The organism is Siminovitchia sediminis, assembly GCF_042680885.1.
In the GTDB taxonomy this organism is placed as follows: Bacteria; Bacillota; Bacilli; order Bacillales; family Bacillaceae_C; genus Siminovitchia; species Siminovitchia sediminis.
Genome location: NZ_JBHUEO010000019.1, coordinates 55982 through 103851, shown reverse-complemented (window position 1 = coordinate 103851; position 47870 = coordinate 55982). Strand labels below are relative to the sequence as shown.

49 protein-coding genes, 4 pseudogenes, 2 riboswitches and 1 other annotated feature (1 of these 56 cut by a window edge) are annotated in these 47870 nt (G+C 42.8%); of the genes and pseudogenes, 21 read left to right on the top strand and 32 right to left on the bottom strand.

From position 1 onward, the window contains the following. The first annotated feature begins 138 nt into the window (after window positions 1–138). The 5 genes and pseudogenes from ACFSCZ_RS08815 to ACFSCZ_RS08795 all read left to right on the top strand — a co-directional run bounded on the left by ACFSCZ_RS08815 (window position 139) and on the right by ACFSCZ_RS08795 (window position 1780). Window positions 139–315 carry a MerR family DNA-binding transcriptional regulator gene (locus ACFSCZ_RS08815; protein ID WP_380773539.1) on the top strand — a complete coding sequence of 59 codons (177 nt, stop codon included), beginning with the start codon at window positions 139–141 and terminating at the stop codon, window positions 313–315. Beyond that, a pseudogene (locus ACFSCZ_RS08810) lies at window positions 282–395 on the top strand (MerR family transcriptional regulator); the annotation flags it as partial. The gene ACFSCZ_RS08815 and the pseudogene ACFSCZ_RS08810, both read left to right, overlap by 34 nt. 72 nt (window positions 396–467) lie before the next feature. Further along, window positions 468–596, top strand: a complete 129-nt coding sequence (locus ACFSCZ_RS08805; RefSeq protein WP_018708802.1) for a hypothetical protein — start codon at window positions 468–470, stop codon at window positions 594–596. A 94-nt stretch (window positions 597–690) separates the two neighbouring features. After that, the gene (locus ACFSCZ_RS08800; protein WP_342664529.1) at window positions 691–900 is read left to right on the top strand and encodes a TipAS antibiotic-recognition domain-containing protein; all 210 of its coding nucleotides are present in this window, start codon (window positions 691–693) and stop codon (window positions 898–900) included. Further along, window positions 884–1780 carry a DUF2268 domain-containing putative Zn-dependent protease gene (locus ACFSCZ_RS08795; RefSeq protein WP_033826649.1) on the top strand — a complete coding sequence of 299 codons (897 nt, stop codon included), beginning with the start codon at window positions 884–886 and terminating at the stop codon, window positions 1778–1780. Before ACFSCZ_RS08800 ends, ACFSCZ_RS08795 begins: the two co-directional genes overlap by 17 nt. A 290-nt stretch (window positions 1781–2070) precedes the next feature. On the opposite strand, the gene ACFSCZ_RS08790 is transcribed toward ACFSCZ_RS08795, so the two are convergent. Next, a complete protein-coding gene (locus tag ACFSCZ_RS08790) occupies window positions 2071–2688 on the bottom strand; it encodes a LysR family transcriptional regulator (RefSeq protein WP_380773534.1) in 618 nt (205 codons plus the stop codon). Between the two features lie 266 nt (window positions 2689–2954). Beyond that, window positions 2955–3653 (bottom strand): SDR family oxidoreductase, encoded by a 699-nt coding sequence (locus ACFSCZ_RS08785; protein WP_380773533.1) that lies wholly within the window; start codon window positions 3651–3653, stop codon window positions 2955–2957. Window positions 3654–3798: 145 nt separating this feature from the next. Here ACFSCZ_RS08785 and ACFSCZ_RS08780 point away from each other — a divergent pair. Then, a pseudogene (locus ACFSCZ_RS08780) lies at window positions 3799–4380 on the top strand (TetR/AcrR family transcriptional regulator). 230 nt (window positions 4381–4610) lie between these two features. Further along, a complete protein-coding gene (locus ACFSCZ_RS08775) occupies window positions 4611–5528 on the top strand; it encodes a DMT family transporter (RefSeq protein ID WP_380773532.1) in 918 nt (305 codons plus the stop codon). 393 nt (window positions 5529–5921) lie between these two features. Here the strand turns inward: ACFSCZ_RS08775 and tyrS are convergent, their stop codons facing one another. Continuing rightward, window positions 5922–7229, bottom strand: a complete 1308-nt coding sequence (gene tyrS, locus ACFSCZ_RS08770; protein WP_380773531.1) for a tyrosine--tRNA ligase — start codon at window positions 7227–7229, stop codon at window positions 5922–5924. A gap of 4 nt (window positions 7230–7233) precedes the next feature. Next, window positions 7234–7452 (bottom strand) — a binding site (T-box leader). A 110-nt stretch (window positions 7453–7562) separates the two neighbouring features. Here tyrS and ACFSCZ_RS08765 point away from each other — a divergent pair. Further along, complete coding sequence (locus ACFSCZ_RS08765) at window positions 7563–10526, top strand: transglycosylase domain-containing protein (RefSeq protein ID WP_380773530.1); 2964 nt, start codon at window positions 7563–7565, stop codon at window positions 10524–10526. 419 nt (window positions 10527–10945) lie between these two features. Here the strand turns inward: ACFSCZ_RS08765 and ACFSCZ_RS08760 are convergent. Further along, a pseudogene (locus ACFSCZ_RS08760) lies at window positions 10946–11278 on the bottom strand (AMP-binding enzyme); the annotation flags it as partial. On the opposite strand from ACFSCZ_RS08760, the pseudogene ACFSCZ_RS08755 reads away from it, so the two are divergent. Then, window positions 11243–11891 (top strand): annotated as a pseudogene (locus ACFSCZ_RS08755) (arginase family protein); the annotation flags it as partial. The pseudogenes ACFSCZ_RS08760 and ACFSCZ_RS08755 sit on opposite strands and share 36 nt — an antisense overlap. Before the next feature lie 284 nt (window positions 11892–12175). Here the strand turns inward: ACFSCZ_RS08755 and ccpA are convergent. From ccpA to ACFSCZ_RS08740, 3 genes are all read right to left on the bottom strand, one after another. Then, entirely contained in the window at window positions 12176–13186 is a 1011-nt protein-coding gene (gene ccpA / locus ACFSCZ_RS08750; RefSeq protein WP_380773528.1) for a catabolite control protein A, read from the bottom strand. Window positions 13187–13360: 174 nt separating this feature from the next. Further along, entirely contained in the window at window positions 13361–13876 is a 516-nt protein-coding gene (locus tag ACFSCZ_RS08745; RefSeq protein WP_380773525.1) for a YtxH domain-containing protein, read from the bottom strand. 34 nt (window positions 13877–13910) lie between these two features. Next, window positions 13911–14444 (bottom strand): DUF948 domain-containing protein, encoded by a 534-nt coding sequence (locus ACFSCZ_RS08740; RefSeq protein ID WP_380773524.1) that lies wholly within the window; start codon window positions 14442–14444, stop codon window positions 13911–13913. Window positions 14445–14742: 298 nt separating this feature from the next. On the opposite strand from ACFSCZ_RS08740, the gene ACFSCZ_RS08735 reads away from it, so the two are divergent. Beyond that, the gene (locus ACFSCZ_RS08735; protein ID WP_380773522.1) at window positions 14743–15327 is read left to right on the top strand and encodes a hypothetical protein; all 585 of its coding nucleotides are present in this window, start codon (window positions 14743–14745) and stop codon (window positions 15325–15327) included. Window positions 15328–15504: 177 nt separating this feature from the next. On the opposite strand, the gene murC is transcribed toward ACFSCZ_RS08735, so the two are convergent. Together murC and ACFSCZ_RS08725 are read right to left on the bottom strand one after the other, a co-directional pair. After that, window positions 15505–16824, bottom strand: coding sequence for a UDP-N-acetylmuramate--L-alanine ligase (gene murC, locus ACFSCZ_RS08730; protein WP_380773520.1), 1320 nt, complete (start codon window positions 16822–16824; stop codon window positions 15505–15507). Between the two features lie 325 nt (window positions 16825–17149). Continuing rightward, on the bottom strand, window positions 17150–19939 hold the full coding sequence (locus tag ACFSCZ_RS08725) for a DNA translocase FtsK (protein WP_380773519.1): 2790 nt from the start codon (window positions 19937–19939) through the stop codon (window positions 17150–17152). A gap of 120 nt (window positions 19940–20059) precedes the next feature. Here ACFSCZ_RS08725 and ACFSCZ_RS08720 point away from each other — a divergent pair, with 120 nt between their 5' ends. Further along, window positions 20060–20626, top strand: a complete 567-nt coding sequence (locus ACFSCZ_RS08720; RefSeq protein WP_380773517.1) for a YhcN/YlaJ family sporulation lipoprotein — start codon at window positions 20060–20062, stop codon at window positions 20624–20626. 54 nt (window positions 20627–20680) lie between these two features. On the opposite strand, the gene ACFSCZ_RS08715 is transcribed toward ACFSCZ_RS08720, so the two are convergent. Both ACFSCZ_RS08715 and ACFSCZ_RS08710 read right to left on the bottom strand, forming a co-directional pair. Then, window positions 20681–20944 carry a YciI family protein gene (locus tag ACFSCZ_RS08715; protein ID WP_380773515.1) on the bottom strand — a complete coding sequence of 88 codons (264 nt, stop codon included), beginning with the start codon at window positions 20942–20944 and terminating at the stop codon, window positions 20681–20683. A gap of 33 nt (window positions 20945–20977) precedes the next feature. Further along, complete coding sequence (locus tag ACFSCZ_RS08710; RefSeq protein WP_380773513.1) at window positions 20978–21940, bottom strand: 2-hydroxyacid dehydrogenase; 963 nt, start codon at window positions 21938–21940, stop codon at window positions 20978–20980. Between the two features lie 127 nt (window positions 21941–22067). Between ACFSCZ_RS08710 and ACFSCZ_RS08705 the strand changes: the two genes are divergently transcribed. The 4 genes from ACFSCZ_RS08705 to ACFSCZ_RS08690 all read left to right on the top strand — a co-directional run bounded on the left by ACFSCZ_RS08705 (window position 22068) and on the right by ACFSCZ_RS08690 (window position 24522). Then, on the top strand, window positions 22068–22514 hold the full coding sequence (locus tag ACFSCZ_RS08705; RefSeq protein WP_380773511.1) for a LytTR family DNA-binding domain-containing protein: 447 nt from the start codon (window positions 22068–22070) through the stop codon (window positions 22512–22514). Window positions 22515–22520: 6 nt separating this feature from the next. Then, on the top strand, window positions 22521–22925 hold the full coding sequence (locus ACFSCZ_RS08700; protein WP_380773508.1) for a DUF3021 domain-containing protein: 405 nt from the start codon (window positions 22521–22523) through the stop codon (window positions 22923–22925). Between the two features lie 402 nt (window positions 22926–23327). Next, entirely contained in the window at window positions 23328–23741 is a 414-nt protein-coding gene (locus tag ACFSCZ_RS08695; protein WP_380773506.1) for a hypothetical protein, read from the top strand. Beyond that, entirely contained in the window at window positions 23692–24522 is an 831-nt protein-coding gene (locus ACFSCZ_RS08690) for a hypothetical protein (RefSeq protein ID WP_380773504.1), read from the top strand. The genes ACFSCZ_RS08695 and ACFSCZ_RS08690 overlap by 50 nt, the downstream gene beginning before the upstream one ends. Before the next feature lie 149 nt (window positions 24523–24671). Here the strand turns inward: ACFSCZ_RS08690 and ACFSCZ_RS08685 are convergent, their stop codons facing one another. The 9 genes from ACFSCZ_RS08685 to ACFSCZ_RS08645 form a co-directional block, all read right to left on the bottom strand. Beyond that, window positions 24672–25091: a universal stress protein gene (locus ACFSCZ_RS08685; RefSeq protein ID WP_380773502.1), complete on the bottom strand. Its 420-nt coding sequence runs from the start codon at window positions 25089–25091 to the stop codon at window positions 24672–24674. A 173-nt stretch (window positions 25092–25264) separates the two neighbouring features. Next, on the bottom strand, window positions 25265–25873 hold the full coding sequence (gene ytpR / locus ACFSCZ_RS08680) for a YtpR family tRNA-binding protein (protein ID WP_380773500.1): 609 nt from the start codon (window positions 25871–25873) through the stop codon (window positions 25265–25267). Further along, window positions 25873–26691 carry a DUF1444 domain-containing protein gene (locus tag ACFSCZ_RS08675; protein WP_380773498.1) on the bottom strand — a complete coding sequence of 273 codons (819 nt, stop codon included), beginning with the start codon at window positions 26689–26691 and terminating at the stop codon, window positions 25873–25875. The genes ytpR and ACFSCZ_RS08675 overlap by 1 nt, the downstream gene beginning before the upstream one ends. Before the next feature lie 93 nt (window positions 26692–26784). Then, window positions 26785–28062, bottom strand: coding sequence for an acetylornithine deacetylase (locus ACFSCZ_RS08670; protein ID WP_380773495.1), 1278 nt, complete (start codon window positions 28060–28062; stop codon window positions 26785–26787). Between the two features lie 183 nt (window positions 28063–28245). Further along, window positions 28246–28336, bottom strand: a riboswitch (TPP riboswitch). A gap of 157 nt (window positions 28337–28493) precedes the next feature. Beyond that, the gene (locus ACFSCZ_RS08665; RefSeq protein ID WP_380773493.1) at window positions 28494–28811 is read right to left on the bottom strand and encodes a thioredoxin family protein; all 318 of its coding nucleotides are present in this window, start codon (window positions 28809–28811) and stop codon (window positions 28494–28496) included. 1 nt (window position 28812) lies between these two features. After that, window positions 28813–29829, bottom strand: coding sequence for a PTS sugar transporter subunit IIC (locus tag ACFSCZ_RS08660; protein ID WP_380773491.1), 1017 nt, complete (start codon window positions 29827–29829; stop codon window positions 28813–28815). A gap of 240 nt (window positions 29830–30069) precedes the next feature. Further along, window positions 30070–31077 (bottom strand): ABC transporter substrate-binding protein, encoded by a 1008-nt coding sequence (locus ACFSCZ_RS08655; protein ID WP_380773489.1) that lies wholly within the window; start codon window positions 31075–31077, stop codon window positions 30070–30072. Next, window positions 31074–31826 carry an ABC transporter permease gene (locus ACFSCZ_RS08650; RefSeq protein ID WP_380773487.1) on the bottom strand — a complete coding sequence of 251 codons (753 nt, stop codon included), beginning with the start codon at window positions 31824–31826 and terminating at the stop codon, window positions 31074–31076. Before ACFSCZ_RS08650 ends, ACFSCZ_RS08655 begins: the two co-directional genes overlap by 4 nt. Next, window positions 31823–32593 carry an ABC transporter ATP-binding protein gene (locus ACFSCZ_RS08645; protein WP_380773485.1) on the bottom strand — a complete coding sequence of 257 codons (771 nt, stop codon included), beginning with the start codon at window positions 32591–32593 and terminating at the stop codon, window positions 31823–31825. Before ACFSCZ_RS08645 ends, ACFSCZ_RS08650 begins: the two co-directional genes overlap by 4 nt. Window positions 32594–32728: 135 nt before the next feature. Then, window positions 32729–32827, bottom strand: a riboswitch (TPP riboswitch). Window positions 32828–32992: 165 nt separating this feature from the next. Between ACFSCZ_RS08645 and ACFSCZ_RS08640 the strand changes: the two genes are divergently transcribed. Next, window positions 32993–33436, top strand: a complete 444-nt coding sequence (locus tag ACFSCZ_RS08640) for a YtoQ family protein (RefSeq protein ID WP_380773483.1) — start codon at window positions 32993–32995, stop codon at window positions 33434–33436. A gap of 192 nt (window positions 33437–33628) precedes the next feature. On the opposite strand, the gene ACFSCZ_RS08635 is transcribed toward ACFSCZ_RS08640, so the two are convergent. Together ACFSCZ_RS08635 and ACFSCZ_RS08630 are read right to left on the bottom strand one after the other, a co-directional pair. Then, on the bottom strand, window positions 33629–34156 hold the full coding sequence (locus ACFSCZ_RS08635) for a DUF84 family protein (RefSeq protein ID WP_380773481.1): 528 nt from the start codon (window positions 34154–34156) through the stop codon (window positions 33629–33631). Window positions 34157–34171: 15 nt separating this feature from the next. Then, window positions 34172–35236, bottom strand: a complete 1065-nt coding sequence (locus tag ACFSCZ_RS08630; RefSeq protein WP_380773480.1) for a M42 family metallopeptidase — start codon at window positions 35234–35236, stop codon at window positions 34172–34174. A gap of 155 nt (window positions 35237–35391) precedes the next feature. Here ACFSCZ_RS08630 and ACFSCZ_RS08625 point away from each other — a divergent pair, with 155 nt between their 5' ends. Further along, window positions 35392–35712 carry a PepSY domain-containing protein gene (locus tag ACFSCZ_RS08625; protein WP_380773479.1) on the top strand — a complete coding sequence of 107 codons (321 nt, stop codon included), beginning with the start codon at window positions 35392–35394 and terminating at the stop codon, window positions 35710–35712. Between the two features lie 72 nt (window positions 35713–35784). On the opposite strand, the gene ACFSCZ_RS08620 is transcribed toward ACFSCZ_RS08625, so the two are convergent. Next, entirely contained in the window at window positions 35785–36624 is an 840-nt protein-coding gene (locus ACFSCZ_RS08620) for a YtnP family quorum-quenching lactonase (RefSeq protein ID WP_380773538.1), read from the bottom strand. 102 nt (window positions 36625–36726) lie between these two features. On the opposite strand from ACFSCZ_RS08620, the gene ACFSCZ_RS08615 reads away from it, so the two are divergent. Beyond that, window positions 36727–37005 carry a YtzH-like family protein gene (locus tag ACFSCZ_RS08615; protein WP_380773478.1) on the top strand — a complete coding sequence of 93 codons (279 nt, stop codon included), beginning with the start codon at window positions 36727–36729 and terminating at the stop codon, window positions 37003–37005. Here the strand turns inward: ACFSCZ_RS08615 and ACFSCZ_RS08610 are convergent. The 7 genes from ACFSCZ_RS08610 to ACFSCZ_RS08580 form a co-directional block, all read right to left on the bottom strand. Further along, complete coding sequence (locus ACFSCZ_RS08610; protein ID WP_380773477.1) at window positions 37002–37775, bottom strand: phosphotransferase; 774 nt, start codon at window positions 37773–37775, stop codon at window positions 37002–37004. The genes ACFSCZ_RS08615 and ACFSCZ_RS08610 overlap by 4 nt on opposite strands. Window positions 37776–37962: 187 nt before the next feature. Then, on the bottom strand, window positions 37963–38712 hold the full coding sequence (locus tag ACFSCZ_RS08605; protein WP_380773475.1) for an NERD domain-containing protein: 750 nt from the start codon (window positions 38710–38712) through the stop codon (window positions 37963–37965). A gap of 25 nt (window positions 38713–38737) precedes the next feature. Further along, window positions 38738–39301, bottom strand: coding sequence for an RNA 2',3'-cyclic phosphodiesterase (gene thpR / locus ACFSCZ_RS08600; RefSeq protein ID WP_380773474.1), 564 nt, complete (start codon window positions 39299–39301; stop codon window positions 38738–38740). Window positions 39302–39315: 14 nt separating this feature from the next. Next, a complete protein-coding gene (gene dat / locus ACFSCZ_RS08595) occupies window positions 39316–40179 on the bottom strand; it encodes a D-amino-acid transaminase (protein ID WP_380773473.1) in 864 nt (287 codons plus the stop codon). Window positions 40180–40196: 17 nt separating this feature from the next. Continuing rightward, entirely contained in the window at window positions 40197–41618 is a 1422-nt protein-coding gene (gene pepV, locus ACFSCZ_RS08590) for a dipeptidase PepV (RefSeq protein ID WP_380773472.1), read from the bottom strand. A gap of 48 nt (window positions 41619–41666) precedes the next feature. Further along, entirely contained in the window at window positions 41667–42842 is a 1176-nt protein-coding gene (locus ACFSCZ_RS08585) for an ABC transporter permease (protein ID WP_380773470.1), read from the bottom strand. Then, the gene (locus tag ACFSCZ_RS08580) at window positions 42835–43539 is read right to left on the bottom strand and encodes an ABC transporter ATP-binding protein (protein ID WP_380773468.1); all 705 of its coding nucleotides are present in this window, start codon (window positions 43537–43539) and stop codon (window positions 42835–42837) included. Before ACFSCZ_RS08580 ends, ACFSCZ_RS08585 begins: the two co-directional genes overlap by 8 nt. Window positions 43540–43839: 300 nt before the next feature. Here ACFSCZ_RS08580 and ACFSCZ_RS08575 point away from each other — a divergent pair, with 300 nt between their 5' ends. After that, window positions 43840–44061: a DeoR family transcriptional regulator gene (locus ACFSCZ_RS08575; RefSeq protein ID WP_380773467.1), complete on the top strand. Its 222-nt coding sequence runs from the start codon at window positions 43840–43842 to the stop codon at window positions 44059–44061. Between the two features lie 354 nt (window positions 44062–44415). On the opposite strand, the gene ACFSCZ_RS08570 is transcribed toward ACFSCZ_RS08575, so the two are convergent. After that, on the bottom strand, window positions 44416–45150 hold the full coding sequence (locus ACFSCZ_RS08570) for a pseudouridine synthase (RefSeq protein ID WP_380773465.1): 735 nt from the start codon (window positions 45148–45150) through the stop codon (window positions 44416–44418). A 117-nt stretch (window positions 45151–45267) separates the two neighbouring features. On the opposite strand from ACFSCZ_RS08570, the gene ACFSCZ_RS08565 reads away from it, so the two are divergent. Further along, window positions 45268–45585 carry a hypothetical protein gene (locus tag ACFSCZ_RS08565; protein WP_380773464.1) on the top strand — a complete coding sequence of 106 codons (318 nt, stop codon included), beginning with the start codon at window positions 45268–45270 and terminating at the stop codon, window positions 45583–45585. 48 nt (window positions 45586–45633) lie between these two features. Here the strand turns inward: ACFSCZ_RS08565 and ACFSCZ_RS08560 are convergent, their stop codons facing one another. Beyond that, a complete protein-coding gene (locus ACFSCZ_RS08560; RefSeq protein WP_380773463.1) occupies window positions 45634–47250 on the bottom strand; it encodes a putative polysaccharide biosynthesis protein in 1617 nt (538 codons plus the stop codon). Window positions 47251–47424: 174 nt separating this feature from the next. On the opposite strand from ACFSCZ_RS08560, the gene ACFSCZ_RS08555 reads away from it, so the two are divergent. Further along, a protein-coding gene (locus ACFSCZ_RS08555; protein WP_380773462.1) for a BaiN/RdsA family NAD(P)/FAD-dependent oxidoreductase crosses the window boundary here: on the top strand, window positions 47425–47870 show its beginning. It continues 823 nt past the right edge of the window; only the first 446 of its 1269 coding nucleotides appear in the window; the start codon lies at window positions 47425–47427; its stop codon lies beyond the right edge, outside the window.

Here is a 47870-nt window from a genome sequence, read left to right as displayed (position 1 = left end):
CTTCCCGAACCTCCATTACATCAGTTCTACCTACTTCTCCAGTTTAACTGATGGGAGGGGATATAGACGGAAAGTGTTCATTTCTATCGAGCAAATACTGTTCAATTTAGTCTAGCAGTTACAAGGAGGCGCAAAGTGATGGATATGAAGGTAAAAGAAGTGGCAGAATTGGTTGGTGTTAGTATTCGTACACTTCATCATTATGATCAGATTGGATTGTTGTCCCCAAAAGAAATCACTGATTCTGGTTATCAGAAGAAAACCTTGAAACATTACAACAAATTTTATTTTTCAAGGAACTTGGATTCACCTTAAAGGAAATTAAAAAGATTATTAACAGCCCCTCATTTAACCGACAAGAAGCATTGATTTTACAACGAAAAATGTTGATTGAGAAACGAAATAAAGTCGATAAAATGATTGAAACCATTGATAAGACGATTAAACATATGGCGGGAGAAATACAAATGACGAATGAAGAGAGGTTTGAGGGAATTAATGTTGGATTCAACAAATTTGAAAAAGAGGCTCGTTGCCGTTGGGGAAATAAATCTATCGATGAGATATACACAAAACTAAAGGATTGTCCAAGATGAACAAAATGATTTACCTTATAGATGGGATATGATCTTCAATAAACTTGCATGGCTTCGTGATCAATGCCCCAAATCCTAAAAGGTACAACCAACAATTAAAGAATGGTATGACTTTTTAAATAAAAACTTTAGTAACTACTCCCTTGATACCTTTTATGGATTAGGTCAACTCTATATTAATGATGAACGTTTCACAAAAAATATAGATCAGTATGGTGAGGGTTTAGCAAAACTCATGATTGAGGCGATGAAGGTCTTTACGAATAATCAAATAAGAGGTGGTAGCAATGAAAATAATAATTGAGGATACCATTGAACAATACGAAAAATTGTTTTCAATGGAAGAAGATAAAGAAAATTTTTATCGGTACTCAATGATGAAGCCCTTTGAAAAGATGTGGAATATGATTAATGTTCCATTAAAGGCTAAGCAACCTAATGGGTATGATGTAATAATGGCTACAAATATGCTTGGTTATCTTAATGTATCAGATACTCAAATTGGAAGACAAGCATTAGAAAGTTTAAAAGAAATTCAGGCTCTTCAAACAGCACATAGCACTTTAAATCATTGTATTAATTTTATTGAAAAAAATAATATAAATATTAATGCTGATGAATTGAGATTTGGTATGTATATAGCTGACCCGAAGAAGCTCGAATTACAAAAAGGTTATTGTGGTTTTGGAGGAATTCCAGGGTTTATTCAAGTATCTATTTACCCAAACTCCTATAATATTCCAAGGATTCCTGCTGTAATTGCACATGAATTCCATCATAATATCCGTTTTTCATATTTTGATTGGGATCATGGAGACGTTACCGTTGGTGATTACTTAATTATAGAGGGTTTAGCTGAGTCATTTGCAAAAGAACTTTATGGAGAAGATCTTTTAGGACCTTGGGTTACATCTTTTGATAAAGAGGACTTGGAATATTCAAAAGAAGTTATAAAGGATGCTTTAGATATTAAAGGGTTTGCTGAGGTCAGCAGTTATATGTTTGGTGATACCATTGCAAAAGAACAAGGCTATCAACCTGTTGGCTTATCACCATTTGCTGGTTATGCAGTAGGCTACCAAGCAGTACAATCTTTCATGGAAACCAATAATGTGGGGATAGTAGAAGCTACCTTACTTGGCACAGATGAAATACTAAGCAATTGTGGACTGTTTTCTAAATAACCTGTTTGTACTAATGAAGGCATTACTGCGATCCTAGTTTTGGATGAACCAACCAACTTTCTGGACGTTTTTTGTATTGAAGCGTTAGAACAATATTGCTTTACCCCAAATTTAATTTCATTTTGTAATACATTTTCGCAATACGCAGCACGTGCTAAAGGTGTCGGTGATAACGTGTTATGTCATGATGACCAATATAATATACACCAGAGTCTGCTGCGCGGTGAATATCACTCGTCATCTCCGACCGATCCACATCTTCTGATCTATTAATAACCTCAGTCGAAGAATCAAATAGATAAACTGCTTCGAAATGGACAAGATGGATTGGTCATAACTAATTTTTCATCATGGAGGTCTGCTAAATAGACCTTTTCTTTATTGGCCAAAGGATGTTCTTCAGGAGCGAGCAGTACAAATTTTTCCGAAAAGACCGCTTCAAATTGAAAACCTGTCCTATTTGTTGGTGCTGCACAGATAGCTGCATCAATTTCATCCTTTATAACCATATCCGTCAGTACTTTACTGCCATGAATTTGCAAGCTCAATTGGACTTTTGGATATTGCTTATTGAATATCTTCAGTAAGGGCGGAAGCCTGTAGCTGGCCATCGGTTCCATTACACCGATTCTTATGTTTTCTGATTCACCATCAATCAGTTCATCCATTGAACTTTTAAGATTGTCAAACGATTGTAATAGGAGTTCGCTCTTCTCATTCAACATTTGCCCCGCTTCGGTTAAACGCAAATGATTTCCCCGTTCAAATAAGACGACGCCCAATCCGCTTTCCAGCTTCTTAATGTGAGAAGTAATCGTTGATTGGGCATAATTTAATTTTTCTGCCGCTCGCTGAAAACTTCCGTACTCAACAATTGCTTTAAATGATTTAATTGTCCGTAAATCCAACGATGTCTCCTCCCATACCGCTTGTAACCTTATTATTTTAATCTATTCCGATTTGTTTACTTGGTTATATTCGTATTATCATACGATGATTAACCGGTTGTCAATAAAGATATTGGGGGTATTTTCCAAATTTCCTTTAAAGAGAATTGGTTGCGTTTTAACGATCGGCAGGCACCAACAAAAAAGGGCATCCTTTTAAGTGTACGGCATCAAAAAAGAGCTGCCCAAAAATGGAGGCAGCTCCTTATAAAAATGGATCCTTTATTTTACACCGGTCTGACTGTAATTTCATTGACATTTACATAACCGGGCTGCGTGAGGGCATAGACCACAGCGTTGGCAATGTCGTCTGCCTCAAGCTTTTTCCGATCGCCAAAACCGCCGCTCAGGCGAGTGTCTACCATACCGGGAGAAATATTGGTTACGCGGACTCCAGTTCTGGCAAGCTCTTTTTCCAAACCTGTTGAGATCGCACGGACGGCAAACTTGGTTGCGCTGTAAACCGTACTCATTTTTGTAACTTCTAACCCGGAAACTGAAGCGATGTTAATGATATGGCCGCTTGAACGTTCTATCATCGAGGGCAGTACAGCATTTATGCCGTATAAAACACCTTTGATATTTACATCAATCATTTGCTCCCACTCATCAACTTTTCCTGACTGAACCGTCCCCGTCAACATTTGGCCGGCGTTATTCACAAGAATGTCAACGGACCCGAATGCCTCATCCGCTTGCTTTATAACGTTTTCTGCATCTGCCCTTTTGGATATGTCTGCTTGAACGGCCAGTGCCTTTCCGCTTCCGTTCCGGTTGATTTCCTGCTCCGCTTCTCTCAGCTTATCCACCCTGCGTGCAGCCAGAACAACATTGGCTCCTTCAGAGGCCAATACTTTGGAAATCGCAGCTCCGATTCCACTGCTTGCACCTGTAACCACCGCTGTTTTATTTGCTAATTTTCCCATGACGACTCCTCCTCTTCCATCAATTATTGACAGTGTACCACTCGGGTTCAACAAAATAAACATTTTATCCTAATTGAGAAGGGTCAAGCAATTTTCTATTAAGTAAACGTTCATTGAATAATAAAGTAATATAGGGAATTTAAAAATACCTTGTACAACTGAAGAAAATAATCGTATTCGCCAAGCAGCCAAAGTTAAAATCCGTACTGCTGCCATGGAGTTATTTACAAAACAGGGGTATTACGCTACTTCGATCAGCCATATAGCGAAATGAGCGAGCATTTCCAAAGGGCTGCTCTATTAAAGGCAAAGAAGAACTGCTGTCCGCATTGGTTGAAGCCGGAATCGGTGAAGTGGCTGAAGTGATGACAAAAGGCAGTCTCCCAGGAAACTCCAAGAGAGCAGCTTAAATATATTATCCATCATGCGATTGATCATATTTGCAAAAATCCTGAAACCCACCGGTTTTATCTTCACTTGCAAACTCAGCCTGAAGCAGATCTAGAGTTGATTAAATACAATCAACTTATTATAGAAGAAAACAAACGACAGTTCGAGCTGCAATGTAAAATATTTGAAAGTATGGGGGGGAAATCTCCAAGGAAGCGATCGTTATATTATTATCTGTACTGCAAGGTACGATGTTAATGATATCCACTTACCCACAGAAATTTCCGGGGGAAGAATAAAGAAGCAAATCATAAAAGAGTTTTGTCGTGAGCTTTAACAAGTGAACGTATTCCTTGCTGCTTTGGCATCTCATTGGGGGAATGCCCTATTTCAGCATAACCGATTATGAAATTCATGCTATTTTCATCTTTTCAAAGGCTTGATTACTCCTCATAAAGGGGTGATTGACTTACCAAGTTTTTTAATGGATGATGATGCTATGTTCATAGAACCCCTGACAACAGGCTTTCCATGAACAACTATTATTCTTGCAAAGGCGGGGAACACATGACAAGGCTTCATACTGCAGGAGACCGTTCATTTGCCACCGGCATAGCCCTAGTGCTGACAGGAGCCTCATTATGGGGGATATCCGGAACGGTTGGCCAGTTTCTATTTCAATATTATCATTTTACTGCGGAATGGCTTGTTGTCGCCCGTCTGCTGTTATCCGGTATTTTATTATTATTCATTGCCTACAAAAAAGAAGGTACCCGCATTTGGACTGTATGGAAAGAGAAAAAAGACGCTCTCAGCCTGATAGGGTTCAGTATCTTTGGGATGTTGGCAGTCCAATATACCTATTTTGCAGCGATTGTTCACAGCAATGCGGCTACCGCTACTGTTCTCCAGTATTTGGGACCGGTTATTATTACCCTCTATGTGGCTGCACGCGGAAAACGGCTGCCTACTTCGAGAGAAGCCATAGCCGTTTTACTGGCGGTCATCGGCACTTTTCTGCTTGTTACGCAAGGTAATTTTAGCCAGCTTAGTATATCGGGCTGGGCCTTGTTTTGGGGACTGGGCTCAGCAGCCGCTATGGCCTTTTATACTATCCAGCCGTACAATCTATTAAAAAAGTGGGGATCTTTAATGATTGTCGGATGGAGTATGGTTGCAGGAGGAATCGGTTTCAGCTTTATCCATCCCCCTTGGCGTCTGGCCGGCAATTGGTCTCCAGCTTCAGGTCTCGCTGTTTTCTTTATTATTATTTTAGGAACACTCGTTGCCTTTTACTGTTATTTGGAGAGCCTGAAATATTTAAGCCCCGCGGAAACCAGCCTGTTTGCTTCCGTCGAACCATTATCGGCTGCTTTTACATCCGTCCTCTGGCTCAAGGTCCCATTCAGCTTTGCAGCATGGGGAGGCACATTTTGTATCATAGCCACCATCGTTCTTTTATCCCGCGGCAAATCGAGGAAGTAAATGTTGTTTTCAGAGCCACTCGCCTTTTCATAACAGACTGCTTTCACATATGATGTCTTAAGGGGGGAGTTGGGTGGATGAAGATACAGCGAGCCGGATGTCTGTTCCCGGGCTACCGGTGGTGCGGACCGGGATGCAGCGGGCCTGGGGCTCCTTTAAATGATGTAGATGCCTGCTGCATGAGACACGATTTATGCCTTCGAAGAGGGGTGCATCCTTGCATTTGTGACGAACGATTCCTGCGATGCCTGATGCGCAAACGCAATCCAAACACTCAAAAAGGGCGTATCGCAATCCTCATGTATATGTTCATGAAGATCAAAACATCGGCATTATGCCCACATTACAGACCATAGCAAAGCCGGCTTCGAATGAACGAAACCGGCTTTTTTTCTATTCATACCGTATCATAAAATACTTCTTCTTCCCGCGGCGGATGATTGTGAATAACCCGCCTAATTTATCAGTATCACTCAATTCATATTGAATATCTCTGACCCGCTCTCCATTGATCAAAACAGCTCCATTTTGAATGTCCTCCCTTGCCTGGCGGCGGGACGGTGAGATTTTGGCTTCGACGAGGATATTGACAAGTCCTGTGTCCCCACCTTTGTGTATATATGAAGGAACGTCTTTAAAGCCCTGCTCAACTTCTTCAACTGAGAGTTCTTTTATATTGCCGCTGAAAAGAGCTTCAGTTATGCGAATCGCCTGCTCGAGAGCTTCTTCCCCGTGAATTAAGCGGGTCATTTCTTCAGCCAGTGCTTTTTGAGCTTTTCTCAAGTGAGGTTCTTCCTGCAATGATTTTTCAAGTTCTTCAATTTCCTCTCTAGAAAGGAAGGTGAAATATTTTAGATATTTGACGGTATCTGCATCTGCTGTATTAATCCAGAACTGGTAAAATTCATACGGTGTTGTCTTTTCCGGATCCAGCCAAACGGCTCCGCCTTCTGTTTTACCAAATTTAGTTCCATCTGCTTTTGTAACAAGCGGTATAGTCAGGCCGTATGCTTTCGCATCTTCACCAGCCATCTTACGGATGAATTCCAGGCCGGTTGTAATGTTCCCCCACTGGTCACTTCCTCCGATTTGCATTTTACACCCGAAATTTTTATACAAATGAAGGAAATCAATTGCCTGCAAAAGAGTATACGTAAATTCAGTAAAAGAAATTCCGGTTTCCAAACGAGTGGCGACAGTTTCCTTTGCCAGCATATAATTGACCCCGATGTTCTTACCATAATCACGCAAGAAGGTGATGAGATCCATTTTCCCCTGCCAGTCAAAGTTGTTAGTCATGATAGCTGCATTGTCACCTTCAAAGTCAAATATTCTTTGAAGCTGTGCTCTAATCCCTTGCACGTTCTGGTCTACCTGTTCAAGTGTCAGAAGTTTTCTTTCCTCTTTTTTTCCGCTTGGATCCCCTATCAATCCGGTTGCGCCTCCAACAAGGACGATGGGACGATGGCCATATTGCTGAAAACGCCGCAACGTTAGAAATGGCAGCAAATGACCGATATGCATGCTGTCAGCAGTCGGATCGACACCGCAGTATAATGATATTTTCTCTTGATCAAGCAATTCTTTAATACCCTCTTCATCTGTTTGCTGGTAAATGACTCCCCGCCATTTCAGCTCTTCCAGTAATGATTCCAAATGATTTCCCTGCTTTCTTTTTAAAATAAAAACGCCCCTTCGCATCAAACGAAGGGACGATGAATATCGCGTTACCACCCAACTTGGGAAAAAAATTCCCCACTCTAAGAAAATAACGGTTCAGTACCGTTTGCCGCTACCCTTTTAATTTCACGGCAAAAGCTCCCGAATGTAATTCGCCGCATGCTGTTTGTACCGGTTTGCACTAACCACCGGCTCTCTTCTAAACAGGGACAGCCTGACTACTTTATCCGTTCATTGCTTTATATCCTATTGTATGAAAAATATTGTAGCCATTTTCACCAATATTGTCAAATTCCTCCGAAAAAACCAACACCCTTGTGCTATAATAGGAATGATTTTGGGAGGTATTGGATCATGCATCAGTTTTTTCATACATTGCGAAAACGGACCAAAGCCCTTGCTGATAAACTGGAGGCTGGAGATATCAGGAAAAAGGCAAGGATCACCTATGGAGTCTTTTGGAATATTATTCTTATCACAACCATATTGCTGTTTTTGGGAGGAGTTTTTGCCGGAGGCGTTGGAGCGGGTTACTTTGCTTCCCTGGTTAAAGATGAAAAAGTTCGCCCTGCCGACAGCATGAAGAAAGACATTTACCAATATGAAGAGTCCTCTAAATTGTATTTCGCGGACAATATTTATCTTGGCAAACTGCAATCCGATATTGACAGGGAAGAAGTGGACATTCATCAGGTTTCCGACTATTTGAAAAAAGCCGTCATCGCCACAGAAGATGAGTATTTTTATGAACATGATGGTGTGGTTCCAAAAGCTTTGATGAGAGCTGTGTATCAGGAATTAAGCAATTCTGCTGTCCAGACAGGCGGAAGTACATTGACACAGCAGCTCATTAAGAACCAGATCTTAACAAATGAAGTATCATTTGACCGAAAAGCAAAAGAAATTTTACTGGCACTTCGTTTGGAAAAGTTTCTGGATAAAGATGAGATACTGGAGGCCTATTTAAATGTCACGACATTTGGCCGCAACTCATCCGGTCAAAATATTGGTGGGGTTCAGGCTGCTGCAAGAGGAATATTTGGTGTAGATGCCAATGATTTAAACTTGCCTCAAGCTGCTTTTATTGCAGGATTGCCTCAAAGCCCATTTATGTATACACCATTCGCCCAGGGAGGCGGATTGAAAGAGGAAAAACAGCTGGAACCCGGTCTGAACCGGATGAAGACAGTCCTCTATCGTATGTATCGGGAAAATTATATTACAAAAGAAGAATATGATAAGGCCCTGGCATATGACATCGTCGGCGATTTCATTGAGCCGCAGCCAAGACCGTTTGAAAAATACCCTTGGCTTATGACAGAGATTGAAGAACGCGGAATTAAAATCTTGACTGAAATTCTTGCAGAAAAGGATGGTTACAATAAAGAAGACCTTGAAAAGGATAACGGCAAGCTGAAAGGTAAATATCAAACACTTGCGGAAAGGGATATTCGCCAAAATGGCTATCACATTCACACAACTATTAATAAGGAGATATACGACAAATTCCAAAAAATTAAAGATGAGTACAACAATTACGGTTATACAAAAGTAAGCAAAGTAAAAAATGAAGAAACAGGCAAAATGGAAGAGGTTATTGAGCCGGTTCAAATAGGTGCTATCCTGATCGAGAATAAAACCGGTAAGATTTTAAGTTTTGTCGGCGGACGTGATCATAGTGTAGAAGCGACAAATCACGCAACCAATGCAAAGCGGCAAAATGGATCAACCATGAAACCATTGCTCGTGTATGCTCCTGCGATAGAAATGGGATTGAGTGCACCGGGAGCGGTAGTGGCAGACATCCCGATCTCTGTTGGAGGGAAGGTATTTAAAAACTATTCTACCGGACGGTATTATGGCCTTGTATCCTCCCGAAAAGCATTGGCCTATTCGTATAATGCGTCAACGATTTATACGTATTTAAAAACAATTGATAAAGAACCATATAAATATGTGGAAAAAATGGGTATCACCACTTTAACAGACACTGATCGCACTACCTATGCCGCTGCGCTCGGAGGTATTGAACAAGGGGTCACTGTCGAGGAGAATACAAATGCATTTACCACTTTTGCAAATGGCGGCAAATTTATCGATGCGTATATGATCGAAAAAATTACAGATGCCGATGGAAATGTTGTTTATGAACGTAAGTCCAAACCCGTAGATGTTTTCAGTCCGCAAACGGCTTATCTCATGACTGACATGATGAGGGATGTCTTCAAATATGGGACTGCAGCTGCGGTACCCGGAATGTTAAAGTTTTCTGCTGATTGGGCCGGAAAAACGGGGACGACGACAGGACCAAATGATGCATGGCTCGTTGGATCAAATCCGAATGTCACATTTGGAACATGGATCGGCTATGGCCAGCCCGCTCCCCTGTCCAGCGACGGCAGTGAAAGCAGACGGAATTACGGCATTTGGGCAAGCCTGATCAATGGAGCATATGATGCTGTACCTGATCTCATAGCTCCAAGCGAAAGATTTAAGATGCCGGGAGGAATTGTGAGCCGCTCCTATTGTGCAATATCCGGATTGCTCCCATCGGAAGCTTGTTCGAGCCTTGGTTTAGTGGAGTCAGATATATTTAACGCCAAGTTTGTACCTACAAAAGTGGACGATAGTCTGGGTAATGGGCGTTATGTGACGATCAACGGCAAAAATTATATGGCCCTTCCCGAAACACCTGAGGAATTTACGAAACCCGGAGGAACTCTCAGTCCTGAATTTGTAAAGCGCATATCACTCGGGATGTCCATTGATCCTTCCCTTTTGATTCCGCCAAATGATTCACGATGGAAAAATCTCCTGGCTGCAGGCGCTGTTCTCAAAGATGACGGGAAGGCACCGGCTGCTGTGAAAGCAGCGATTTCAGGGAATACCATCTCATGGAGTCCTTCCTCCAGCAAAGATGTGGTCGGATATCGGATATACTCCGAATCAGGGAATAAAGTGGCCTCCGTATTAGCAGACGGTACCTTAACGCATAAAGTTGGAGACGGAATCTATTACGTTGTAGCAGTAGATATTGCAGGAAGAGAATCTTCCCCTTCCAACGACCTGGGTGCACAACTAAAAGAGAACGGAGAAGAGGAAGCTGAAAAGACTGCAACTGCGGTAGAAAAGAAGAAGCAAGCTGAAAAAGATAAAGCAGAAGCTGAGAAAAAGAAGCTTGAAGAACAAAAGCAGCTAGAAGAACAAAAGAAAAAAGAAGAGGAACAAAAACAGAAGCAACAAGAAGAACAAAAGAAAGAGGAAGAAACAAAGGAACAACCGGATCAGCCAGAAGAAAAAGAGGATGGGGAGGAATGAACGCCCCCTCCTCTTTTTTGTTCTTACGTTCATCAAGCGTCTGAAACCCCCCCTTGGGTGCTGTCCTCCCAAATGTTTGGAAAGCTAACTGCGCACCATTAGTACTTTTTAATGCAGTTTGAAACAAATATATACGTAAAAAGCTGTGACAGCCCAGTAACTGGCCATCACAGCTTTATTAAGTGATGGCAGACCATTTAGCCCAGCTGCTTTCTAGTCTTCCATGGTTGACAAATCTCCGACAGGCAGACGGTGCGGAAAAAGTTGTGTAAATAAGTTTCAAATCAATCCTCCTTGGCGTAATTAGGATAAACAATTTTGCTAAGGATGATTTTTCGTCATGAAATCACCTAAGGAACTAATTAAAGAACTTGTAAGGGAGAAAAAATTCACAAGTACCAATCAAATCATGGACGCAATTAAAGAAATGTTTTCCGATGTCGTTCCCATGCCTTTAAGACGCGTCGAATGATTTTTCCGCTTCTTGTCTTAGGCAGTTTATCCTTAAATTCTATTTCTCGTGGCGCCGCATGGGCAGCAAGCCCTTTTTTAACAAATCGGCGAATCTCCTTTTTTAACAAATCGGCGAATCTCCTTTTTAAATTCATCTGTCGTTTATACCCTTCATTTAAAGCTACGAAGGCCTTAATGATTTCACTTCTGACAGGATCGGGATTTCCAATGACACCTGCTTCTGCGATGCCCGGATGTTCAAGGAGCTTACTTTCAACCTCAATGACTCGGTCTGCACTTTCTCCGTCCATGAAACCGGACGTTACCTGTTTCCAGGTACGGGGCAAAGCAATGAATGGGGCCACGGAAAAGGCTATGGGTACACTTTTAACATTCCTTTGGATGCTTTTACAGAAGATGAATCCTTTATTCAAGCCTATACAGAGGAATTTTATGATATTGCTGAATATTTTAAACGAGACGTTATTTAAACTCAAAATGGGGCAGATGCCCATTATTATGATCCGCTTACTCACCTTTCAGTTACCATGAACACGTACAGGAAATTCCCCGGATTGCTCATAAACTGGCTCATCAATATTGTCATGGAAGATGGATTGCTGTAGGCGGTGGAGGTTATGATATTTGGCGGGTGGTTCCTCGGGCCTGGTCTCTCTTATGGCTGGAAATGACCGAACAACACGTTTTTGGCCCATTGCCCAAAGCATGGATCCGTAAATGGCAGCCCCATGCAGGATGGACATTGCCGGAATCATGGAAGATCCGTCAGATCTTTATCCACCCATCCCCCGTAAACAGGAAATTACAGAGAAAAACAGGCAAACTATGGAGTCCGCGTTAATTCATTTACGCCAGCAGCTAAAGCGAACAAATCAACGTGTAGATTTGTAGACCGTACATCTTATTTTTTTCCAGTATAAAAAAACTCATGGAGCCAAAACAGGCAATACAGGGCCGCTTACGGATGATACTCACGTCCTGTGCGGCGGCCCTCCTGACCGAGCAGTACCTGATGACACTTGCCAATAACGCTGCCGGATCTGAAACGAGTACACTATAAAGTCCATGCTATTCCCGCCCAAGCCAGTTTTACAAAATAAAAAGCAGACCCGTACGGGTATGCTTCTTGGTTAAGATTAATATATATCTACGTCATCTTCTCCAGCACCGCTGAGTTATTCGGCAGACTTAGTCGATTCCCTTAATTCGAGCCTGTGGGGAAGCACAACGATCTGATCCTGTACTTTCTCTTTATTCATAAATTTAGTCAGCAGTCTCATTGAAACCGCACCAATATCATACAACGGCTGAACAATCGAACTTAGTTGCGGGCGAACCATTAAAGCGAGTTTCGTGTTATCGGAAGTAATAAATTCAAGATCTTCAGGCACAGATAAACCATCATCTTGGGCTCCATGCATGACACCCAATGCCATTTCGTCATCTCCGGATACAACCGCAGTAGGTCTATTTTCAAGTTCTTTTAGATTTTTCCAGCCGGCCAAACCGGAATCGTATGTGTAATCTCCCTCTATGACATAGTCTTCCAAATAATCAATGCCTGCTTCTTCAAGCGCTTGTTTGTAGCCGGCAAGCTTTTCTCCGTGATTTATTAAATCACGCATTGGGCCCATGGCAAAGGCTATTTTTTTATGACCGCCTTTAATGAAATAATTCGTTGCGTCATAAATAGCCTGACGATAGTCAATATTCACAGATGGTATTGTTTTGGAATCCTCCATAGACCCCGCAAGTACAACAGGAACGGGAGAACGTTTCAGCTCTTGAACAAAATCATCTGTTATATTTTGGCTCATGACTATTAAGCCATCCACTTGTTTTCCAAGCATGGTATTCAGCAGATGAAGTTCCTTGTTCACATTCTGGTCAGAGTTACTTAAAATGATATTATATTTGTACATGGTGGCAATATCTTCAATTCCGCGTGCTAGCTCGGCATAGAAAATGTTGGCGATATCCGGGATAATCACTCCAACAGTAGTGGTTTTCTTGCTCGCCAATCCACGAGCCACCGCGTTCGGGCGATATTCAAGCCTTTCGATGACCTCCAAGACTTTTTTACGTGTTGCAGGTTTAACATTAGGGTTTCCGTTGACTACTCTGGAAACAGTAGCCATAGAAACATTTGCTTCTCGCGCAACATCATATATTGTTACATTCATCATCATCACTCTCCTGTATACAACTACGTACATTTCCTCAGTTTTGTTTCATCATTAAATATATTTTTCCATTCTCTCATAATCATACGCCAGAGTACGATCCGCTTGCAAACCTTTGGGCGTGACGTCAAGAAAAGTTCATAAAAAAGGGGGCGGCTTCAAATTAGCCGCCCTTTTTTATGGATTCATTGATTGATTTATTTCCTTAGCCATTTGCTCTGTTTTCTGAGAAACTTCATCATTTTTTTGGGATCCTGCTGACTGGGCCTGGTCAACAGCCTGCTTCGTCTTATCTGCTGTTAAATCAACGGTCTTATGGACAGTATCCTGTAGATCATCGGCACCGGTTTCTGCATTTTCTGCTACTTCATCCACAGCTGTTTTTGCAGTATTCCGGAATTGATCCGCTTTATCTTTTACTGTTTCGGCTAAATTGCTGCCCTTGTCCATAGCTGTCTGCCGGATTTGGCTCGTTTTTTCCATAGCAGTTGAGGTAAGGTCTGACCCTTTTTCCATAACCGTTTCTTTCCATTCACCTGACTTTTCTCTTAAAGTCTCCATTTGCTCAGTTAAGTCAGTGCGTAATTCCCTCCCGGATTTAGGTGCACAGAGCAGCGCAGTAGCTGCTCCTACGATACTTCCCACCAAGATCCCTGTTAGAAAATTGCTGGTTCCATTATCTTGATTGCTCATTTGTCTTTCATCCTCCTTAACTATTTATATTTTTTCAGCCTCTCCCGCTTTCCAGCTGCTGAGTACGAACCATTACTTCTGACGAATCATCTCTGTAACTGGATGCAGCAGTGTTCGCTGTTTTTTTCTTATCAGACATCCATTTGTCTTTCAACTCTTTTAATGCGGTGCCCCATTGAACGATTTGGATAATTTTATCTTCATTTCTTACGACTGCAGAAGACACCGACCTTGAAACCTTTTCCAAGGAAGTATTCAAATCAGACACCGTGTTGCCAATCCCCTGTACAGCTTGTCCAACACCCTGGACGCCATCTACTACTGTTTCCAGCTTTTCTGTTTTCTGTTGGATATCCTCTGCCAAAGCATTTGTCTTATGTAGGAGCATAGTCGTTTCACCTGTAACTCCTTGCAGCTGTTTTTCAAGGCTATCCAAAGTGTTTGATACACTGTCCAATGTTTCTTTGACAGATTTCAATGTTTTTGTCAGGCTGATTACGAGAATCAGAAATGCGATCGCAATAACAGCAACGCTTAAATACAATATAATAATCACTTTTTTATCCACACCTCCTGTTTACAACAACTCTACCCCTGTTCATTGAGAAATAAACAGTCGTTTTACTTCTTCTTGGCTACCCCTTATTTTCCCTTCATTTTCCCAAAAAAAACACAAAAACTTCACTTTTTTTGACAAACCGATTGCCGCGGTATTTTACATATACAATTATTTACGTCTTTTTGGGGCATCCTCCTTTTTTTCATCACGGGCGTAATTCATTTTTCGGTTAGTGGATCCGCCGTTATCGATATAAACATCCTTACATACGATACATCATAATTGCATGAACAAGGAGGTGTTCAGCATGAGTTATTGTAATTGTTCATACTGTCAATCGGACCCATGCCATTGTTCAGACGATCATGAAAATACGAACCGAATTGAAAATAACCCGACAAATACGAATACGTTTAATCCGATCATTCAAATCCCTTCCCCAGCCAACGGCCGGCAAGGAGGGCTCCTTACAGAATTTGATGTGGATCAGCCCCCTGTTGGTCCTGTAACACTCATACCTGCAACAGATGATGGCATAGTTTTATGTACCGTTCAACTGGCTATTGATGATTTTATTTCGGACAGGGTTTGGCTAAATGGAACTGTAGAGTGGGCAGCATCGCAAGGCACTCCCACAGTAGTACTGTTTATTACTCGCCAAAGACCCGGCGGAACAGAAGCCACGATATTCACTACATCAGATGAGGGAGATGCAGCAACTACCGATGAAATAACCACCAGTTTTACCTTTGTAGATGAAACTCCTATTGTTACAGGAGGACAGCAGTTGGTTGTATACAGATTAAAAGCACGGAGTGCAATCGACGCAGAGGAAGCTATATTGAGGGGGAATACTTTCACAGCTGCTGAAATTAGAGCAAATAACCCCTAACAAACACTCATCACACTTTATTTGTTATATATAGAAGTAAAGCTGAATCGTATCAGATCAGAGCAATAATTCGACATTCTCAACCTCATGGATATCTGTTAAGACTTAATTTACAAATGCCTGGCTGCAAAAAAAGAAGATGCCTCCTGTGCATCTTCCTCTTTGTATACATTTACTTTACTGAGCTTTTTTCAACTGTTGCATCAGCAAGTCTTCATAAGCGACTTGGAACTTTTGGATGTCCCCGGCCCCCATGAAAATGAGAACTGCATCATCCAGCAAAAGCAGCGGGGATGTATCTTCTTCCTGAAGGATTTGAGCGCCATCAATCTTAGTTTTTAAATCCTCGATGGTCAACTCTCCATGATTTTCTCGGGCTGAACCGAAAATATCGCATAAGTATACATCATCCGCCTCACTCAAACTCTCGGCAAATTCCTGCAGAAACGCCCGGGTTCTCGTAAAAGTATGGGGCTGGAATACGGCAGCTATCGGGCGGTCCGGATATTTTTGTCGTGCCGCATGAATCGTAGCCTTTATTTCTACAGGATGATGGGCATAATCATCGATCAGAATTTGATTCCCAAGTTGTTTTTCAGTAAATCGACGCTTCACTCCATTAAATGTCAACAGCTGCTCCTTCAAAATATCCGAGTCAATACCTTCATACTGGCACAGGGCAATCACCGCAAGTGCATTTAATATATTATGGTCTCCATAAGAGGGGATTTCAAATGAAGCATAAAAGTCATTACGTACAAAAACATCAAATTTCGTTCCGGAGGTAGATTTTTCTATATTTCGGGCCTGAAAGTCGTTTCCTTCTCCAAAACCATAAAACAGGACAGGTACTTCTGCATGAATTTTTTGAAGCTGTTCATCATCCCCATAGGCAAATATAGCCTTGTTTACTTGAAGTGCCATTTCCTGAAATGCCTGAAATACATCATCTATATTGGCAAAATAGTCAGGATGGTCAAAGTCGATGTTGGTCATTATCGCATAATCAGGATAATAAGATAAAAAATGCCTGCGGTATTCACATGCTTCAAATACAAAATAGGAGGCATCTTTTTCCCCTCTTCCCGTACCATCACCGATGAGGTATGACGTAGGTTTTGCTCCTTTCATGACATGAGCAAGAAGTCCTGTCGTCGAGGTTTTTCCATGGGATCCCGTAACCCCTACACTAATAAATTTTTTCATATACTCGCCCAAAAAAGTGTGATACCGGATCACTTCAATGCCTTGTTTCCTGGCTTCAGCAATTTCTTCATGATCATCCGGAAAGGCATTTCCAGCAATTACCGTCATTCCCGGTTTTATATTTTCACGATTAAAAGGTAATATTTTTATTTTCAAATGATCAAGTGCTTCTTGTGTGAAAAAATATTTTTGTACATCGGAACCTTGCACCTTAAATCCTGAGTTGTAAAGAATCTGTGCGAGTGCGCTCATCCCGGTGCCTTTAATACCGACGAAATGGTATACAGTCATAACAGAACCTCCAGCGATCGTCTATCTGTATGTATTATATGAAAAACATTTATTTTTGCTCAAAAGCGTCCTCAATTGTTCACCATTATTATGAGCTATCCGTTATCCACCTATGTAACCATGACAGATAGGTTTTTATTAGGTCATTATATCATTGTACAGAATCAGTGACTATTCATTCGAATTTATCTTGCCGCCAGCATTTCTGTAAAATTTGGGCTATTGATTAACCATTCGTTATTCAGATTAAGCTCTTGGCATTCATCCGCAATAAAAAGGGGAAAGACTTTGTTCCCCCATAACAAATAGAATAACATTTTATCCATCATTGTACTAGGGATTCTTTTAATAAATCCAAGTCAGACTCATTGATGAGTACATCCCGCGGCTTGCTCCCTTTTGCCCCGGAAATGACACCTTGATCTTCCATCATCTCCATCAGCCTGGCAGCACGGTTGTACCCAATTCTAAAATGTCTTTGTAATAAAGAAGTCGAGGCGTTACCTTGTTTGACAACAAACTCGCATGCATCTAACAGCAATTCGTCTTCATGTTCTTGGATTTCCGCCTTTTTTAACAGCTCTTCCTCTTGAAATAGATAATTGGGCTTGGCTTGGCTGCGAACATGTTCGATGACACGGTCAATTTCATCATCAGATACAAACGTTCCCTGCAAGCGTACCGGCTTGACCGAACCGTTGTTTAAAAATAACATGTCGCCACGGCCCAGTAATTTTTCTGCCCCGCTGACGTCTATTACTGTCCGGGAATCCACCTGGGAAGAAACTGCAAAAGCAATTCTTGTCGGAACATTTGCTTTAATAAGGCCCGTTATCACATCAACAGAAGGCCGCTGGGTGGCAATAAGCAAATGGATTCCGCATGCCCGCGCTTTCTGGGCAATTCGGCAGATCGACTCTTCCACCTCCGCCGGTGCCACCATCATTAAGTCTGCCAATTCATCAATGACAATAACAATATAAGGAAGGTGCTCACTTCCCTGACCTTTGTTTTTGGCCATTTGATTAAATCGGCTAATATCACGGACACCCGCATGAACAAATAATTCATAACGCCGTTCCATTTCATCTACCGCCCATTTTAAGGCAGCTGTTGCAGCCTTAACATCTGTAATAACCGGGCTGACCAAATGCGGAATATGGTTATACGGTGCCAGCTCAACCATCTTTGGATCTATAAGCATCAGCTTTAATTCATCCGGACGGGCTTTGTAAAGCAAGCTTACCAAGATCGAATTAATGCATACACTTTTACCGGAACCTGTAGCACCGGCAATTAACCCGTGAGGCATTTTACGCAAATCCGTCACAATGGGTGTTCCGGAAATATCCAGTCCCAAAGCTGCTGTTAACGGCGAGTCAGCTTCCAAAAATGATTCGTTTCCGATGATCTCGCTAATTTGAACAGGACGGCTTTCCTTATTGGGCAGCTCGATGCCAATTGAGCGGGTTCCGGGAATCGGCGCTTCCATACGAATGTCTCTGGCAGCCATGCTTAATTTAATGTCATTGCTTAAATTCGTGATCTTATTAACTTTTACACCTTTGTCGGGCTGTACCTCAAAACGGGTTACCGATGGGCCCTGACTGGCATTAACCACCCGGGCCTTCACATTAAAGTTTTCCATCGTTTCATTGAGAAGCATCGTTTGTTCATTGAGCCATTCAGTATTTTTCTCTTTCTTGACAGGCGGCATTAATAGTTGAAGAGGAGGAAAAGAATAATCTTGAGCTTCGGCTGTTACAGCTGCTTCTTCTTCAGCTGCAGCCTTATACGAAAGATCTTCTTGAGATTTTTTTTGCAGTTCCCTCTCTTTCTGCCGCTGCCACCTGATCCGATCTTGAGACAGCATTAATACGTTAAAGGGCAAATGTGACCTTTGCTTCTCATTTGAACCCTGCTGATCCACATTTGTTTCAGTGTCTTCCAATTCTTCTTTTGCTGCAATATCCTTCTCTTGATCAACAGCTTTTTTGGCTGAGACAGGGGATGCGGTTTTATTGTCCTGCGTATGGGATGGTGTTTGCTTTTCGGTCTCTTCCCAACCCCTGCCAAAGATTTCGGAAGTCTCTTCTCCCGCCTTTTGTTCATTTATTTGATCTTTAGCCTTTTCCTCAAATGATACCTCTCCTTCAAACGTATCGGACATGTCCATTTTAGGCTCTTCTTGAGTATTAGTCAGCTCCGTTTGATCAAGAAATCTTTCCCCATTGTCATTTTCGGTGCTTTCTTCGTCTTGAACTTTCTGTTTTACAGGTATGGGCTGCTCGTCGGGAGCAATTTCGACCCCTGCAGTAAGAACATCATTTACTTCATCCCCAGTAATTTGTTGAGATATTTCCGGCTCCTTATGGAAATTATCTCCGGGGAGGACCGTGTTTTTTTCTTTTATTCCCCATCTATCGAGGTTTTTTTCCTCTTCATGAAATGGATGAGCGGCATTTTCAAACGGTTCATCACTGCCTTCTTGATCTGCTGTTTTCACTGCGCTGCCCGCAGACGAATGAAATGGGATATCACCTGCATAATTGGGGGACTCCATCATGTGATTATTTTGAACGGTATCACAGTCTCTGACCATTGCAGGCTCCGTTTCAAATGGAGTCTTTATTTGAGTTTCTCCCTGTATATCTTCTCTTTGGAAAGACACATTTTCTGAAGCGGCATCTGCTGCTAAAGTTTGGTTTTTCCCTTCCATCCCTTCACGTATCCCCAATTCTGAGCTTTTCCTCTTCCTATCAACCGGGCGGCGGAAACCGTAAATGGGCGAAGGAATATGCGTTGGCTCAAAAGGCTGCCGGTTTTTCGGTTCAATTTTTTGATGTTTTTTATGAACAGGCCGTTCACTTGTGACATCATATTCCCCTCTGCTTTGCTCTCTTCTTTGTTCAGGCTGCCGCCTTTCCCTCTGATCAGGCGCCGTATCTTTAATTAAGGGAAAACGAAACTCTCCTTTTGGGTATTGATAAATGATTCGAGTGTTCAATTCATGCTTTTTAATCGTTTGGTTATTTTGTTCTATATGTAAATCAGCTGGTTTTTCCGGCTTATTAAATGAAAAAAGATTTGAAAGAAATTTTTTCACCCAGTTCATACTACATCACTCTTTCTTTCAAGGTAAATACTGCCATTCATTCATTATAACAAAAAGTGAATAATAATTGATGGGTTTGGAACATTAAAAACGATTACAGAAAAAAGGGAGGAACAAAAGATGAAATGGGTAAAGGCATTCTTATATACCGGTTTAATTGCTGCCTTGCTGGCGGGATGCGGCACAGCAAATAACGATCGTTTTACAAGCGATGATAATGAACCCATCGGCGTGAGGTTTAATCCACAAGATAACCGTGATCGTGATACGGCAGATAACATGACTGACAACGATGGTCTTAGAGACAACAACACGACCAATGTGAACAATCGAAATGATAACAACGGCGAGCGTAACATTGATGTGGCTGATGACGTGGCTGAGCAGGTAACCAGCCTAAAAGAGGTTGAAGATGCAAGTGTGCTGGTCACAGACCGGAATGCATATGTTGCAGTTAAGCTTAAAGATCGTGGAGCCAATGGGCTGACTAAAGATGTCCAGGATAAAATTGCCCGGAAGGCCAGGGACGCTAATCAACAATTTGACAATGTATATGTTTCTGCGAACCCCGACTTTTATGACCGGATGAGAGGTTATGGAGATGAAATTCGAAATGGCCGTCCGATCGGCGGATTCTTTGATGAGTTTACAGAGACAGTCCAGCGCGTCTTTCCCAACGCAAGATAATGACCATCAGGCCGGCAGATCCTTAAAGGATTTCGGCCTGATTTTATTTATCCGTTACTCAGACACCATATCCCATTCATGAATTTCATAATATCTTGCCTCATTCATTACATAGGGGTCTTGTTTCACCCAAGATTCAATGTCCTCAAGGCTTTCTCCCTGGTAAATCACCAGACCCCCGGCCCCATCGGCAAATCGGCCAAACATGACCACCTTTTTTTCTTTTTTCATCCTTGCCAGAAATTCTAAATGCGCGGGACGAAACTCCTTGGATTTTTCCTCATCTTTCATGGGTAATAATACAGCAAAATATTTCATTCGGTTTCTCTCCTTACTTTTTGTTTGTTAACACTAGTTCACTCTTTTGACCTCACCAAAACCGGTTAAAGCATGATGGATATTAGCTACAGCCAATTCGGCCATTTTCATTCTCGTTGCAATACTAGCGCTCCCGATATGCGGCAAGGTCACCAGGTTGGTAAGAGTCAAAAGTGGATCTGCTGGATCAATGGGTTCTTTTTCAAACACATCCAGGCCGGCCGCCCATATCTCACCGCTTTTCAATGCAATATACAGTGCTTGTTCATCCACGATTCCACCTCGTGCCGTATTAATGAGTATGGCACTTTTTTTCATCATAGATAACTCTTTACCGGAGATTAAATGATAGACTTCCGGACTGTATGGGAGCAAAATACATATAAAATCCGATTGTCTCAGGAGGTCATCCAGTTCAGTAAATCGAGCGCCTGTTTCTTTTTCCGCTTCCGGTTTTTTAGATCGATTATAATAGAGAATCTCCATTCCAAATCCGGCAGCTCTTCTTGCCACCGCCTGTCCGATTCTGCCAAAACCAATAATGCCCAACGTAGATCCATATATGTCCATACCTGTGAGATGCATGGGAGACCATGTTTTCCATTTGCCTCCACGTAATTCATCAGAAGCCTCAACCAGCCTTCTGGCTGTCGCCATTAGCAAAGCAAAAGTTAAATCCGCTGTTGTTTCAGTCAAAACTCCCGGTGTATTTGTGACAATAATTCCTCTTTTGTCAGCAGCATTCATATCAATATTGTTATATCCCACCGCCATATTGCTGATCACTTCCAAATTGGGAGCCGCTTCCATGACTTCTTCATCCATGTTTTCCGTCAACATACAAAGAATTCCCTGAACATCTTTTACTTTTTCAAGCAGAATCCCTCTTGGAACGGCTTCTTCTTCTTTTGGCCACATATCTATATCAAAATGTTTATCTAAGCCCTCCAAGATACGATCGGGCAGTTTTCTCGTGATGTAAATTTTCTTTTTCAATGCCATTCTCCTTCCTTACACCCCGCAAATATGTCCTGTTACTATACTATTTCGACCACTTAAACGAAATCTCCTTTTCAGCTGCCGGAGTGGAGAGATATACTCGAATGGGAGGGGAGTTGATGAAGTGAAAGTCCAAATGAATATCGATCCCGGCACCACTGAAGATGAAATCATTATAACAATCAAAGAAATGAATACAAAAGTAGAGAGAATTTTATCAATCATCCATGAAGAGGAAGAATGCCTATTTATCCCTTTGCAAAAAGATGGGAGAACGTATTTGGTGGAGCCAAAGGAAGTGTCACATGTCATTTTTATTGAGAATAAGTGCATTGCATACAGAGGCAAAGAACAATACCGCTTTAAAGATTCACTCAAACAATTTGAAGAGCGGTACAGCCCGTACAATTTTATAAGGATATCAAAATATTGTCTCGCTAACACGGTTTGGATGGAATATTTTGAAGCGACCTTTGGCGGCAGCCTCAAGCTTGTTTTTAAAAATGGAGAAAAGGAAATCGTTTCCCGAAAATATGCCAAAGAGTTAAAAAAGATCCTATTAAAGGAGTGATCCATCTTGTTGATCTTTAAAACCATCAGAAATATTTTAATCGGCTTTGGAATCGCATGTATCGCCCTGCTCATTTTCATTTTGATTGCCAGCCTCAACGGCTGGACCGAAATAGATATGGGGCTACTGAAGATTCAAGTAATTGGAAGCATGTCGTATGGTGCTATCTGCGGTGTCGTGTCCCTTGTGCATGAAAGCAGGCGGTTGTCGTTATTCAGTAAAACCAGCATACAATTCCTGGCATTTGTCATCGGTTATGCCATCTTTGGCTCGTTTTTGGGTTGGTTTCGCTCCCTCGAAAACATGATCTTGATGATGGCTATCTATATAATGATTTATGTAATCATATGGTTAATAATCTACTTTTCACAAAAACGCTTGGCGGATGAATTGAACAAAGGTATCCGTTAGTGCATGCTAACTTGCCTTTTGCCGGGCCAGTTATTTGGATGTAAGAGAGTAGAAGCTCGTTAAACCATTTTGCTCAATGATGATTTTAATCTGCTAAGATCAAGGGTCAAGTTCAGGGGAAGTCAATTGATAAAGGCAGCGTGCTGCTCCAAAGTTATCGTGGATGGCATACAATTGAAAAGTTCCATGGCGCCATTTCATGGATGCTCTCTATAAGCTGCTTTGTCGTGGCAGCCCTAATATTGCTTATCCACATTTTTCTTGTGCTTTCGATCTAAGGCTGCGCGCATGATCATTTCCCGAAAGAGAAGCAGGAAACGTTCTGATTGTTTGCGGGGCAAACCGGGAGGGTAAAAATCACCAGACAAAGACTTTCATAAAGTTTGGCTGGAGGTTTTATATTTGAAGGAGAAAAAGGTGGGAATTGTTTCATCCCCTGAACTGCCGTCCACCATTGCTCATAAAATCCAAAAACAATTTGAACAGGATCTTTCCCGGTTTGTTGCTGACGGCCGTCATAAGTGGAAAGTAGAATTGGTCGTTGACCTCCTTACCGGTGCGATAGAAGATCCTGATAAAATAATGAAGGAAACCGCCCAATATAAAAAAACCCATGATTGGGATTTTGCCCTGTCCCTGACGGATCTGCCCATTTATGACGGAAAACATATCATTCTGGCAGATGCGAATACCGCCATGTGCACCGGGCAAATATCACTCCCGGCTTTTGGATTGAGGCCAACTCCAAACCAGGTCAAAAAAATTTATGCTTTACATGGTAAAGGAACTATATTTCAGGCAAGCAAATCGATATGACCGTACCGACCTGGAGCCGAAAGGGATCGGGCCATATGATCCAATGAAAAGAAGAGGACTTGTCAACAAGGTAAAGAACGTTTTTCATTTTTCTTCCATTAGAAGAGTAGAATCAAGCGAAGCTGATGATCCTTTTGTGCGTTTTATCATTACTCCCAAAATGAACGGTTGGATCAAAACGTTATTTGGCATGACGATTTCCAACCGTCCCTGGACCATTTTGCCTTCTTTAAAAAACGTAGTGGCCATTGCTTTTGCAACAGGTGCTTATGGTTTGATCTTCCCTACATTATGGAAGCTGAGTGTTTCCTATAATATATATCGCTTTTTCGGCCTTATGGCTGCTGCTATTGCAGGAATGGTTGTCTGGATTATTTTTGCACACGATTTATGGGAAAAAAATAACGAAGAAAATAAAAATCGATTAAGATGGATGTATAACTTAACGACCGTTCTGACGCTGGGGATGTCCGTCATGATGTATTACACTGTTCTATATATTCTTTTTCTGGCGGCGGTTTCTGTCTACGTTCCGCCGGAGTTGTATGAGGCGGAGGCTGGACAAAAAGTCGGTCCTCTAAACTATCTGAAACTTGCCTGGCTGGCGGCCTCAGTTGCTACCTTTGCAGGGGCGATAGGCGCAGGGCTGGAGAATGCCGAAAACGTCCGAAAAAGCACATACAGCTATCGACAATATCATCGGTATCAAAAAATGAAAGAACAAGAAGAGGAGGAGAAAAAAGAAAAGAAAGTCAATGATGAATCGCAGTCGGGATGTTGAACATATTAAAACAGCCTGTGAAGTACTGGAGGAGAAAACTGTATGAGTGAACAAACCATTTTTAAGGTCATTTGAAATAGTCATTCACGCACACGAAAAACATGGCCGTCAGGGGCCATGTTTTTGTCTATTCCTTATCATCTTCTTGCCTATTTCACTATCAACACGGGGCAATCCACTCTTTTGGCCACTTTATGACTGACGCTGCCCAAGACCATTTCCTGGAGTTTATTTAGCCCCCTGCTCCCGATAATCACCATGTCACAGCTGCTTTTGTTCGCATATTGTACAATTGCAGGACCCGGATCCCCATGAAGAACTGTTAGTTTATACGAAATTCCATCCTTAATAAAAATATCCTCAACGGGAATTAATTGTTTTCTGCGGCCCGCTTCCAATGATTCCCCGTCCCGGCTGTGCAATACTTCTCCCTTTGATTTTGAGTAATCTACTACATAGATGATTTCGACTACGGTCTCACTCGATAAACGGGCAAGTTTTGCTGCCTCTTGGGCTGCACGGATTGAGTTTTCTGAACCGTCTGCAGCAACCAATAATCTGTTATACATACTCTCCCCTGCCTTCTGTTTTCCACTTTCCCATACAATAACTCATAAGGGTGAATTGGTTCAATCCAATTTCTTTCAATTTTAATATGTTTTTACTTTTTTTCGCAACCTTTGATGATGAAAATTGAATTTTATTGTTTAAAATTCCCATCATTTAGATCGTCCTTGCACGTTTAAAGCGGAAAGGCTTCACCTGTTTCAAACTGGTCATCTTCCAGAATCAAGATGCCTTTTTTCTCCGGTGCATTGGGAAGCCCCAATTCTTTAGCTGAGCAAATCATACCACTGGAAGCCACCCCTCTGAGCTCTGCATCCTTAATACGCATACCGCTCGGCATGACGGCCCCTACTTTTGCCACTACCACTTTTTGCCCAGCCTCCACATTGGGTGCACCGCATACAATTTGAAGTTCTTCAGTACCTACATCCACCTTGCATATGCTCAATTTATCCGCATTGGGGTGTTGATCTTTTTCCTTTACATATCCCACAACAAACTTTGGAGACAGGTCGGCTTCCAGCTTCTCATCAAAGCCATTTTTTTCTAAAGCTGTTTGGATTTTCTCAACGATCTCTTCGGTCAGCTTTACTTCACCTTCGGCCTCTACTTCCAAATAGCTGGAGGCATTAAAAAGATTGAACCCTCCTGTAACATTGGTTTGTCCATCTAAAATTCTGACAGCATCCCCTTTTCTCTCAAACGTGCGGTTGGACGTATCCCATTCACCTAACGAAATAATTAGAGTGTCTCCTATCCCTTTACGATTGTAAAATACGTTCATCATGATTTCTCCTTTCCTTCTTCCGGCCGGTTTTTCCCTAATATAAAAATAGGTTCCAGCTTCCCTTCTTCATAAATAAACGACAGCGCTGTGATCGGTACGAGCCCGTTTGTAAAGAAACTCATGGTCATCTGTGCCAATATATCATAGCCGGTTTTGTTGCGAATATCCGCAATGATCAGCACATCTTGATGAGGAACAGCCACAGCCATATCCCCTTTGATTTTCTCCGCTTTTTCCTCAAGAAATTTCTCATTTAAAATCCGGCTTGCATCATACCCGTCATTGGTATTTAAAAAGTAAAAGTCGTTGTCTGCAACCGTATCTTTTTTCATTGTTGTAGACAGGGAACGAACGTTAAAACGAGCAATTTCTCTAATCTTCTGAGGATCAAGACCTTCTTTATTGATCAGTTCCTCATCAATCAACCGATACGTCTTTCCCAGGTCCATTGCATAATAAATTCTGGTCTCGGCGGTATGGTCATCCGTCAAAAAAGTATTCCCCTCTTCTGACTCCACAGGAAACGAAGTAGAGCGGATCACTGGATAAATTTTTTTCTCACTTTGTGCAACAATCGGCTCCTTGCCCATCACATCCAGTGCTTGTTCTACATAATACACCACTTCATCAATGGCTTTATCCTTGTGTACATGCCATTTGGCCACAATACCCGGCAGCGCAATGTCTATGCCTTTGCCAGTTTGTGCATTTTCAATACGCAGGCTTTCTTTTTCACGGTCATATGTAAAGGTCCGTCCTTCCTTTTCAAGACGGTTTTCCAGCTCTTTGCTCATTTTTCGTTCATTCATCTTCATGTTAAACCCTCCTTGGCAATATGGGCTACATCCCATCATACACGAAAATTTCTTTTGCCAAAAGAAAGAGGCATGTTCTTCACCTGCAATGTTTTACTTTTTTTTCGTATTACACCACTTTTCAATAAAAACTAGCAGTGTTTTTGTAAATTTCCCCAATTCATCCAAGTTGATCTTCTCGTTAACAGAATGTGCTTCTTCCACCGTTCCAGGCCCATATATGGCTGCAGGAATGCCCGCCTGTCCGAACCATCCTCCATCCGTCACTGTCTTGGACATTCCCACGTTCGGAGCTGTCTTCCAAATTTGTTCGTGAGCCTTCTTCAGTTCCTGAACAGCTTCATGTTCTACATCCAGCTCAAGTGCAGGAAAAATTTCTCCCCGATCTACGATCATAGACTTACCACCCCACTTGAATTTCGGCGGATTTTCTTTTAGCCAGGGATCGGCCATCGCTGTGTGATACAGATGCTCCTCAATCTCGGCAATAACAGATTCATAAGTCTCATTTGGATAATAATGAACAGTGATCCAAAGCCTGCACTCATCAGCCACAAACGCTGCATGCCTGCCCCCCTTGATTACTGCAGGATTAATCGTATTCGTGCCAGCCGGAAAGCCTGGATATTGTTTTGTAACAGCCCAGTATCTCTCAAGCTCCTGAAGAGCAGCAATCACTATCATCATTTTTTCGATGGCACTCGCTCCATGCACTCCGCCCCCGGCGTGAATCATGTTCAAGCGCATAGCATCGTGAAAAACTTCTTGGCTTTTTACAGTAATCCAACCGGTTATTACGCCGCCTTGTCCATGAATCTCTGAATTACTTACGTCCATGACAAGAGCAAAATCCGCATCATATCCCTTTTCAATGCAAGATAACGTCCCGGCTTCTCCCACTTCTTCTCCAATCACAGATTGGAACTGAAGATCCCCTTTCAACTCCACTTCATATTCGTTTAACAGTTTAATGGCAAAAAGGGCAGCTGCCATGGCCCCTTTCATATCTGCAGTCCCGCGCCCATAAGCAAAGCCTTCTCTTACTTCCACATTAAATACCGGAACCGTCCATTCGCTGTCATCGCCAACTTCAGCCACATCGATATGGCCGTTAATAATTAAACTTTTGTAATCCTTACCGCCTGTCCCCTTCTTAATCCCAACTACATTAGGGTCATTCGGGTAGACCTCCCAACTGTCTGTTGCAAATTTTTCCCTCTTTAAAAACTGTTCAATATACTGTTGTGCTTCTGCTGTATTTCTTGAAGGAGGACTCACTGTCTGAAATCGAATCAAGTCGGTTAAAATCTGAAGCAGCTCTTCCTTTCGTTCATCTACAGACCTTAATAGAACGTTATTTATTTTTCCCATAATTTCTCAAACTCTCCTCTCCCTCGTATTATATATTTCAAGAACAAAAATTTGCTCCTTGATAACTGAATGATAGAGGTTTTTTGTTTCAATACCAGCGCTTTTATGATGATCCAATTGTTGAATAAACAAAAACAGCCGCTTCCCGGTTGAAGAGAAGCGGCTGTATATAACGCCTAACATTGTATAAAAGCGCTGCTTCCCTACGCCGGTATGACCCGGATCAGGTACGAAGGGTAAAATCTCAGCCAATCAGGCACCCCCAGCAGAAAGTAATTAAATATTTTATTAAGGATCAGAGGCTGATGCACCTAATAAGTGACCATTTCAAGTGAACCACAGCCTGGTGGCCCCAAGCCATACCCTCATTGAGCCATTTCCTGATATACATCCTAAAAGCGGAGGAACACCTCTCTCCATTCCGGGGTTTTTTAACCGGACAGCCCATTAATAAATTCTTCTATTTCCTCCAGAGTCTTACGATCTTTGCTTACAAACCTTCCTGCTTCCTCTCCGTCATGGTAAGCAACAAAGCTTGGAATACCAAAAATGTCAAGTTCCTGGCATAAATCGAGAAACTCATCACGGTCTACATGGATAAAATTGTACTCCGGATAATCGGCTTCCAGGCGTGGAAGAACCGGATCCAGGAACCGGCAATCCGGACACCAATCCGCGGAGAACATAAAGATCGTACGCTCTTCATTTTTTAATTGCTCAAACTGCTCTTTTGACTGCAAATTTTCCATATTATTTACCTCCAGTGTTAATCAGCATTTGGCCCGGCTTGATCCAGCCGCGCTTTCTCATATACTCCGATATCAATAAGCTTATCACAGCCGGACCGATAAAATGGAGTACAATGACTTGGATAAGGACATAGGCTGAAAAACCCATTGTCGTGAAGGTCATGATTTGTCCGACAAGTCCGCTTGTTCCCATCCCGGCTCCGGCTGCATTGCTTGTCATTTTCCAAATCGTAGCACCAAAAGGAGCCAAAATGATACCAGCCACTGTAGGAGGAATGAGTATAAGCGGATAGCGTATTATATTAGGAACCTGAAGCATGGACGTTCCGAGTCCGATGGCCAGTAAGCCGCCGACTTTATTTTCCCGATAGCTTGCCACAGCAAAACCTATCATCTGGGCACTGCATCCGATCGTAGCCACACCGGCTGCCAATCCGTTCAAATCGAGCATCATGGCAATGGCAGCACTGGAAATCGGTGCCGTTAGAGCTAGTCCCATCAAAGTAGCTACAATGATTCCCATGATGATCGGGCGCTGATCTGTCGCCCACATAATCCAACTGCCCAACATCGTCATGAATTCCGAAATAGGTGAACCAATAAATTTCGCCATAAGAAAACCAGTGAAAATACTTACAAAAGGAGTAACAATAATATCCACTTTCGTTTCCTGACTGACCATTTTCCCAATTTCCGTTGAAATAAGTGCAGCTACATAGCTTCCTGCAGGCCCTCCAAATGCAGCTCCTGCAGCTCCTGTACAGACAGCAGCGAAAATAACGAGCGGCGGTGCTCCAAGACCATAGGCAACAGCTACACCAATGGCTGGTCCCATAAGCCCCATGGCGATTTCTCCCATCTCAATGAAGAGAGGCCAGCCCAGCTGTTCACCGGCCGTTTTGATGATCAAACCAATAATTAATGAAGAGAAAAGTCCAAGTGCCATGTAACTTAAAGCATCTATTAAATAAGCTTTTGCAGTCATATGGACACCTTTGCGGGCTAAGAATTGTTTCATGGCGAAACCCTCCATAAGAATTGTACATAACAAGTGTAAAGACACCCATCAACTTTGTCCATGCTTTTTGTTATTGTTTGATTTTTGAAAATAATAAAGTGTCCGTATAGATCAGGCTTGATTTAATTGTCAAAAGGAAGATCCGTCTTTCTTTACGTTTGATCTCTTCTTTGGTCCTTGCTTGTTGATGGCCGTCTTTATGATTCCCATAAAAATAAAAACCCCCTGCATGGGGGCTGCTTATTCTACGATATTTACAAACAAATCTTGAGTCCGGGGACTTTCTTCGATGTACTCAGTATCTTTCAGCCACTGAATTACTTCAACCCACAAGGCCTCCGACTGGCTGCCAAACGCCTCATCTTCCGTTTCCATTTTCGGAAGCAGGACTTGCAAACTCTCTTTCTCCACTTTCTTATTCAACGGAAAATTCTCTTCATCCTGATATGTCAATAAAATATCCAATGCCTCCTGCGGATTATTCTTCATTACCTCATATCCTTTAGAGGCAGCACGCCAAAAAGCCCGGATGTTTTCTTCTTTCTCCTTCCATGTATCATCATTTGTTACGAAAAGCAATTCATAATAGCCGGGAACTCCATAATCAACAGGATTAAAATAATCTGTTTCAATTCCTTCACTTGCAAGAACAGGCACTTCATGGTTAATAAACGCCCCACTTACAGCATCTACGCGTCGGGTCGCAATGGCAGCATTAAGTTCAAATCCAATGTCTGTCATTTTCACCTTGTTCATGTCACCGCCGTCGGATTCTACTATGGTCTGTACAAGCGGCTCATTTACCGGAATGCCCGGCCAGCCGACCGTTTTACCTTCCAAATCTTTCGGACGGGTAATATCACTTTCTTTCAAAAATATAATATGGTTCAATGGGCTTCTTACAATTGCTGCTACAGATTTGACCGGTACTCCCTCTGCTCTGGCAGAGATCACATCAGGCTGATAGCTTATGCCCAAATCAATTTCTCCTGTTGCAGAAAGCTGTAAAGGGTCTGTCGGATTGGACGGAAAGCGGATATTAACTTTCAAACCTTCTTCTTCAAAATAGCCTTTTTCGATAGCAGTATATAAAAAGCTATGAACAGCATTCGGATACCAATCGAGCATAATATTTAATTCACGAAGCTGGTCATTTTCCCCTTTTCCTGCGGCGTCTTCCTGAGATTGGCCACAGGCAGCAAGGAATATACAAAATAGAATAATTACAGCTGCTCCGATTTTTTTCATTGTATACGTCTCCATTTCATTGTCATTTTTTCTAACAGTCCAACGAGCCAAAACAATACAACACCAAGTAAAGAAAGAACAACAATCGGTGCAAAAACCCCCGCTCCATCAAACTGTGTCATCATCCTTCGGCTAAAATAACCGAGTCCTGCGTCAGCCCCAAGCCACTCTCCGATAGCTGCTCCAATAACACTCAGGGTTACTGCAACTTTTAGCCCCGAATAAAAGTGCGGCAGAGCTGCCGGAAGCTCAACCTTTAGGAAGACTTGCCGTTTTGATGCCCCCATCACCCGGAGTACTTCTTTCAGATGGGAATCAGCTGACCGCAGTCCGTCAAAGGTGCTCACGGTGATCGGGAAGAATGTAATGAGTACAGTCACAGCCACTTTGCTCCAAACGGAATATCCAAACCACAGGACAAATATAGGAGCCAGGGCAATAATCGGGATGGTTTGAGAAGCTATCAAAATCGGGAAAAAAGCTTTCCTCGCTATTCCGCTTTTATGCATCCAAACGGACAGACTGACGCCAAAAACCAGAGACAGCAGCAATCCGATCACAACGATTGCCAAGGTAGCGGGCAAGTGGGAGATGAACAGGATGGACTTCAGCTCCCATAACCTGTCCAGCACTCCTGAAGGAGATGGGAGGATAAAAGGCTTTCCGTATAAGCGTGCTCCCCATTCCCAGCCAGCCAGAAGAAAGAATAGAAACCCCAGGGACAGTCCGTATTTTCTTAAAACATTCATATGGTCACCTTGTTTCTCAGATCCAACAGGAGTTTTTCTTTTAAGGATGTAAATTGGGGATCTTTTAAATCTGAGATCGTTCGCGGTCTCCCCAAAGGCACCTGAATTTCCTGGAGGTGTTTTACAGGATGCTCACCAAAAAGGAGGATCCGGTCTGAAAGAAACAAGGCTTCTTCCACATCATGAGTAATAAACAGAATGGTTTTCTTTGTTTCGTTCCATTGTTTTAGGAGCCACTCCTGCATCATCGATTTTGTGACTGCATCCAGTGCACTGAACGGTTCATCCAATAACAACAAATCAAAACCGCCCAATAATGCCCGCAAAAACGAGACCCGTTGGCGCATGCCCCCTGAAAGTTCATGGGGGTACCTTTGTTCATATCCTTTTAAACCGAAGCGATCCAGTTTGTCCAATAGTTCTTTATAAACGTTTTTACCCTTCACGCCTTTCAAAGACAACGGCAGCCGTACATTTTCCATCACAGTCATCCAGGGGAGCAGTCCGTCCTTTTGAGCCATATAACCGATATGGCCAAGCCTGTCCTCAACTGCTTCTCCGTTCACTAGAATGCGTCCTTTATCTTGGTTTTCCAGCCCGGAAATTAACCGAAATAAAGTACTTTTTCCGGAGCCGCTGGGACCCACCACACTGACGAATTCACTTTTATGAATAGTGAAACTTAATTGATCCAATATCTTTACACCTTGTCTTCTATTTTCCTTGTAGGAAAAAGTGACACCATCAAATACTAGACACTCTTCCATATTCCATCTCCTTTTTGGCGCGAGAACCCAAGAAGGCAGGTTTTGACAAAGAAAAAGAGCCGCTTCCTAATTTCAAGAAGTGGCTCTGCATGTTAAACATACATATTCCATATGTACGCATACATTCTGCGTACATGGCAAAAAAAACCACTTCCCTGCGCTGGCATTACCCAGATCAGGTTCAAGGGTTAAGGATTTCTCCTCTCTCAGCGATTCGCACCCCTAGTGTTCTCGTCCTATGTAATTATGATTCTATTCCCTTTGTACCCTAAAAACGAAAAAAAAGCAAATATTTTTATTTGATTGACTCGTTAGACACCTTTTATCGTGAAGGGAAGGGGATTCTTCTGACTTTTCATGATATGATAGAGGATGAGAAAAGATGTGAGGAGGGGTTTGATGAGATTAACAGTCTATCTGGCCGGAGAAATACACAGCAGCTGGCGGGAAGAAATTAAAGAAAAGGCCCAAACACTGCAGCTTCCAGTCGATTTTGTCGGGCCAATGGAAAATCATGACCGTTCGGATGCCATCGGCGAGGAAATTCTCGGCGAACAGCCCGATGCAATCTTCAGGGATGCGGCCGCCTCAAGCTTCAATAACTTGCGCACACAGGTACTTTTACAAAAAGCCGATTTAGTGATTGCTTTGTTCGGAGAAAAATATAAGCAATGGAATACGGCTATGGATGCCAGCACCGCTTTGGCTCTGGGCAAACCGCTCATTTTGATTCGGCCGAAGGAACTGCACCACCCATTAAAAGAACTTTCAAGAAAGGCCAATGCCACAGTAGAAACAGTCAATCAGGCCATGAAGGCATTATCCTACATCTTTGAGTCCTAACGTGAAAAGTGCAAATACCTGTCCGGCAGCGTTCACATTCAACAACAATATGGTCGACTGCGCTACGGGGCGACAGGCCATGCCCCGTCCTGTCTCCCAGCCTGCAGGGCCGTGGACTGCATGTACAGTCAAACAGAGCTGGACAAAGCAATTTTATTCAAATTTTCATTCATTTGACCTGAGGGGGCATTCCTATAAGGAACAGCCCTTTCTCCTCATATACTGGCCAATCAGAAGTTTGGCAATATGGCTAAACATTGCTGCACGGTCGACCAGTCCGTTGGTCAACACACCAACTGCGCCTTCAGTATGACGGATTTCCCTGGCATTCATGTAGTCATCCATGACAGGTCCAAGTTCTTCACCAGCCTTGAGACGATGGGCAATTTCATCCGGAAGCCTGATTCTTGCGCCTCCGGCAAATAGGGTTTCCCGGCCTCTTTCAGCAATTGCCCCCCAATTGCACAAGTATAGACCAAAAGGAGTTTCCGTCACACCTCCTTCAAGGCCGATTGCCAATCCCGCTTCATGTACTTGTGTTAAACAATGTTCGGCCCGGTTGGCCGCACCTTTCATGGTTTCTTCGTCAGAAAAAGGCTGTTCGCTGACCCCCGAGGGAGAATCTACCGAAAGCAGGGACGCTTCAATCTTTACATCTAAAAATGTCTGTTCTACAGCTTTTATTTTAGCCTTATTTTTAGAACCAATGGCCACTATCATGATTTAACCCCTCTATCATTGATTTCTGATTGTATCTACTGTTGTCTGGTCTGTAGTTTTTACTAGCCGGATTAAGAGTTCCTTGGCAGCAGCATAATCATCTACATGAATAATGGATGCTTGTGTATGGATATAACGGGAACAAATACCAATGACTGCACTCGGGACTCCCTCGTTGGATGTATGTACACGCCCTGCATCCGTTCCTCCCATGGATAGAAAATATTGGTAAGGTATATCATTGGATTCGGCTGTATCCAGTACAAATTCCCTCATCCCTGGCAGCGTAACCATGGAGCGGTCAAAAATTCTCAGCAGAACTCCTTTTCCAAGCTGGCCAAACTCTTTTTTGTCACCGGACATATCATTTGCCGGACTGGCATCCAATGCATAAAAGATGTCAGGCTGAATCATATTGGAGGCAGAAGCTGCCCCTCTTAAGCCTACTTCCTCCTGTACAGTTGCCCCCGAATATAGAGTGTTCGGAAGTTCCTCATTTTTCAGCTCTTTCAGCAGTTCGACAGCCAGGCCGCATCCATAGCGGTTGTCCCATGCTTTAGCCATTATTTTTTTGGGGTTGGCGAGAGGGGTAAACGGGCAAACCGGTACAACTTGCTGACCAGGCTTGATTCCTAGTTTTATTGCATCTTCCCGATCATCTGCGCCAATATCGATCAACATATTTTTGACTTCCATCGGCTTCTTTCTTTGTCCTTCACTGAGCAGATGGGGGGGGATAGAGCCAATGACTCCCGTTACAGGACCATTGTCGGTAATAATCTGCACCCTCTGGGCCAGCAGGACCTGACTCCACCAACCCCCAAGGGTTTGAAATCTCAGCATACCGTCTTCAGTTATTTGAGTAACGATGAAACCAACTTCATCCATGTGCCCTGCTGCCATGACTTTCGGTCCCGTCCCATACTTTACCCCGAAAATACTCCCCAAACGGTCCTGAATGATTTCATCTGAATATTTTTCAAGTTCGGTCCTCATAAAGCGCCGCACTTGATGCTCAAATCCAGGTGCCCCTGGCAATTCCGTCAGTGTCCGGAACAAATCTATTGTTTCTCTTTCCATTCGTCCTGCTCCTTTATCTGTATATTTCTTTCATTTTATTCAACTTTTATAAGATTTACCAGCGATGTTCTTTACCATTTGGAAGTATTTATTATTCCAACCTTATTTGAAATTACGGTATACTAGAGATGATGATTGATTTTGGAGGTGCTCATATGAATTGGAAAAACTTTCTACTCGGGGCAGGTGCGGGTGTTATTGCCGGCTACTATGCGAGTGAAGCTTTAAAGAAAAACTCTTTGGCATCAGGCGAAAAAGTACTTCAAACCGTAAAAGAAGCATTTAAAGATTCCGGCAGCATTGAAGGCTCCTGGATTAAATTCAGACCTGAAGAGTACGAAAAATATGCTTTAAAAACAGAAGTTTACAGAGGCGGCATTACTACCAAAGAAGATGGCGAAACAAAGCAATATGAATTTTTGGCAGACGCCCACACTGGTACAGTCATCGATGTGTACCCAGTAAATTATGCGTAAATAAAAAAATATTAAACTATCAACAAAAAACAGGTGGCTTTTTTCATGGCTTCACCTGTTTTTTGCTTTGCGCTATTTCCTTTTCACCTCTTGGAGAACCTTCCCATTCTGATCCCATTTGACGGCCCTGAAGCAGGCATCATGATAAAAGACAAACCAGCTTTCCGCTTCCATTTCGGCAGGGATCCATTTCAGCTTAGCGCGTATCGAATCCATCGGGTAATCATCATAGGCAGTTACCCATAGAGCGTTCTGATGCGCATGAGTAGGCATGATATCCCCCATATGAACTGCTCTCTGTCCGTTATTTTCGATTGTAATCATACTATGCCCTGCACTGTGGCCTCCCGTATGGATCATTGTGATGCCTTCTGCAACAGTAAATATACCTGTAAACGTTTTCACTTGTTCGGCAACGGGTTCCCAATTTTCTTTCCAATATGTATTCCTCGACCGAATATTCGGGTTACGCATTTCATCCCATTCAATTTGTGATGTATAAATGACTGCATTGGGAAAAACGGTGGCAAACCTATCTCCTTTACGCTTGGTTAAACCGCTTGCGTGATCAAAATGCAGATGAGTCATACATATGATATCAATATCTGCGGGTGATAATCCCAACTCTGCAAGTGACATTTCTATTTGGGACTCTTCGGTCACTCCAAAATTGCGAATTTGTTTTTCGGACATTTTACCTTTTCCTACGCCCGACTCTATTAAAATGTTTTTGCCGTTGATTTGAAGATGAATAGGATCTGACCGCAATTCTATGCGATTTCTTTCATCTGCCGGGTATCGTTTGGACCAAAGCGGTTTGGGCACCACACCAAACATGGCACCGCCATCCAGGCGGGTATTCCCCCCGTTCAGCCAAGTCAGTGCAGCCTCTCCGATTTGAATGGTATCCAACCTGTTCACCTCTCTTCTCCTTCAATGATCTTCACATGACAAGGATAGAAAAAATAAATCCCCATACAATAATTATACTACATGGCAAAAAGGAGGATGATTATGCCGCTTTCTTACCACGATCAAATTGGACTGTTAAAGGATATTATGGTCAATCATTTGGAAGACCTGCAAGGATCTGTTTCGGAGTGCACTCAAATCGGCAGGCTGGTCAAATCCCTGTTGGCCAATCAGGAGGTTCATCCTGAATTGACCCCTGTGCTGGAAGAAATATATTTCTATTGCCAAACCGGCTCCCGAACGAAAGATTTAACGGGTCATATAGACAGTCATCAGGAACATCTGTCGCATTGGATCGGAAATATCGATCAATACACTTAAGCGATCGTTTCCAGGTAGCCTACCCAGAAGTCCATTTCCTGATAACGTTGGCGGTTTTTATGCATGCCGATGGTTTGCAGCGTATAGGCAGTCACGTACCATTTCATTCGGAGCTGAAGATGCTCTGAATCGGTAATACCATATTTCTTAAACCAGGACGGCCAATCATTTTTGGGAATATACAAATATAGAAGGGGGCCGATATCCATTGCCGGATCTGCAATCGTTGCGCCATCCCAATCAATCAGGTAGATTTCATCCGTGTCTGACAGCAGCCAATTGTTATGGTTTACATCCCCATGGCAGACGGTAAACGTCTCGTATTGAACATTGGCAAGCTCCCTTTGCAGAAATTTCAATGACTGTTGAATATCCGGAATAGACATTAATTCGGCATCGAGACCTGAGATGACTTCAGCAAGCATCATTTCCGGTTTGTAAGGTGATTTTCCAAGACGGCCCAGCATAGTAAGCAGAGGACTGGACTCGTGTATCTTTTTCAGCAGCTTCGCAACACCATCCCGGGTCATTTCTTCCGGTTTGAATTCACGGCCGCTTAAACACTCCTGTGCTGTGATTACATCTCCATTTTCCATTCTTTTGGTCCAAACGAGCTTGGGAACGATTCCCTCAGCAGACAATACGGCTAAAAAAGGAGAAGAGTTCCACTTCAAAAAGAGTTTCTCATTATTCTTGGAAGCAAAGAAAGCCTTCCCTGTCGCTCCGCCGGCGGGGATAATCTCCCAGTCGTGCTCTAATAAATGTTTCACCGTCATTCACCTTCAATAAATACCGGAGGCACTTCTCCGTTCATTCTGTAGAAAGAAAAAAGACAGCTATTGGATATACGAGAATACAACAATAGCCATCCTTCCTTAAAGTTTACCGCGAACCGACTTTTTTCGTCAAGACCCAATCCTTGGTTACTTGTTTTTCCGGTACATTTCTTAACTATTGTCAGTCGGATCTCTTTGCGCTTGTCTTTACGCATTGTTCGAGCAATGCTTTGGCAGCCTTAAATTGCATAAGCTTCATCGGGGAATGATACGACCGCAGTTCTTGAATCCATGCCTCATAATGTTGTCTGTCTACAATCCGAATGTCAGCTGGAACATCAGGATAGGTAATATAGCTGTTCTCTGAAACTATGATTTTTTCAATAGGCCATTCAATGCCTCTGGCCCGGAAAATCTGGGCTGCTATATTTTCCATTCTCCGAAGCGGCAAGACCGGATTAAGAACTTTCTCTTCTTTATTTCTATAACTCTTCTTCCAGAAATGTTCATGTGTCCCGATATATAGAGCCTCTTCTCCATCCTCCAAAAACACCATACAGACCAGCTTGGAAGGAAGGAGCATATAAACATCAAGCTGTATTCTGGCTTTTTTCAGCTGCATTACAGGAGTATACATCAGCATAAATGAATCCGGAAATCGCTGAACAAGTTTCCGAAGGCGCGAATCTGAATATATGCCTGAATGGGGATAGGACTTCTTAAATACAGTTGAGCTAGCCCATTTAATTTGCGAAACAAAGAGCTGATCCAGAAATGCCTGTTTCAGCTCATTTCGTTCAAGTACGTTGGCCGTTGAGTCCAGTATAGAGTCCCATCGCCTTTTTTTCAGTCTTACAAATAATGAGGTGTAGTGGGATAAATCAACTTCATATCGAGAAATATAATCATTCAATTTAATGAGCTGCGCCATTTTCCTTTATGCAACCTCTCTTTTTCTATACGAGCGGAAAACACTCGGCTTTTTCATACTTTGGTAACTTTTGCGGGTGAGTTCGGTAAAGTACCACCTCTTTGATGGAAAAAACAGTATCAGGCAAGCACGAGAAAACACTTTCTTCGAGAGCCTTCATCTGAAATTTCCTTTCACTCACCCAGCTTCTGGCAATGGTAATATGCGGTTTAAACGGCCTTGTTTCCAGTTGAAATCCGGCTTTTCCGCATGCCGTATAAACATGATCACGTACACGCCTTAGAGATGCACTATCTTTTGTATTGACCCAGAGAATTCTTGGTGCATCTTGACGTCCGAATGTCCCTGCATGGTTTAGGCTCAGTTGAAAGGATGGCACCCCTTGTAAAGATTCTCTTACATGGGAAACAGCATCAGCCAGCATGTGTTGTTCTGCCTTACCCAAAAAAGCTAATGTGATGTGATAATCAGCATGGTGAACCCAACTTTTAAAAGGAAATATTTCTTTGGCTTGTTGGCTGATCTCCCATAATGGGTCTTTCACTTCATTTGGCAAGGATAGCGCAAAAAAATAGTGGCTTGTGTCCATGGAACAGGGCTCCTTTACATATGTGCTTTTGATTCCGCAATAATTCTTTGTTCAAATAGCGTTTGTAACATCCGAACCATTTGTCCAGGTGTGCCATTTCCGACTGTCTTTCCGTCAATCTCAACAATTGGCATTATTTCAGATGTCGTACTTGTAATGAAAACCTCATCTGCCTGGAATAAATCTTCCAAAGTAAATGCTCTTTCAACAAACGGAATGCTGTTCTCTATACAAAGCTTTTGCAATTCCTGCCTGGTAATACCGTTCAAAATAAAATGGTTGGCAGGGTGCGTGCGGACTTCACCTCTATTTACAATGTACACATTGGAAGATGAGCCTTCCGTCACAGTGCCGGAGCGGTGCAATATGGCTTCGTAGCATCCGGCTTCAGCTGCTTCCTGCTTGGCTAAAACATTCGGAAGCAAATTCAGGCTTTTAATATCGCAGCGCAGCCAGCGGATATCTTCTGCCGTGACAGCTTTCACCCCGTGTTTCATTAAATTCCCGGGTCTGGCTACTTCATTTGTATAAGCCGTAAATACTGGCTTCGTCTTACTTTCAGGAGTCGGAAACATGTGTGTCCGCGGTGCAGCCCCTCGGGTTACTTGCATATAGACGGAGCCATCATAAACTTTATTTTCTGCGACAAGCTTTTCAACAAGGTCCATCATCTGCTCAGGTGCCAAAGGGATGGTTATTTTTATTTTTTTTGCACTTTGATATAGCCGGCCGATATGTTCCTTCATGGTAAAAAGCTTTCCTTCGTATACCCGGATGACTTCGTAAACACCGTCACCAAATTGATATCCCCGATCTTCCAGATCAATGCCGATAACAGATCGTTCCATAAGTTGATCACCTAAAATGATCTTCCCCATATCTTCTTCCTCCTGTTTTATTCATCTAGAGCAAGCTCGTAAAATGCCTGGGCATATAATGCCGCAGCCCTAAGCAAATCCTCTAATTCCATATATTCATCTTTTTGATGGGCCACATCCGGCCTGCCGGGAAACAAAGCACCAAAAGCAACGCCCGATTGTAAGGAACGTGCATATGTTCCTCCGCTGATGGCGAGCAATTCTGCCTTTTCGTTTGTCTGCTGTTCATAGACTTTCACCAGTTTTTGTATTAGTATGTCATCGGCCGGTACATAATGCGGCTTTAAGTTTGAAATATCCGACACCTGGAAATGAAATTCTTCTGCTGCCCTCATAATTTTCTCCATCCCCTCATCCAAGGAGAAGGATGCAGGATACCTCATATTTAAACCAAAACGACCGCCGTCTTCATCGTTATACGTCATGATGCCTACATTAATCGTGACATCCCCCATCTGCTCATCTTTATGTTGTACGCCCAGCGCCCTTCCTCTTGAATCACCCAAAAAAAAGTGAACAGCTGCTTTAATAAATTCCATTCCTTTCCGATCTATTTTAATGGTCGACAGAAAACCTGCAAGAAGCAGCCCGGCGTTTTTTCCGTGATCCGGTTCCATTCCATGGGCAGATATTCCTTCAAGTTCCAGTACAACATAGCCGCTTTCTACATAATATCTCCCGGTTAATTCCTGACGATAGATAAAGTCGTTAAACTGCTGGAGAATCTCAGTTTGTTCCTGCTGGATGTCCAATACTGCCCGTGCGTAATCTGGAACCATATTATAACGTCTGCCTGAAAAAAAGGAAATAAGCGTAATTTTCGCCCCTTTTTCTCTTAAAGAATTACGATTTTGTTTTAAGTCAAAGTCAGCTATTCCCTTTTCTGCATGGATAACCGGAAAGTCTGCGTCAGGGGCAAATCCCCTATCAGGCATTTCTTCATTCTCAAAATAATGATTGACACATCGCCATTTGCTTTCCTCATCTGTCCCAATAATTAACCGGATACGCTTATCAATAGGCAGGCCAAGATCTCTTACAATTTTCATCCCATAATATGCAGCTATGGTAGGCCCTTTATCATCAATCGCTCCTCTGCCGTATATTCTTCCCTCTCTGATCTCACCGCCAAATGGATCAACAATCCAGCCATCTCCTTCCGGAACAACATCCACATGGCAAAGGGCTGCAATCAGCCCGTCACCGGAGCCCATTTCAAGATGACCGGCAAGGTTACCTACATTCTTAATCAGAAACCCGTCTCTTTTTCCCAGATCGAGCAAGTACTCCAGCGCTTTTTTTACTCCGGTCCCCAAAGGGGCTTCTTCGGTTGCATTCGTTTCATTCAAAACACTGCGAATGCGAAGCAATCCTTGTAAATCTTGGATTAATTCATTCTTTCGTTTATGCACTTCTTGTTTCCAGTCGATTTTTGCCATGTTTAATACTCCTTTGGACTATTGTCAATGTTCTTATTGTACAACGATTTATCCGGCTAAAAAAAGGGAAAGAGACTGGAACATTACAATGTACGCTCCGCTGATAAAAATATAGGGGATGGAGAGGATGATGGTCACCAGCCGTTTAGCTTTCGCATAGCCGTAATTTTCCGTGTATTTTTTAGTAAAAGGATGGCTGCCCGCCACCCTATACCAAACAATGCCTATCCAGATCATCAGAAAAAAATACCCCGAGATCACTATTGTTAGCTTTAACCAGAATGGCGGTATAAAAACAATGGCTGCCGATGTAACACCCAGTATTTGCAAATAGCCCCTGATATATTGAGTATCACGGACCGTGACTTTAATAAACAGTTCCAAGAAGGCATTTTTTTCGGTACGCCTGGAGAAAATCCGATTGGATCGGGAGTAAAGTCTGGGACTCCTGCGAACCGGTTTTGGCTTTGGGAGTTTTTCCATGTCCATAGATAACCCGAAAATGAATTCCGTATACTTATATTTTACCTTTTGATCAATGGACAGATCCTGCTCAAAAGTATGTATCGAGGTAAATCGTTTCCTAACGAACAACATAGAGACCAGTGTATTAAACAAGACAATGGAAAACATAGAGATCAAGCTGCCTGACAGAAACGCATGATAGCTTCCCCACCAAATACATGCAGCAAAAGCAGCAACAGGAATCCCTCTGATGAAACTCCTCCACCCACTCAGCTGAACATTCATCCTGCTGTTGATCCCCATGATCATCCATTTTAAAGAGACCCATAGACTGAGAAACAGCGCCAGATCGGTACCTGTGTATCCGTAATGCAACATCCAAAAAGGGGCTATAAGTGCTGATAAGAATCCTCCTGAAAGAATAGCTGTCATCGAGGATAGGACTATTCCACCCTGCTTCATGCGAAGCATAAGCCGCTCTTGTTTTCGCAAAAAAACATTGTCGGCTTCTCTGATATAGGTTTGGAAGGTACTTCCCCACAATAAAAAGAAACAAATCGAAAAAAACAGTCCGAAAGGAACAGATTCTATCCAGCCTGGCGCCTCTATCCACCAGGACCTGTAAATAAAGAAAGAAATACCAACAGCGGGCAATACAAGGTAAACTAGAACGGTCCAGTCTACAACAGACTTTAGTACAGAGTATTGAAAATGCCAGTTTTCCCTGATTCTTCGAAAAAGCAGCTGGCGGCTAGTCATTGAGCTCATCCTCTGTTGTAATGCAGGAATACAAACTTCCATCGCCGGCGCCGCATTGGGTGAGTACCTCTGACAAGTTTCCGGCTGCCTTCACCGTTCCACGCTCGATGACGATGAATGAGTCGCATATCCGCTGGGCGGTATCCAATATATGCGTACACATGAGAATCCCGGTCCCCTTATTCTTTTCTTCATCTAATAATTCAAGCAGCATTCGGGTGGAAGAAGGATCCAGTCCCATGAATGGTTCGTCAATGATTAACAACCGGGGTCCCGTAAATAATGCAAGTGCGATCATTCCCTTTTGCTGCATTCCTTTGGAGAACGTTCCCGGGAATTCATGCATCCGTTCATAAAGACGGAACTTTTTCAATAATTCTCGGGCATAGTTTAGATGCCCCTCCCCCAGCTGTTCAACTGCTCCAACAAACTCAAAATGCTCCCATAAAGTCAGTTCATCATAATACACTGGCCTTTCGGGTATATATGAATAGGCTGTCCCTTCTTCCATTTCGATCGTTCCTTCCAGGAAAGGCAATTCTCCTAAAATTGCTTTAATGGTCGTACTTTTTCCTGCTCCATTGGCTCCGATCATTCCAGTCAGGCTTGCCTGTTCCAAAGCAAAGTGTACATTTGAGATGGCAGGTTCCTTATTTTTATAGCCGGCTTCCTTTATATCGACCGTGAGTAGTGACATAGCGAATTCATTCCTTTCTGCTTAACACTATTCCCTACGGGCAGGCATTGCAAAGGTTTCAGTTTTTCTTATAGAGGGAATACTGGCTGGCAACCGACAAATCTTTCCAAGCCGCTTATAAAGCTTTCTTTATCCAAATAAATAAGTTAAAATAGAAGTGTCTGACAATTAAGTTTTGCTATCGGTGATGTCTACCATACGATGTAAAGGAGTTGTCCTTCAACTTTATACAAATCCAAAGCAACAGGCATAGCTGTCCGCACCTTCTGCCAAGGAAATTTAAGATGAGGGAGTGGTTTTTTGAAACCATCAACAGACAGAATGCTTACCAGAATTAAAGATGTATACTTATACATCCGGGAAAATGGTACAGTTTCCACACGGGAATTGGCAGACGCATTCGGAAGTACACCTCGCACCATTCAAAGGGATTTGAATGTGTTAGAATACAATGACCTGATTAGCAGCCCGCGTCGCGGGAAGTGGACAACAACCGATAAAAAAGTGAAAATTACGTCGTAGTTAGAAAAGCGGAAGCGCCTCGATCAGCCCCGACAAGCATAAGACGAGCACAGAAGAAGGCGTTCTTTGCCTTCAGCTGTGATTGGCTTATGACCTCGAGGGGCTAGGCGCCGGAGCTGGACAATAAGAAAAGCGCAAGACGGCTGCACAGGGGCGGCAAGGATGGGGGGCGAACCAAAGGAGGCATTCTCTTTGCCTTCATCGGGTAGACCGGAGCAACCTCGAGCCCCTGCCTTCTGAAGGCACATTCTGTGCGTCGTTAGACCATTAGAAAAGCGGAGGCGCCTCGAAGCCCCCGACTTTTATAAGCCAAGCCCCGGAGCAGGGATATGCCTTCTCCAGGGCTTTTCCTCTTTAGCGGTGTTCTGTTTTACTGCTTACATACGAATGGATCTGTTGGATTTCTTCTTCGGTCATTTCTCGATATTCTCCGGCCTCCAAAGTCTCATCCAGCATAATGGGCCCCATGGAGAGGCGTTTTAAATACAGCACCTTTTTTCCGACTGCTTCAAACATACGCTTAACTTGATGAAATTTACCTTCTGTAATCGTAATCTCAACATCAGAATAGATCCCAGATTTAATGATCTCCAGATTGGCAGGCTTGGTTTGATAGCCATCATTCAGAGTGACTCCCTTTTCGAATACCTTTCTATCCTCTTCCGTTACGGTTGAATTAATGACAGCAAAATAAGTTTTGGGAACTTCCTTTTGCGGTGAAAGCAGCTGATGCGCCGTTTGACCATCATTTGTCAAGATCAACAATCCTTCAGTATCTTTATCAAGACGTCCGACGGGAAACGGCTGAAAAATAACATCTTCTGGATCAAGCAGATCAATAACGGTTTGTTCTTGTATGTCTTCTGTCGCCGAAATGAATCCAGGCGGTTTGTTCATGATAAAATAAACAAATTCCTTATAATGGACTTCCTCGCCAAGAGCCAGCACGGTATCTTTTACAGGATCGACTTGAAACTTTCCGTCCTTGACCGATTCTCCGTTCACTGTGACTTTTCCGCTTCGTAATAGCTTTTTTACGTCTTTACGGCTTCCGTACCCCATATTGGCCAATAATTTATCAATTCTCAACGGATTTACCCCCAGATTATTTTTTGGAAAAATACCCAATTGGGCGATCGTCTATACGCTTTTTCCGTGTTTACATAGGCTATTGATGCAGGAATGAAAAGAATGGAGTGAAATATCATGGATTACAGACAACAGCCTCCAATGGGTACAGGAATGCAGCCAATGCCAACGGGGATGCAGCAGTTTCCGACGGGCATGCAGCCAACAGGCATGCAGCCAATGGATTTTCAACCTCAGACAGGACAGCAAGGCCAATTCTTTCCTGGATTCCCCGGCTTTCCGGGAGGCGGAGGCGGCAATATTAATAGAAGAATAGACCAGCTTGAACGGCAAGTGGATCGACTCAGAAACCAGTTTGAAAGATTGGACCGGCGAGTGTCAAGGATCGAAAGGCAATTGGGTTTCACCCGTCCAGAATATTATGACCTTCCATAAGTAACATGGGGGAAAAAGAGGCGCCGTTTGGGCAGCCTCTTTTTTCTTTTATTCCAACCGCAGCCTTTGTTTTATTTTTTGAACTCTGGAACCAAACAATCGATCTGCCAGGCCTGATTTCAGACCAAGATATCCATAGATTACTGCCCCTGCTCCAGCACATATGACGATGATGAGTATGGACTGAATCGTAGATTCCGGTGTCAGGAACCATAACAGGCCTTTGTATATCAGATACACCGGCACCGCCATCACCAGATTAAAAATCCCTATTAATATAGTCCTTCTGTACACAAGCTTTAATGGATAGCGTGCAAATTTTTTGATGACTATAAAGTTAATGAAAATCGCTGTCCCATATCCTAATGCTGTGGCGTATACTGCTCCCTCCGCAGCAAACAATCGGATCAATGGGATATTTACAGCCAATTTGACCAGCAGCCCTGTTAGAAGGCTCAGCATCGTAAATCGCTGCTCATTGATTCCTTGAAGAATAGCAGCGGTAACTGAGTATAATGCAAACAAAATAGCAACAGGTGCGTAAGCGCGCAATACTTGAGCTCCATACTCGTCGTATTCATAAAACATGGTGTACATGGGCTCTGCCAAAAGCGACAAGCCGATGGCCGCCGGCATCGTAATAAAGAGCAGTACTTGAAAAGTTTGGTCCAATTGGCGAAACATCTGTCTTCTGTCATTTTTCACAAAAGATTCTGTGACTAGAGGGACAATGGTCAAGGCGAAAGCAGTTGCCAATGAAACAGGAATAATAACAAGCTTGTGTGTAGTCATATTTAATATTCCAAGAGCATCGAGTGCTCCTGACGCATTTCCGGCTGCTGCCATCGCACGTGTGAACGTGATTTGGTCAATAAATTGATACAAGGGATTCGCAATGCCAACCATAACAAATGGAAAAGCATACATAAGGATTTCCTTATACATATTTGGCAATGAGACATCCATGGAACGCCGGTCGTGCTGCAAAAGCTCATCCAATCCCGGCTTGCGTTTCTTCCAATACCATAAAAGAACGGCAAAACTGGACAAACCGCCGATAAAGGCCGCAAATGTGGCAACACTGATGGCGGTTACCATACTTCCTTTTAATACATATAAAACGATAAAAGCTCCTGACAGCAAAAAGATAATCCTTGCCAGCTGTTCTACAACCGTTGATACTGCTGAAGGCCCCATAGACTGGTGTCCTTGAAAGAATCCCCTCATCAAACTCATGACCGGAATAATTAATAAGGCGAAACTGACAGCCCTGATGACCGCTGCTACATCTTCCGTTGAATATTCGGATTCAGCGCCTTTTAATACAATTTCAGCCAGCCACGGCGCCAGCCCGTACATAGCGAGAAAGGAAACAACCCCTGTTCCCAGCATGACATAAATGCCCGAGCGAAATAACTTGCGCCCAACCGCATATTCTTCCAGTGCATTATATTTCGCAATATATTTTGATACAGCAAGCGGGACACCCGCCGTCGCAATACTGATAAAGATCGTATAAGGCACATAACCGAACGTATAAAGCGCAGCCTGATCAGCCCCGCCGATGATTTTATAAAAAGGAATGACATAGAGAAGGCCAAGCACTTTGGATAAAATTGTGCCCAGCGTTAATATAAAAGTTCCTCGAATTAATTTAGATGACATTCAGCATCTGACTCTCCGTTATTTTGATTTATGTAAGTAATCCATTCTATCCCCTGTTCTAGTTTACAGTGATCGACTCGTTTTGACAATGAGACACCTCTTGTGATTTGCTTTTGGTTAATCAGCCATTTACAATAAAAAGATTGAAATGGAAAATGAAGGTGATGATTGATATTGACATATGATGTAATTGTAATTGGCGGAGGACCTTCCGGGTTAATGGCCTCTATTGCAGCAGCCGAACAACACGCACAGGTGCTTTTAATCGATAAAGGCGATAAGCTTGGCAGAAAGCTGGCAATTTCCGGCGGAGGAAGATGCAATGTAACCAACCGGCTGCCTATTGAAGAAATCATCCGTCATATCCCTGGCAACGGCCGCTTTTTGTACGGGCCCTTCTCCATTTTTAATAACGAAGATATTATCCGCTTTTTCGAAAATCTTGGAATTCAGCTGAAAGAAGAAGACCACGGCCGCATGTTTCCGGTTTCCAACCGGGCACAATCCGTTGTCGATGCCTTATTGGATTATATGAAAAGGCTCGGGGTCGAGATCCGTATCCATTGTTCGGTGGAAGATGTTCTTTATGACAATGGAAAAACTGCAGGCGTTCTGCTGAA

Bases quoted from the DNA above. Each gene is read 5' to 3' on its own strand.
- ACFSCZ_RS08775 (WP_380773532.1), top strand. From the start codon at position 4,611: ATGACAAGGCTTCATACTGCAGGAGACCGTTCATTTGCCACCGGCATA.
- ACFSCZ_RS08720 (WP_380773517.1), top strand. From the start codon at position 20,060: ATGAAATGGGTAAAGGCATTCTTATATACCGGTTTAATTGCTGCCTTG.
- ACFSCZ_RS08655 (WP_380773489.1), bottom strand. From the start codon at position 31,077: ATGAAAAAAATCGGAGCAGCTGTAATTATTCTATTTTGTATATTCCTT.
- ACFSCZ_RS08635 (WP_380773481.1), bottom strand. From the start codon at position 34,156: ATGATAGTGGCCATTGGTTCTAAAAATAAGGCTAAAATAAAAGCTGTA.
- ACFSCZ_RS08630 (WP_380773480.1), bottom strand. From the start codon at position 35,236: ATGGAAAGAGAAACAATAGATTTGTTCCGGACACTGACGGAATTGCCA.
- ACFSCZ_RS08795 (WP_033826649.1), top strand. From the start codon at position 884: ATGAAAATAATAATTGAGGATACCATTGAACAATACGAAAAATTGTTT.
- ACFSCZ_RS08585 (WP_380773470.1), bottom strand. From the start codon at position 42,842: ATGACTAGCCGCCAGCTGCTTTTTCGAAGAATCAGGGAAAACTGGCAT.
- ACFSCZ_RS08605 (WP_380773475.1), bottom strand. From the start codon at position 38,712: ATGGCGCAGCTCATTAAATTGAATGATTATATTTCTCGATATGAAGTT.
- ACFSCZ_RS08765 (WP_380773530.1), top strand. From the start codon at position 7,563: ATGCATCAGTTTTTTCATACATTGCGAAAACGGACCAAAGCCCTTGCT.
- ACFSCZ_RS08815 (WP_380773539.1), top strand. From the start codon at position 139: ATGGATATGAAGGTAAAAGAAGTGGCAGAATTGGTTGGTGTTAGTATT.
- ACFSCZ_RS08565 (WP_380773464.1), top strand. From the start codon at position 45,268: ATGGATTACAGACAACAGCCTCCAATGGGTACAGGAATGCAGCCAATG.
- murC (WP_380773520.1), bottom strand. From the start codon at position 16,824: ATGACTGTATACCATTTCGTCGGTATTAAAGGCACCGGGATGAGCGCA.
- ACFSCZ_RS08715 (WP_380773515.1), bottom strand. From the start codon at position 20,944: ATGAAATATTTTGCTGTATTATTACCCATGAAAGATGAGGAAAAATCC.
- ccpA (WP_380773528.1), bottom strand. From the start codon at position 13,186: ATGATGAATGTAACAATATATGATGTTGCGCGAGAAGCAAATGTTTCT.
- ACFSCZ_RS08670 (WP_380773495.1), bottom strand. From the start codon at position 28,062: ATGGGAAAAATAAATAACGTTCTATTAAGGTCTGTAGATGAACGAAAG.
- pepV (WP_380773472.1), bottom strand. From the start codon at position 41,618: ATGGCAAAAATCGACTGGAAACAAGAAGTGCATAAACGAAAGAATGAA.
- ACFSCZ_RS08625 (WP_380773479.1), top strand. From the start codon at position 35,392: ATGAATTGGAAAAACTTTCTACTCGGGGCAGGTGCGGGTGTTATTGCC.
- tyrS (WP_380773531.1), bottom strand. From the start codon at position 7,229: ATGCGAAGGGGCGTTTTTATTTTAAAAAGAAAGCAGGGAAATCATTTG.
- ACFSCZ_RS08805 (WP_018708802.1), top strand. From the start codon at position 468: ATGACGAATGAAGAGAGGTTTGAGGGAATTAATGTTGGATTCAACAAA.
- ACFSCZ_RS08725 (WP_380773519.1), bottom strand. From the start codon at position 19,939: ATGAACTGGGTGAAAAAATTTCTTTCAAATCTTTTTTCATTTAATAAG.
- ACFSCZ_RS08580 (WP_380773468.1), bottom strand. From the start codon at position 43,539: ATGTCACTACTCACGGTCGATATAAAGGAAGCCGGCTATAAAAATAAG.
- ACFSCZ_RS08675 (WP_380773498.1), bottom strand. From the start codon at position 26,691: ATGAAGATGAATGAACGAAAAATGAGCAAAGAGCTGGAAAACCGTCTT.
- thpR (WP_380773474.1), bottom strand. From the start codon at position 39,301: ATGGACACAAGCCACTATTTTTTTGCGCTATCCTTGCCAAATGAAGTG.
- ACFSCZ_RS08560 (WP_380773463.1), bottom strand. From the start codon at position 47,250: ATGTCATCTAAATTAATTCGAGGAACTTTTATATTAACGCTGGGCACA.
- ACFSCZ_RS08735 (WP_380773522.1), top strand. From the start codon at position 14,743: ATGAGTTATTGTAATTGTTCATACTGTCAATCGGACCCATGCCATTGT.
- ACFSCZ_RS08785 (WP_380773533.1), bottom strand. From the start codon at position 3,653: ATGGGAAAATTAGCAAATAAAACAGCGGTGGTTACAGGTGCAAGCAGT.
- ACFSCZ_RS08690 (WP_380773504.1), top strand. From the start codon at position 23,692: ATGCTTTACATGGTAAAGGAACTATATTTCAGGCAAGCAAATCGATAT.
- ACFSCZ_RS08665 (WP_380773493.1), bottom strand. From the start codon at position 28,811: ATGGAAAATTTGCAGTCAAAAGAGCAGTTTGAGCAATTAAAAAATGAA.
- ACFSCZ_RS08645 (WP_380773485.1), bottom strand. From the start codon at position 32,593: ATGGAAGAGTGTCTAGTATTTGATGGTGTCACTTTTTCCTACAAGGAA.
- ACFSCZ_RS08745 (WP_380773525.1), bottom strand. From the start codon at position 13,876: ATGAGCAATCAAGATAATGGAACCAGCAATTTTCTAACAGGGATCTTG.
- ACFSCZ_RS08650 (WP_380773487.1), bottom strand. From the start codon at position 31,826: ATGAATGTTTTAAGAAAATACGGACTGTCCCTGGGGTTTCTATTCTTT.
- ACFSCZ_RS08660 (WP_380773491.1), bottom strand. From the start codon at position 29,829: ATGAAACAATTCTTAGCCCGCAAAGGTGTCCATATGACTGCAAAAGCT.
- dat (WP_380773473.1), bottom strand. From the start codon at position 40,179: ATGGGGAAGATCATTTTAGGTGATCAACTTATGGAACGATCTGTTATC.
- ACFSCZ_RS08615 (WP_380773478.1), top strand. From the start codon at position 36,727: ATGCCGCTTTCTTACCACGATCAAATTGGACTGTTAAAGGATATTATG.
- ACFSCZ_RS08640 (WP_380773483.1), top strand. From the start codon at position 32,993: ATGAGATTAACAGTCTATCTGGCCGGAGAAATACACAGCAGCTGGCGG.
- ytpR (WP_380773500.1), bottom strand. From the start codon at position 25,873: ATGAACGTATTTTACAATCGTAAAGGGATAGGAGACACTCTAATTATT.
- ACFSCZ_RS08685 (WP_380773502.1), bottom strand. From the start codon at position 25,091: ATGTATAACAGATTATTGGTTGCTGCAGACGGTTCAGAAAACTCAATC.